At 67.9% G+C, this 44,952-nt stretch carries 48 protein-coding genes and 1 riboswitch (1 of these 49 only partly in view); of the genes, 19 read left to right on the top strand and 29 right to left on the bottom strand.

What is annotated here, in order from left to right; all coding sequences use genetic code 11:
• From BSZ40_RS01835 to BSZ40_RS01815, 5 genes are all read right to left on the bottom strand, one after another.
• Positions 1–494 (bottom strand): putative T7SS-secreted protein (locus BSZ40_RS01835; protein ID WP_342741900.1); only part of this gene is annotated, 494 nt, incomplete at its 3' end.
• A gap of 7 nt (positions 495–501) precedes the next feature.
• Positions 502–840, bottom strand: a complete 339-nt coding sequence (locus tag BSZ40_RS01830) for a hypothetical protein (RefSeq protein WP_073822687.1) — start codon at positions 838–840, stop codon at positions 502–504.
• Between the two features lie 28 nt (positions 841–868).
• A complete protein-coding gene (locus tag BSZ40_RS01825) occupies positions 869–1,156 on the bottom strand; it encodes a hypothetical protein (protein ID WP_073822685.1) in 288 nt (95 codons plus the stop codon).
• A gap of 7 nt (positions 1,157–1,163) precedes the next feature.
• Positions 1,164–1,481 carry a hypothetical protein gene (locus BSZ40_RS01820; RefSeq protein WP_073822683.1) on the bottom strand — a complete coding sequence of 106 codons (318 nt, stop codon included), beginning with the start codon at positions 1,479–1,481 and terminating at the stop codon, positions 1,164–1,166.
• Between the two features lie 106 nt (positions 1,482–1,587).
• Complete coding sequence (locus tag BSZ40_RS01815; RefSeq protein WP_143180847.1) at positions 1,588–2,424, bottom strand: YflT domain-containing protein; 837 nt, start codon at positions 2,422–2,424, stop codon at positions 1,588–1,590.
• Between the two features lie 188 nt (positions 2,425–2,612).
• Here BSZ40_RS01815 and BSZ40_RS01810 point away from each other — a divergent pair, with 188 nt between their 5' ends.
• From BSZ40_RS01810 to BSZ40_RS01795, 4 genes are all read left to right on the top strand, one after another.
• Complete coding sequence (locus BSZ40_RS01810) at positions 2,613–3,920, top strand: magnesium transporter MgtE N-terminal domain-containing protein (RefSeq protein ID WP_073822679.1); 1,308 nt, start codon at positions 2,613–2,615, stop codon at positions 3,918–3,920.
• On the top strand, positions 3,913–4,425 hold the full coding sequence (locus tag BSZ40_RS01805) for a DUF1003 domain-containing protein (protein ID WP_073822677.1): 513 nt from the start codon (positions 3,913–3,915) through the stop codon (positions 4,423–4,425). The genes BSZ40_RS01810 and BSZ40_RS01805 overlap by 8 nt, the downstream gene beginning before the upstream one ends.
• Before the next feature lie 98 nt (positions 4,426–4,523).
• Positions 4,524–5,645, top strand: a complete 1,122-nt coding sequence (locus BSZ40_RS01800) for an Mrp/NBP35 family ATP-binding protein (RefSeq protein ID WP_073822675.1) — start codon at positions 4,524–4,526, stop codon at positions 5,643–5,645.
• A gap of 146 nt (positions 5,646–5,791) precedes the next feature.
• Positions 5,792–6,421, top strand: a complete 630-nt coding sequence (locus BSZ40_RS01795) for an O-methyltransferase (protein ID WP_073822673.1) — start codon at positions 5,792–5,794, stop codon at positions 6,419–6,421.
• Positions 6,422–6,490: 69 nt separating this feature from the next.
• Here the strand turns inward: BSZ40_RS01795 and BSZ40_RS01790 are convergent, their stop codons facing one another.
• The 3 genes from BSZ40_RS01790 to BSZ40_RS01780 all read right to left on the bottom strand — a co-directional run bounded on the left by BSZ40_RS01790 (position 6,491) and on the right by BSZ40_RS01780 (position 9,122).
• Positions 6,491–8,014: a leucyl aminopeptidase family protein gene (locus BSZ40_RS01790; protein WP_073822671.1), complete on the bottom strand. Its 1,524-nt coding sequence runs from the start codon at positions 8,012–8,014 to the stop codon at positions 6,491–6,493.
• 71 nt (positions 8,015–8,085) lie between these two features.
• The gene (locus tag BSZ40_RS01785) at positions 8,086–8,250 is read right to left on the bottom strand and encodes a DUF3117 domain-containing protein (protein ID WP_073822669.1); all 165 of its coding nucleotides are present in this window, start codon (positions 8,248–8,250) and stop codon (positions 8,086–8,088) included.
• A gap of 125 nt (positions 8,251–8,375) precedes the next feature.
• Positions 8,376–9,122: an LOG family protein gene (locus BSZ40_RS01780; RefSeq protein ID WP_073822667.1), complete on the bottom strand. Its 747-nt coding sequence runs from the start codon at positions 9,120–9,122 to the stop codon at positions 8,376–8,378.
• 94 nt (positions 9,123–9,216) lie between these two features.
• Between BSZ40_RS01780 and BSZ40_RS01775 the strand changes: the two genes are divergently transcribed.
• On the top strand, positions 9,217–9,702 hold the full coding sequence (locus BSZ40_RS01775) for a GNAT family N-acetyltransferase (RefSeq protein WP_073822665.1): 486 nt from the start codon (positions 9,217–9,219) through the stop codon (positions 9,700–9,702).
• Here BSZ40_RS01775 and dapE read toward each other — a convergent pair.
• A complete protein-coding gene (gene dapE, locus BSZ40_RS01770; protein WP_073822663.1) occupies positions 9,683–10,825 on the bottom strand; it encodes a succinyl-diaminopimelate desuccinylase in 1,143 nt (380 codons plus the stop codon). The two genes, BSZ40_RS01775 and dapE, sit on opposite strands and share 20 nt — an antisense overlap.
• Positions 10,826–10,834: 9 nt before the next feature.
• Complete coding sequence (locus BSZ40_RS01765) at positions 10,835–11,167, bottom strand: winged helix-turn-helix transcriptional regulator (protein ID WP_073822661.1); 333 nt, start codon at positions 11,165–11,167, stop codon at positions 10,835–10,837.
• 56 nt (positions 11,168–11,223) lie between these two features.
• Here BSZ40_RS01765 and BSZ40_RS01760 point away from each other — a divergent pair, with 56 nt between their 5' ends.
• Both BSZ40_RS01760 and BSZ40_RS01755 read left to right on the top strand, forming a co-directional pair.
• Positions 11,224–12,033 (top strand): NAD(P)H-binding protein, encoded by an 810-nt coding sequence (locus BSZ40_RS01760; protein WP_073822659.1) that lies wholly within the window; start codon positions 11,224–11,226, stop codon positions 12,031–12,033.
• A 50-nt stretch (positions 12,034–12,083) separates the two neighbouring features.
• The gene (locus BSZ40_RS01755) at positions 12,084–13,790 is read left to right on the top strand and encodes a phospho-sugar mutase (RefSeq protein WP_073822657.1); all 1,707 of its coding nucleotides are present in this window, start codon (positions 12,084–12,086) and stop codon (positions 13,788–13,790) included.
• Between the two features lie 69 nt (positions 13,791–13,859).
• On the opposite strand, the gene deoC is transcribed toward BSZ40_RS01755, so the two are convergent.
• From deoC to galT, 11 genes are all read right to left on the bottom strand, one after another.
• Positions 13,860–14,516 carry a deoxyribose-phosphate aldolase gene (deoC, locus tag BSZ40_RS01750; RefSeq protein WP_073822655.1) on the bottom strand — a complete coding sequence of 219 codons (657 nt, stop codon included), beginning with the start codon at positions 14,514–14,516 and terminating at the stop codon, positions 13,860–13,862.
• Positions 14,517–15,140 (bottom strand): hypothetical protein, encoded by a 624-nt coding sequence (locus BSZ40_RS01745; RefSeq protein ID WP_073822653.1) that lies wholly within the window; start codon positions 15,138–15,140, stop codon positions 14,517–14,519.
• Entirely contained in the window at positions 15,137–16,438 is a 1,302-nt protein-coding gene (locus BSZ40_RS01740; protein ID WP_073822651.1) for a thymidine phosphorylase, read from the bottom strand. The genes BSZ40_RS01745 and BSZ40_RS01740 overlap by 4 nt, the downstream gene beginning before the upstream one ends.
• Positions 16,431–16,847: a cytidine deaminase gene (locus BSZ40_RS01735; protein WP_073822649.1), complete on the bottom strand. Its 417-nt coding sequence runs from the start codon at positions 16,845–16,847 to the stop codon at positions 16,431–16,433. The genes BSZ40_RS01740 and BSZ40_RS01735 overlap by 8 nt, the downstream gene beginning before the upstream one ends.
• Positions 16,844–18,124, bottom strand: coding sequence for an ABC transporter permease (locus BSZ40_RS01730; RefSeq protein WP_073822647.1), 1,281 nt, complete (start codon positions 18,122–18,124; stop codon positions 16,844–16,846). Before BSZ40_RS01730 ends, BSZ40_RS01735 begins: the two co-directional genes overlap by 4 nt.
• The gene (locus tag BSZ40_RS01725; protein ID WP_073822645.1) at positions 18,121–19,344 is read right to left on the bottom strand and encodes an ABC transporter permease; all 1,224 of its coding nucleotides are present in this window, start codon (positions 19,342–19,344) and stop codon (positions 18,121–18,123) included. The genes BSZ40_RS01730 and BSZ40_RS01725 overlap by 4 nt, the downstream gene beginning before the upstream one ends.
• Positions 19,341–20,915 carry an ABC transporter ATP-binding protein gene (locus BSZ40_RS01720; RefSeq protein ID WP_073822626.1) on the bottom strand — a complete coding sequence of 525 codons (1,575 nt, stop codon included), beginning with the start codon at positions 20,913–20,915 and terminating at the stop codon, positions 19,341–19,343. The genes BSZ40_RS01725 and BSZ40_RS01720 overlap by 4 nt, the downstream gene beginning before the upstream one ends.
• Positions 20,916–21,074: 159 nt before the next feature.
• The gene (locus tag BSZ40_RS01715) at positions 21,075–22,208 is read right to left on the bottom strand and encodes a BMP family lipoprotein (RefSeq protein WP_073822623.1); all 1,134 of its coding nucleotides are present in this window, start codon (positions 22,206–22,208) and stop codon (positions 21,075–21,077) included.
• Positions 22,209–22,368: 160 nt separating this feature from the next.
• Entirely contained in the window at positions 22,369–23,439 is a 1,071-nt protein-coding gene (locus BSZ40_RS01710) for a mannose-1-phosphate guanylyltransferase (RefSeq protein WP_073822617.1), read from the bottom strand.
• Positions 23,439–24,668 carry a galactokinase gene (galK, locus tag BSZ40_RS01705; RefSeq protein WP_073822616.1) on the bottom strand — a complete coding sequence of 410 codons (1,230 nt, stop codon included), beginning with the start codon at positions 24,666–24,668 and terminating at the stop codon, positions 23,439–23,441. Before galK ends, BSZ40_RS01710 begins: the two co-directional genes overlap by 1 nt.
• Before the next feature lie 4 nt (positions 24,669–24,672).
• Positions 24,673–25,866 carry a galactose-1-phosphate uridylyltransferase gene (gene galT, locus BSZ40_RS01700; protein WP_073822615.1) on the bottom strand — a complete coding sequence of 398 codons (1,194 nt, stop codon included), beginning with the start codon at positions 25,864–25,866 and terminating at the stop codon, positions 24,673–24,675.
• 153 nt (positions 25,867–26,019) lie between these two features.
• Between galT and BSZ40_RS01695 the strand changes: the two genes are divergently transcribed.
• The 4 genes from BSZ40_RS01695 (at position 26,020) to BSZ40_RS01680 (ending at position 30,517) form a co-directional block, all read left to right on the top strand.
• The gene (locus BSZ40_RS01695) at positions 26,020–27,279 is read left to right on the top strand and encodes a YihY/virulence factor BrkB family protein (RefSeq protein ID WP_073822614.1); all 1,260 of its coding nucleotides are present in this window, start codon (positions 26,020–26,022) and stop codon (positions 27,277–27,279) included.
• A 105-nt stretch (positions 27,280–27,384) separates the two neighbouring features.
• Positions 27,385–28,488, top strand: a complete 1,104-nt coding sequence (locus BSZ40_RS01690) for a permuted SH3 domain-containing protein (RefSeq protein WP_158020851.1) — start codon at positions 27,385–27,387, stop codon at positions 28,486–28,488.
• On the top strand, positions 28,488–29,270 hold the full coding sequence (locus tag BSZ40_RS01685) for an ABC transporter ATP-binding protein (RefSeq protein WP_073822607.1): 783 nt from the start codon (positions 28,488–28,490) through the stop codon (positions 29,268–29,270). Before BSZ40_RS01690 ends, BSZ40_RS01685 begins: the two co-directional genes overlap by 1 nt.
• Positions 29,267–30,517, top strand: coding sequence for an ABC transporter permease (locus tag BSZ40_RS01680; RefSeq protein ID WP_073822606.1), 1,251 nt, complete (start codon positions 29,267–29,269; stop codon positions 30,515–30,517). The genes BSZ40_RS01685 and BSZ40_RS01680 overlap by 4 nt, the downstream gene beginning before the upstream one ends.
• Positions 30,518–30,556: 39 nt before the next feature.
• Here BSZ40_RS01680 and BSZ40_RS01675 read toward each other — a convergent pair whose 3' ends face one another.
• Together BSZ40_RS01675 and BSZ40_RS01670 are read right to left on the bottom strand one after the other, a co-directional pair.
• Positions 30,557–31,363 carry an exodeoxyribonuclease III gene (locus tag BSZ40_RS01675; RefSeq protein WP_073822605.1) on the bottom strand — a complete coding sequence of 269 codons (807 nt, stop codon included), beginning with the start codon at positions 31,361–31,363 and terminating at the stop codon, positions 30,557–30,559.
• A 28-nt stretch (positions 31,364–31,391) separates the two neighbouring features.
• Positions 31,392–31,973 carry a TetR/AcrR family transcriptional regulator gene (locus tag BSZ40_RS01670; RefSeq protein ID WP_073822604.1) on the bottom strand — a complete coding sequence of 194 codons (582 nt, stop codon included), beginning with the start codon at positions 31,971–31,973 and terminating at the stop codon, positions 31,392–31,394.
• 71 nt (positions 31,974–32,044) lie between these two features.
• On the opposite strand from BSZ40_RS01670, the gene BSZ40_RS01665 reads away from it, so the two are divergent.
• Complete coding sequence (locus BSZ40_RS01665) at positions 32,045–32,791, top strand: ATP-binding cassette domain-containing protein (RefSeq protein WP_084542533.1); 747 nt, start codon at positions 32,045–32,047, stop codon at positions 32,789–32,791.
• Positions 32,788–34,356: a hypothetical protein gene (locus tag BSZ40_RS01660; protein WP_073822603.1), complete on the top strand. Its 1,569-nt coding sequence runs from the start codon at positions 32,788–32,790 to the stop codon at positions 34,354–34,356. Before BSZ40_RS01665 ends, BSZ40_RS01660 begins: the two co-directional genes overlap by 4 nt.
• On the opposite strand, the gene BSZ40_RS01655 is transcribed toward BSZ40_RS01660, so the two are convergent.
• Both BSZ40_RS01655 and glyA read right to left on the bottom strand, forming a co-directional pair.
• Positions 34,353–35,267 (bottom strand): bifunctional methylenetetrahydrofolate dehydrogenase/methenyltetrahydrofolate cyclohydrolase, encoded by a 915-nt coding sequence (locus tag BSZ40_RS01655; protein WP_073822602.1) that lies wholly within the window; start codon positions 35,265–35,267, stop codon positions 34,353–34,355. The genes BSZ40_RS01660 and BSZ40_RS01655 overlap by 4 nt on opposite strands.
• The gene (gene glyA, locus BSZ40_RS01650) at positions 35,267–36,553 is read right to left on the bottom strand and encodes a serine hydroxymethyltransferase (RefSeq protein ID WP_073822596.1); all 1,287 of its coding nucleotides are present in this window, start codon (positions 36,551–36,553) and stop codon (positions 35,267–35,269) included. The genes BSZ40_RS01655 and glyA overlap by 1 nt, the downstream gene beginning before the upstream one ends.
• 40 nt (positions 36,554–36,593) lie before the next feature.
• Positions 36,594–36,677: riboswitch (ZMP/ZTP riboswitch) on the bottom strand.
• A 225-nt stretch (positions 36,678–36,902) separates the two neighbouring features.
• On the opposite strand from glyA, the gene BSZ40_RS01645 reads away from it, so the two are divergent.
• The 3 genes from BSZ40_RS01645 (at position 36,903) to BSZ40_RS01635 (ending at position 40,173) form a co-directional block, all read left to right on the top strand.
• Positions 36,903–38,246, top strand: coding sequence for an ABC transporter substrate-binding protein (locus BSZ40_RS01645; RefSeq protein ID WP_073822594.1), 1,344 nt, complete (start codon positions 36,903–36,905; stop codon positions 38,244–38,246).
• A 101-nt stretch (positions 38,247–38,347) separates the two neighbouring features.
• The gene (locus BSZ40_RS01640) at positions 38,348–39,283 is read left to right on the top strand and encodes a carbohydrate ABC transporter permease (RefSeq protein WP_222842723.1); all 936 of its coding nucleotides are present in this window, start codon (positions 38,348–38,350) and stop codon (positions 39,281–39,283) included.
• Positions 39,280–40,173: a carbohydrate ABC transporter permease gene (locus BSZ40_RS01635; protein WP_084542532.1), complete on the top strand. Its 894-nt coding sequence runs from the start codon at positions 39,280–39,282 to the stop codon at positions 40,171–40,173. Before BSZ40_RS01640 ends, BSZ40_RS01635 begins: the two co-directional genes overlap by 4 nt.
• Before the next feature lie 115 nt (positions 40,174–40,288).
• On the opposite strand, the gene BSZ40_RS11455 is transcribed toward BSZ40_RS01635, so the two are convergent.
• Positions 40,289–41,449, bottom strand: coding sequence for a hypothetical protein (locus tag BSZ40_RS11455; protein WP_073822593.1), 1,161 nt, complete (start codon positions 41,447–41,449; stop codon positions 40,289–40,291).
• 12 nt (positions 41,450–41,461) lie between these two features.
• Entirely contained in the window at positions 41,462–41,932 is a 471-nt protein-coding gene (locus BSZ40_RS01625) for a GNAT family N-acetyltransferase (protein WP_073822591.1), read from the bottom strand.
• Between the two features lie 64 nt (positions 41,933–41,996).
• On the opposite strand from BSZ40_RS01625, the gene purU reads away from it, so the two are divergent.
• Both purU and BSZ40_RS01615 read left to right on the top strand, forming a co-directional pair.
• The gene (gene purU / locus BSZ40_RS01620) at positions 41,997–42,851 is read left to right on the top strand and encodes a formyltetrahydrofolate deformylase (protein WP_073822589.1); all 855 of its coding nucleotides are present in this window, start codon (positions 41,997–41,999) and stop codon (positions 42,849–42,851) included.
• 273 nt (positions 42,852–43,124) lie between these two features.
• Positions 43,125–43,727, top strand: coding sequence for a hypothetical protein (locus tag BSZ40_RS01615; protein WP_143180844.1), 603 nt, complete (start codon positions 43,125–43,127; stop codon positions 43,725–43,727).
• A gap of 26 nt (positions 43,728–43,753) precedes the next feature.
• Here BSZ40_RS01615 and BSZ40_RS01610 read toward each other — a convergent pair whose 3' ends face one another.
• Positions 43,754–44,320 carry a hypothetical protein gene (locus BSZ40_RS01610; protein ID WP_143180843.1) on the bottom strand — a complete coding sequence of 189 codons (567 nt, stop codon included), beginning with the start codon at positions 44,318–44,320 and terminating at the stop codon, positions 43,754–43,756.
• 292 nt (positions 44,321–44,612) lie between these two features.
• Here BSZ40_RS01610 and BSZ40_RS01605 point away from each other — a divergent pair, with 292 nt between their 5' ends.
• Positions 44,613–44,873 carry a GlsB/YeaQ/YmgE family stress response membrane protein gene (locus BSZ40_RS01605; RefSeq protein WP_073822584.1) on the top strand — a complete coding sequence of 87 codons (261 nt, stop codon included), beginning with the start codon at positions 44,613–44,615 and terminating at the stop codon, positions 44,871–44,873.
• Positions 44,874–44,938: 65 nt separating this feature from the next.
• Here the strand turns inward: BSZ40_RS01605 and BSZ40_RS01600 are convergent, their stop codons facing one another.
• Positions 44,939–44,952, bottom strand: partial view of a beta-galactosidase gene (locus BSZ40_RS01600; protein WP_143180842.1) — the end only. Its footprint extends 5,152 nt past the window's final position; the window shows 14 of its 5,166 coding nt (coding positions 5,153–5,166); its start codon lies off the right edge, out of view; it ends in the stop codon at positions 44,939–44,941.

The raw sequence follows: 44,952 nt of genomic DNA, 5'->3' as shown, positions 1-44,952 counted from the left end.
GCCCGCAACTTCGCCGCCGCCACCCGCCCCGCAGCCCCCAAACGCACCTGCCAACCAAAAAACTCCCCCACCACCGCATCACGCTCCGCCTGCCCCGGATCCACAAACGACCCCAACCCCACCCCACCAGCACCCTGCCACTGCGCAGCCGCCACCTGCCGCCTATACGCCGCTACCGCCTCCTCACTCTGCTTGACAGCCACCCGATACCGCTCCCGCAACCCCACCGCCGCCGCCTGCGCCAGCCGCAACACCCCCGCATACTCCTCCAACGCCCCAGCCGCCGCCTGCCACCGACCCGGCTCCACCGCAAACCGCTCCCGAAAACGATCCGCCGCCCGCCCCCGCCAACCATCAGCACGCACCCGCTCCAACGAAACCCCAATATCGGCAAACACCCGCGCTCGCCCCCGCAACACCCCACACCGCTCAAGAACCTGCTCCGGATCACCCTCAAAACACAAATCCGGCACCCCCCGACTCCACGCCCCCATCGTGGAATTACTCCTGCCGGAGCGGAGCAGTATCCATCTGCGCCGCCAGGGCCGTCACGGGCTGCATTTTTTCGCGACTGCGAACGTTGAAGTCGGCGTAGCTCATCAAGACCCCCATCAGGCGTCCGGCCACTTCTTCAATGTCATCCACCAGGTTGTTCACGCCCTGTTCCCAACGTTCTTGGAACTCGTCTATGGCTTGCCACACCTCGTCGTTGGCCACGCTGTCTTCGCTCGGCAGGTAGTCCTCGACGTCGTAGTCAACTTTGGCTTGTACCGCCTCCGCACATTGGGTGGCGGCCGTAAACAAGGCCTCCATGTCGACCTCGAAATCGTGCAACCCCATGTTCTTCCTGTCTCCTTGCTAATGCTCGTCAGTCCATGAGCGCCACGTTGCGCTCTTCGGTGTGCTGGGCTATCTCCCGCACCTCTGCCATCGCCTGCGCTCCGGCCCGCAACACGGCCGTCATCTCCTGCACTCGTGCCCGAAGCCGTTCATCAAAACCCAGCTGTGCTTGCCGGGAGACGGACTCTAAGACCCACATTCCCAAACGGCCAGCCACCTCCTCGCGGGTGGCATCCACCGCTTCCTCCAAGCCAATGGCCGCCTGCTGTAGTCCGTCCTGGATCCACATGGCTTCTGCGTCGCGAAATATCAGCATTGTCGATTCAACTTCCTTCCAGCTGCCGCTGTATCTCCGCGACCACCCGCTCCACGTCAGCATCGGCTGCCTGCGTGGTGCGGTCCGTGCGGGTCAGGGCGTCGGCATAGCCGTTCAGTTCGCCCGGCAGCTGGAACGCCACTGTTCCCCATGCCTCCATCGCCCGCGCCAGCTCCCCGATGCCTGCCGCCGTGACGCCCGCAGCGCCCGCCTCCAAGGCATCACCGAGTTCGCTCAGGATGTCTTCCACCTGCACGGCGCAGGATCGCACCGCCCCGGCGGCAGCCATCTGCGCGCCGAACCTCATCCCCATCTGCGCGGACATTGGCGGCTCCTTGCCCCTCCAGCGGCCTGAAGAGCTTGTACTTGGCGGCAGCCTACCACCACCAGTAAACCGGGTAACCACGGCCCGGCGCGGGGCACGTAGCGGACTAGCTGCGGGGCACGAACGGATCGTCTTCGTCGCGCTCACCGGTCTCCTGGGCCTTCGCAGCCTGCTCGCTGCTCCCTTGCTCAGCAACCAATGCGTCGGCCTTAACTCCCGCCGGGGATTGCTCCCCCTGTTTAGGGTCCGTGGCCGACGCCATACGCGCCTTTTGGGCCGCCAGGTGGGCGGCCAACTGCTCCGGGCTCAGCCGCACCCCAAACTTGGGTTCTTCGTCAGCGCGGGAACCGAACTGTGTGGGGCCGTCCGCTGCGTGCCCGCCAGCGGCAGCCACCCCGGCTGCACCGGCACTGCTTGCTACCGTGGGGCCTGGCTGCCCGATTGGCGCGTCCGTCATCGAGATGGCGCCCCGGGCTCCGGCCAGCAGCGACCGCACCCGCCCCACCTCGGTGGTTGCCAGCACGTCGTACCGCGAGGCCACCACCTGTTTCGCGGAGGAGAAGTCTCTCTCTCCCCCAGACAGCAGGTAGGGGATGACTCCCGCCGCCAACCCGAACGCCGCTCCCATAGCCACCCCGCCCAACAGGATGGGCACCGCAGATTCCGGCGCGGCAAACAGCACGTAGAACAAACCAATGAGCATGCCGAACCATGCGCCCTGCATGAGTGAGGACGCCACTACTTTGCTCAGGGTGAGCCGCCCCGTGATTCGTTCGACAATGTGCAAGTCGGAGCCAACAATCGTCGTCGTCTCCACCGGGAAGCCCGCGTCCGCCAACTTGTCGACCGCGGCCTGGGCATCCCGATAGTTACGGAAAGACGCCACCACGGTCCCGTGCGGCATGGTCGGGTAACGAAGCTCATTGACGCTAAAACGTGCCATGCCTAAATCATGCCAATGCTTTACCTGGCCGGGAAGCGGCGAGCCCACTAATTCGCTCAGGGCGGGGCAATGCCTCCCGCTGCCCCCAGCCGGGAGAACTGTCGGCGCCACCTCAGGCTGCCTCCAGACAGCGCGGGATACCGCGCACGCAGTATCCCCGGCGCCAATTGCCGCCTAGGCTTAGCTGCGTGCGCACCACTTCCCCTTCTCGTTCCACCACTGGCCGGGTTTTCATCGCTCGTCTGGCGGGCACCACTGTCTTCGACCCTATCGGCGACCCAGTGGGCCGGGTGCACGACGTCGTGCTGCTGCCGCGTCCCTCCGGCACCCCGCGGGCGATCGGTATCGTGATCGAGGTGACCGGCAAGCGCCGCGTCTTCCTCCCCTTCTCGCGGGTCACCGCCATTCAACCGGGCGCGGTGATCACCACTGGTCTGGTAAACATGCGGCGCTTCTCTCAACGGGCCATCGAGGTGCTTGGCATCGGCCAGTTGCTGGACAAGACAGTAACTTTGAAGGACGGCTCGGGCACCGCCACCGTCCAGGACGTAGCCATTGAACAGCAGAAAAACCGCGATTGGACCGCTACCACCCTGTTCGTGCAGCGCACCGGTTCCACCGGCGCCTTGGGGCTGCGCCGCGGGGAAACATTCATGGTGAGCGTCTCTGAGGTCAAGGGTCTGACGGCTTCCTCAGCCCACCCCCAGGACGCCTCCGTGCTGTTGAGCCAGTTTGAGACTCTCAAGCCTGCCGACCTCGCCGACGAGCTGCGCGAGCTGCCGGAGGCCCGCCGCTTGGAGGTTGCCACGCAGCTGTCTGACGAGCGCCTGGCCGACGTCTTGGAGGAGTTGGGGGAGGAAGACCGGGTCAAGATCGTCACGCATTTGGCGGCGGGGCGGGCCGCCGACGTGCTGGACCAGATGCAGCCCGACGACGCCGCCGACCTCGTGGGCGAGCTGCCGCTGCCGGTGGCGACCGAGCTGCTGGAGTTAATGGAGCCGGAGGAAGCTGCGGATGTGCGGCGGCTGATGGCCTACGGCGAGCACTCGGCCGGTGGTCTGATGACGACCGAACCGGTGATTCTGCCGCCAGAGGCCACGGTCGCCACGATGTTGGCGTCGGTGCGCCGCCAGGACATTCCCCCGGCCTTGGCAGCCATGGTGTATGTGGTGCGCCCACCGCTGGAGACTCCCACGGGTCGTTTCTTGGGCGTGGTACACCTGCAGCGCGCTTTGCGTGAGGCTCCCCACTTGGCGCTTGGTACGATCATCGACACTGACTTGGAGGCGGTCTCGCCGGAGGTGGAGATCGGTACCGTCACGCGGCTTATGGCCACTTACAACCTGACAGCACTACCAGTGACCGACGAAGATAACCGGCTTTTGGGGGCTATCTCTGTCGACGACGTGCTGGACCACTTGCTGCCGGAAGACTGGCGGGAAGCGGACGAAGAGATCACGGACGAGGCAATGACGAGGAAGGTGGACCATGGCTGAGCGACTCGACACGCCCCTGCCGCGTCGGCGCCTGCGGTTGCCGCGCATCGATTTGGAGTCCGATGCGGTTGGCCACGCCGCCGAGGGGATAGCCCGCTTCTCTGGCACCCCCAAGTTCCTCATCTACCTGTCGATATTTTGTGTGGCCTGGATCGGTTGGAACACGCTGGGCCCGGACCATTTGCGGTTTGACCGGGCCGAGCTGGGTTTCACGGCCCTGACACTGATGCTGTCGCTGCAGGCCTCTTACGCCGCACCCCTGATCTTGTTGGCCCAAAACCGGCAGGATGACCGCGACCGGGTCACGGCCGAATCCGACAGGCAGCGGGCCGAACGGGCGTTGGCCGATACCGAATACCTGACGCGGGAGATCGCCAGCCTGCGCATGGCGATGCAGGACGTGGCCACACGGGACTTTGTGCGCAGCGAGCTGCGGGCGCTGCTAGAGGAGATCGTGCAGGCCCAACAGACGGAGGCTGACCCCGAGAGCGAGGCTGAGGCCTAGTCCGTCGCCGGGGTGAGTGGGCCTCCGTCCCCCGCCTGACGACCGGTTGTTGCCTAAGCAACTAACCGTGAGGGGCCAGGGCAGCCTACGATGGAGCCATGACCATCGAACGTTCTGCAGTCGACGCCGCCCTGGCGACCGTCAACGATCCGGAGATCCGCCGCCCCATCACCGACCTCGGCATGGTCGACGACGTGGTGCTCGACGGCTCGACCGTGAAGGTCCACATTCTGTTGACCACTGCGGGCTGTCCACTGCGGGAACGCATCACCACCGACACCACGGCGGCGGTGGCGGCCGTGGCCGGGGTGGAAAACGTCGAGGTCACTATGGGGGTGATGAGCGAGGAGCAGAAGAAAGAACTGCGGGCCAAGCTGACCGGCGGTGCACCGGAACCAGAGATCCCCTTTAACCGCCCCGACAATCTCACCCGGGTCATCGCCGTTACCTCCGGCAAAGGGGGGGTCGGCAAATCCACTGTCACCGCCAACCTAGCGGTAGCTATGGCCCGTGCGGGACTAAAGGTGGGAGTGGTGGACGCCGACATTTACGGTTTTTCCATTCCCCGCATGCTCGGCGTCGAGCACCCCCCCACCAAGGTCGATACCGCCATCATTCCCCCGGTCGCCCACGACATTAAGGTCATCTCCATCGGTATGTTCGTCCCGGAGGGACAGGCGGTGGTGTGGCGGGGCCCCATGCTGCATCGGGCCATCGCCCAGTTCCTCGGGGATGTGCATTGGGGGGACATCGACGTGCTGCTGCTTGATCTGCCGCCGGGCACCGGCGATGTCGCTATCTCGATTGCCCAGCTGCTGCCCGGGGCCGAGATCTTGGTGGTCACGACCCCGCAGTTAGCGGCCGCCGAGGTCGCCGAGCGGGCGGGTTCCATCTCGCTGCAGACCCACCAACACGTGGTGGGCGTGGTGGAGAACATGAGCTACTTGCCGCAGCCGGACGGCAGCCGTCTGGAGCTCTTCGGGGCCGGGGGCGGGGCGGCTGTCGCCGAACACCTGACAGAACAGTTGGGTTACGACGTCCCGCTCCTGGCCCAGGTGCCCCTATCTATCGATTTGCGCCGCGGCGGCGACCTCGGCGAACCCATAGCGGGTGCCGACACCGAGGACGCCGCGGCTACCGCCCTGCGCGAGGTGGCCCAGGTGCTCGGCAAACGCCGCCGCAGCCTGCAGGGTTTGAAGCTGGGCGTCCAGCCGGTTTAGGACGCCCGGGACCGCAGTAGCCCGCCCCGGGAGCCACTCTCCCCCGCCAGCGCCGGGTCGCTCGGCATGCCCGCAAATGTGCACGGTCTTTCCCGGGCGGCGCGGTAGTCTCGGCAGGAGAAGAAGTGGTGGAAGGAAGTGCGGTTGTGACGGACAAATCTCAGTCCTGGACCTATACCGAGGAGTTCGTGGCGGAAGACGACGCCCTCCTAGCCGCGCGCGCCTACGCTCACGAGCTCGGCTGCCCCACCATTTCTGCCGGGACGGGGGCGGCGTTGCGGATGCTGGCGGCCTCCTCCGGGGCACGGGCGGTCCTGGAGGTGGGCACCGGCACGGGGGTGGGAGCCTTGTGGCTGCTGGCGGGCATGGCAGCCGACGGCGTTTTGACCTCCATGGACACGGAGGCCGAGTTTTTGAAGTCGGCGCGCCGAGTACTGTCGGCGGCTGGGGTATCGCCGGCCCGCACGCGGCTGATCTGCGGGCAGTCGCTCGACGTGCTGCCCCGCATGGCCTCGCGGGCATACGACATGGTCGTCATTGACGCCGACGCCCTGGACCACGGCGACCACCTGGAGCACGCGCGTCGACTGCTGCGGCCGGGTGGACTGGCAGTGTTTACCCATGCTTTGGCCGGGGATCAGGTAGCCGACCCCGCCCGCCGCGACCCGCAGACGGTGGCCGCGCGGGAGCTCGGGCGACACCTGCGCGATGACGACGACTTCGTCACCTGCCTGCTGCCGGTGGGCGACGGGGTGCTAGTGGCGGTGCGCCGCTAAGCCGTCCTCCCGCTGCGCTGTGGGGCCCGCGGACGTGTCCGTCTGCGGGCCCCAGCGCGTGTGGGCGCGTCAGTGGCGGGCAACCAATGCCTGGGTTAAGGCGGTCAGCAGCACCGCACCAAAACCGGTACCACGGTTCTTCGGTACCGCTGTCTCCTGCCCGCCGTTGCGGCCCGGCCCGGCGATGTCCAGATGCAGCCAGTGGGGCGCCTGCCCGCCAAAACGCTCCAGGAACAGGGCTGCCGTGATGGAGCCCGCTCCGAAGTGCCTTTCCCGTTCGGCGTGCGCGAGGTCAGCCACCGCCGAGTCCAGGGCGGGAGTGTAGGCGGCAGCCAACGGCAGGCGCCACGTCTGGTCTCCGCAGGCACTGCCTACCTGCTCGGTCAGGGCCGCGAGCGCGTCGTCGCGGGTATAGGCGGCAGCGTGGTAGCGCCCCAGGCCGAGGGTGGCGGCCCCGGTCAGGGTAGCGATGTCGATCAGGTAGTCGGGGCGGAAGGTGACCCGGGCGTAGCTGAGGGCGTCGGCCAGAACTAGGCGCCCCTCGGCGTCGGTGTTGACCACCTCGACGGTGGTGCCGTCGTGCAGCTGCAGCACGTCGCTGGGCCGGTAGGAACCGCCAGCGAATTGGTTCTCCGCCAACGCCAAGACGGCCACCACCTGCACGGGTGCCTGTAGTTCCGCCAAGGCTAGGGTGGCGGCCAGGCAGGCGGCAGCCCCCGACATGTCGGTGGTCTGCATGGCCATGGCCTCGCCCGGCTTCAGGGAGATGCCGCCGGTGTCGAAGGTGATGCCCTTGCCCACCAACGCCACCGTCGGCACCTTGCCGCGCGTCTGCGGGGTGTACTGCACGGTCACCAAGCGGGGTGGGGTCTGCGAGCCGCCGCCTACCGCCAGCAGGCCGCCGCAACCGAGCTCGGCCAGCTGGGTCTCATCGGCCACGCTCACGCGCACGGTGTCCCAGTCGCCCGCCAACTCCTGCACGCGTTCGGCGAACCAGACGGGGTTTTTCCGGTTGGACGGCGTGTTGGCCAGCGCCCGCGCCAGGCAGACGCTGCGGGCCCAGGTACGGGCCTGCGCTACCAGCTCGTCCGGGTAGTGCGCCCCGAAAAAGACCACGCGTTTCGGGGTGGTGCGCTGCGGGAAGACTTCCAGGCGGGCGGCCCCCTCCAGCACCCCCACCGCCCAGGCCTGCGCGGGCGTCCAGGGCGCGGCCGCCGCGGGAGCGGGGTCGGTTGGCGCGGGACCTGCCACCACGTAGAGAATTTCGCAGTCACTCGCCAGCGTCCCGGCGGCGGCCGCGCGGCGGCGCTCGGCGGTGCTCTGCCCACCTTCTCGTACGCGTCGCACCGCAGGTAGCACGGACCCCGGCGGCGGGACAATGGGGTGACTGGTGGCAGCCAGCGCGGTCTGCCAAGCAGCGGCGTCAACGCTGCCCCCCAACAGGGAGTCAAGTTCGGCCACCTGCTCCGCTAGGTCCGCATTGTCGCCCAACACCAACACCCCGGCGCGGGCGGCGGTGTGGGCGGAGCGCAACTGGGCACCGAGGGCGGCGTCGGCCGCTGATAGGGCCAAGGTGTCGGGCAGACTAAACACGAACAAACTCCTTCACTTGCAGGAACGGCACGAAAGAGGGCCGGTACGATGACCGGCCCCCTTGACAGTGTTCAGGCGACGTTGGCGAGTGCGCCCGCGAGCTCCTGGGCTTCCTCTCCGGAAAGCTCAACGACGAGCCGCCCGCCGCCTTCCAGCGGGACCCGCATGACGATGCTGCGACCTTCCTTGGTAACCTCCATCGGACCGTCGCCAGTGCGGGGCTTCATAGCAGCCATGTCTTCTCCCTCGTTACTTTCCCGTGTGCGCAGCACACGTTAACCCGTCTATTCTACGGCGTGGCACAAGTTGAAATTCTGACAAGCGGCACACGTCACACATATTTGGGGCGAGCTAGGGGCGGCTAGCCGTTGCCGTTCAGGATGTGCACCGCTTTGACCACGTGGGCCACGGCTTCGGCCGGGGTGTCGACCACCGTGAAGAGGTCGACATCGCCCGGGGAGATCATGCCGCGTGCCGCCAACGTGTCGCGGAGCCAATCCACCAGTCCGCCCCAGAACTGCGAGTCGACGAGCACTAGCGGGAAGGAACGCACCTTGTGGGTCTGCACCAGGGTGAGCGCCTCGAATAGCTCGTCGAGCGTGCCGAACCCACCGGGCAGGATGACGAAGCCTTGCGCGTACTTCACGAACATGGTCTTCCGGGCGAAGAAGTAGCGGAAGTTAACCCCGAGGTTGACGTAGCTGTTGAGCCCCTGCTCGAACGGCAGCTCGATGCCGAGGCCGACGGAGGTGCCGCCTGCCTCGGTGGCGCCCTTGTTGCCGCCCTCCATCACGCCTGGGCCGCCGCCGGTGATTACCGCGAATCCCTCCTGCACTAGCAGCCGAGCCGTCTCTTCGGCCAGCGCGTATTCGGGGGTGCCGGGGGCCGTGCGGGCCGAACCGAACAAGGAGATGGCGGGGCCTAGCTCCGCCAGCGCCCCGAAGCCTTCCACGAATTCGGCCTGGATGCGCAGCACCCGCCACGGGTCGGTGTGGACCCAGTCGGCCTTCGGTTCGGGGGCCAGCAGGCGCGCATCAGTGGTTTCCGCCGGGATCTGCTCGCCCCGCAACACGGTGGGGCCCTTGTAGTAGTCAAACTTGCGGGACATCAATGGTTCCTTGTCTTCGGCTTTTTTCTCACGCCCACCCTAGCGGCGTCCCGGTGGCGCCGCGGGCGGGCAACGCCGCTTGTTACCATGCCCCATGCGTTTTGCCTTACGCCCGGCCCGCCCCGACGATGCGCCGACCTTGGGGGCGCTCCATCACCTGGTGTGGCAGGCGGCCTACGGTCCCCTTGTCCCGCCGTCCGTGTGGCGGGAGCGGTTGGTGGAACACACCGTGGCGCGCTGGACGCGCACACTGACCCGGGGCACGGCTGCCTGGCCCTGGTTGGCCTACGCCGGTGGCACGCTGGTGGGCTTTGCCTCCGCCGGGCCCGCCCCGGCGGGGGCGGTGCGCGACTGGGAACTGCACGCGCTCTACGTGCACCCCACCGCGCAGGGTTCGGGGGTGGCCGCCGAGTTGCTGACGGCCGCGTTGGGACAAAGCCCGGCATTCTTGTGGGTGGCGGCGGGCAATGCCCGCGCCCAGGCGTTCTATCGGCGGCACGGTTTCCGGGCCGATGGCGCCCGCGGCCACTACCCGTTGACCGCCACCGTGCAGCTGCCCATCATGCGGATGATTCGGTGAGCCAGGCGGTCAGGCCAGCGACGCACGCCTCCAGATCCGCCACGGGACAGCCCTCGGTGTCGGTGTGGGCGTGCATGGGGTCCCCCGGCCCGTAGTTGACGGCGCTGATGCCGAGGGCCGAGAAACGGGCGACGTCCGTCCACCCGTATTTCGGCCCCACCTGCACCTGGCGGCCACTGGCGTTAGCGGCGGAGCGCACGGCGGCCACGAACTCGCGCGCCAGCGGCTGGTCTAGCCCGGGGCGTGCCCCGGCCGCCAGGTCGGTGACTGCCAGCTGGGCACCGGTGCCCGCCAACAGCGCCGCGACGGAGTCCACCGCCTCCGGCCCGCTCTTGGCGGGGGCGAATCGATAATTGATGGTCACGGTGCAGCTGTCCGGAATGACATTGGTGGCGATACCGCCGGTGATTCCCACTGCCGATAGGCTCTCCCGATAGGCCAAACCGTCCACCTCGACGGTGGCGGGCGCGTGGGCCGCCAAACGCTGCAGAATCTCCCCCGCCCGGTGGATGGCGTTGTCGCCCCGCCAGGCCCGCGCGGAGTGCGCCGCCCGCCCGGACACTGTGGCCTCCACCCGCAATGTACCGTTGCAGCCGCCCTCGATGTGCGCACCTGTCGGCTCAAGGAGCACCGCGAAGTCCCCGGCTAGCCACTCGGGGTGATGGCGCGCAACCCGCCCGAGACCAGACAGGGCAGAGTCGACTTCCTCGTGATCGTAAAAGACGTAGGTGACGTCGCAGCGCGGGGCCCGGAGCCTGGCGGCCAGGTAGAGCTGCACCGCCACCCCGCCCTTCATGTCGACGCTGCCGCGCCCAACCAACGTGTCCACACCGTCGCGTAGCTGACGGGTCGATGGCACCTGGGAACCGGCGATCGGCACCGTGTCCAGGTGCCCGGCCAGGATGACACGGGCGGGGCGGCCGAGTTGGGTGGCTGCCACGATGGCGTCACCGTCGCGGTGCACGCGCAGGTGATCGAGACGCCGCAGGGATGCCTCGATACTGTCCGCGAGCGCGGTCTCCTGGCCCGAGACGGAGGGGACATCGACCAGAAGGGTGGCGATCTCGACGACTGACAACTTAGTCAGGTCGGCGGCAGCTAGGCGGGCGGCGGGGGTGGTCATGCACGCAGCCTACTGGGCGGGACGTAACACTTCGTCCGGCACGCTGCGTCCCCATGTGTCCATGGCCGCGAGCACGGGGGCCAGGGCGTGGCCGAGGTCCGTCAGTTCGTACACCACGCGCGGGGGAATCTCGGGGTAGGCGGTGCGCACGACCAGCCCGTGTTGTTCGAAGCGTCGCAGGCGGTGGGTCAGGGTGTGCCCGCTGATACCGGGCAGGTTGGTGCGCAGCTGGCTGAAGCGTTGTGGGCCGGGCAGCAACTCGCGGACGATGAGCGTGGCCCAGGGGCCGTCGAGCAGCAAAAGGAAGCGGGCGACGCCGCAGGTGGGGAGTTTTCCTTCCATGACTCTCCATTAGTGCAGTTGACGTAACCGGTGCAGCAGCTGCACTAATGGAGGGTATGCGATACCTAGTGCACGGCGCCACGGGCGCCCAAGGTTCCCCTGTCTCCCAACTGTTGCTTGCTGCGGGCCACGAGGTCGTCGGCGGCGTGCGCCACCCCGCTGCTGGCCCCGGCCTCGACCTCGCCGATCCGGCGGCCCTGACGGCCGTCTACCAGGGGGTCGACGGGGTGTTCCTCCACCTGCCACTGGCCACCCCAGCGCGGCAGACCCAGTACGCCCAGAGCGTGGCTGTCGGGCTGTGCACCGCCCGGCCTGCCCGCGTGGTCATCTCCACTAGCGGCGCCGACCCCACCCGTGGGCCGCTCGCCACCCTCCTGACTGCCCTGACGACCGTCGCTCTCCCCCACGCCGTCGTCACCCCTTGCCTGTTCTTGGAAAATCTCCTGTTGCCGAACGTCACCGAGCCGCTGCGGGCCCACGGCGAGCTGCGCTACCCCCTGCCCGCCACCCTGCCGGTGTCGTGGGCGTCCCACGGTGACGTCGCCGCCGTCGTGGTGGAACTGCTGCAGCGACCCGCACCCACCGGCGTGGTGGGCGTCGGTCACCTGCCCGCGGTTACCGGCCCGGAGCTGGCCGCCGCCTGCCCGCCGGGGCCGACCGGTCCCGTGCGCTACGTCGCGCTGTCCCCGCAGGAGTTCGCCGCCCAGCTGCCGCCCGCCCTGCAGGGCTCCGCGGCCGGCATTCAGGCGCTCTACGCGCACCTGGGAACACTGCCCGCCCTGGCCATTGCCCCGGCCACCAGCGCCCAGGAGCAGCTCGGGCTTCACCCTCAGCCCTTGGCGCAGTGGGCCCGCCAACACTTTTAGTCCGCCGCGGGCAGAGGCCGTAGCATGGTCTGAACAGAAAGGACCAAGTCATGGTTGACTTCCAGGCCGTGCGCCAGTGGATCGCCACCGATCCCGACCCCGCCACCCGCGCGGAGCTTCAAACCCTGTTGACGGCCGCCGAAGACGGCTGCGAGGAGGCCCGCACCGAACTCGCCGACCGTTTTTCGGGCACGCTGCAGTTCGGCACTGCGGGACTGCGGGGCCGCTTGGGAGGCGGGCCGAACCGGATGAACCGGGCCGTCGTCATTCGGGCGGCGGCGGGGCTGACCCGCTACCTTCTCGACACGGTGCCCGCCGCGCCCGTGGTCGTCATCGGCTACGACGCTCGCCACGGCTCGGCCGACTTCGCCGCTGATACCGCCGCCGTGGTGACGGCGGCCGGCGGACGGGCACTGCTGCTGCCCCGGCCGCTGCCCACTCCCGTCCTGGCCTTCGCGGTGCGGCACCTGCAGGCCGACGCCGGGGTGATGGTCACCGCATCCCACAATCCACCACAGGACAACGGCTACAAGGTCTACCTGGGGGGACGTGCCGTCACCGACGGCGGGCAGGGCGCCCAGATCGTCAGCCCGCACGACGTCGAGATCGCCGCCCGGATCGCCGCGGCGCCCGCCGCCGACGCCGTGGCCCGCGCCGCGGACGGCTGGCAGGTGTTGGGCGAGGAGATCGTCGCGGCCTACCTGGAGCGCCTGGCACAGCTGCCGGGCACCGCTCTGCCCGCCGCGCAGGCGGCCCAAGTGCGGATCGTGCTGACCTCAATGCACGGGGTGGGCGGACAGACCTGCCGAGCAGCCCTGCAGGCGGCCGGTTTCACCGACGTGCACGAGGTCGCTGAACAGGCCCAGCCGGATCCCGACTTCCCGACCGTTGCTTTCCCCAACCCGGAGGAGCCCGGTGCCCTCGACCTGGCGTTCGCGTTGGCCCGCTCCGTACAGGCCGACCTCATTATTGCCAACGACCCCGACGCCGACCGTTGCTCGGCCGCCATCGCCGACCCGCAAGCCCCCGCGGGTTGGCGGCAGCTGACTGGCGACGAGGTGGGCGCGCTGCTCGGGCAACAGGCCGCGGCCCTGGCCGTCGGTGGACCACGCACGGTGCTGGCAAGCTCGGTGGTCTCCTCCCGGCTGCTTGGCCGGATCGCCGCCGCCCACGGACTGGAGCACGTCACCACCCTGACTGGATTTAAGTGGATCTCGCGGGTGGAGGGCCTAGCCTTCGGCTACGAGGAGGCCCTCGGTTACTGCGTCGACCCGGCAGGGGTGCGCGATAAGGACGGTATCTCCGCCACCGTCCGGCTGGCCGCCTTGGCCGCGCAGGTGAAGGCTGCAGGCCGCAGCCTGTCGGCACTGCTCGACGAGCTGGCGGTGGCGCACGGCCTGCACGCCACCGCCCCCCTGTCGATCCGGGTGGCCGACCTCTCGCTCATCGCCACGGGGATGGCCAACTTGCGCGCCCAGCCGCCGCAGGAGCTGGCGGGCTCGCCCGTGACCGAGGTGGTGGACCTGTCCGCTGGGTGGCAGCGTTTCGCCCTGCCCGCCACTGACGGCATGGTGCTGCTGACCGCGGCCCAGGATCGGGTGATCGTGCGCCCGTCGGGCACCGAACCGAAGCTGAAGTGCTACCTGGAGGTCATTACCCCGGTGGCCGGGGTGGAGGAGCTGCCCGCCGCCCGCGCGCGGGCGCAGGCCCGCCTCGCGCAACTGCAGACTGAGATTCGCGCGGTCCTCGGCATCTAGGGCGGCCGCAGCAAAACTGCGGGGGGAGCACTTCATCTGAAGCGCTCCCCCTGCGGCTCGTCGGCTAGTTCAGTCCAGCTCGGCCAGGATGGCCGCCGAGGCAGACAGCCCCAGGCGGGTGGCACCCGCCGCCACCATCTCCTGCGCCGCCGCCGCCGTGCGAATCCCCCCGGAGGCCTTCACCCCCAGGCGGCCGCCCACCGTCTTGGCCATCAGCTGCACGGCGTGCACCGAGGCGCCCCCGGCCGGATGGAAACCGGTGGAGGTCTTGACGAAGTCCGCCCCCGCCCGTTCGGCGGCCTGGCAGGTGCCCACGATCTGCTCGTCGCTCAAGGCCGCCGACTCAATAATGACCTTCAAAACCACCGGCGCCGGGCAGGCCGCCCGCACCAGCGCGATCTCCTTCTCCGTGTAGGCGAAGTCGTCGGCCTGGGCCCGCGCCACGTCGATGACCATGTCGACCTCGTCGACGCCCGCCGCCACCGCCAGCTCGGCCTCAACGGCCTTGACGCGCGGGTCGTGTGCCCCGGACGGGAAACCGCACACCGTGGCAACCTTCACCTCGCCCAGGGCCGGGCGGTCCAACGGCAGCTTGTTCGGGGAGACACACACCGAATAGGTGCCCAGCTGCCGGGCCTCAGCCACCAGGTCGGCCACCGCCTGCGCGGAAGCCTCCGGCTTGAGCAGGGTGTGGTCAATCAATTGCGCGAGCGCAGCGCGTTCCATTTAATCCTCCGGGTAGGGAACCAGGGCGGCCCACACGTGGGACCAGCCACCAAAGGCGGCACAGGGTTGTTTGCTGTGGAGCTCCGCCGTCGAAACTTCGTGAATGGTGCCGCTGGACGGCTCGTAGAGCCGCCACACGACGTCGGCGGTAACCTGCCCGGCCACCACCGCGGGCTGCCACCCGTCGCCCGGCCGCGCCGACAAGATCAGCACGACGTGGCGCGGCAAGCCTTGCGTCCCCCGCCCCGGGGCCCCGCCCACGTACAACGGCACCGGGATGGCCCGGCTCGCCGCCGAGAAGAGGGTGTGCCACACGGACGCGTCGCGGCGGGGACGTCGCCACGGGGCCAGCCACGCCACCGCGTAGCGCACCCCCGGGTACCGAGCCTCCCGGGCGGCCGTCCACGGCGGAGTGCCGAGGCTGCGCGGCCACGACAGCGGCCCGAGCGCCCGACGGCTGGTGGCCAGTTTCATGGCTACCTGCGCGGGCAGGCGGGTCAGTTCGTCCTGGTGTAGCACCTCGTGCAAACGTCCCTGCCCGGCCGCCTGCACCGCCACCAGCACCGCGGAGCCGCACGTGGTGGGGTCGATCTGCCGGGCCAGGCCTTGCGTAACTACCGTCACGCGGTGACCCTGTCCAGGATTACCGGCCCGCGTGCGGCGACCGGGGTGCCGCTGGCAGCCACCCGCACCCCGGTGGCCAGGGGCTCCTGGGCCCGGGCGAACCGCTCCGGGGTATCGGTGTGCAGGGTCAGCAGCGGCTGGCCCGCCTGCACCTGCTGGCCGAGTTCCACGTGGATTTCCACCCCGGCCCCGGCCTGCACTGGGTCTTCCTTGCGGGCCCGGCCCGCCCCCAGGCGCCAGGCCGCCACCCCGATCGCCAGGGCATCCAGCTCGGCCACCACCCCGTCATGCTCCGCCCGCACCTGCTCGGTGTGGGCGGCCTGCGGTAGCGCCGCGTCCGGGTCCCCGCCTTGCGCGGCGATCATGCGCCGCCACACGTCCATGGCGCGCCCGTCGCGCAGCGCCGCCGCCACGTCGACCTCGCCCTGCCCGGCGGCCGCGCACATCTCGCGCGCCAGTTCCACCGTCAGCTCCACGACGTCGGCCGGACCACCGCCCGCCAGCACCTCCAGGCTCTCACGCACCTCTAGGGTGTTGCCCACCGTGCGCCCGAGCGGCACCGACATGTCTGTCAGCAGCGCCCGCGTGTTGACTCCGGCGTCGCTGCCAAGCGCAACCATCGTCTCGGCCAGTTCCCGGGCCGTGGCCAGATCCTTCATGAAGGCCCCGGAGCCAACCTTGACGTCGAGCACCAGCGCCCCGGTGCCCTCCGCGATCTTCTTGCTCATGATCGAAGAGGCAATCAGCGGTATACAAGAGACCGTGCCCGTGATGTCCCGCAGCGCGTACAGTTTGCGATCGGCGGGTGCCAGGCCACTGCCGGCCGCGCAGATCACGGCACCCGGCCCGCCCGGCCGCAGCATCGCGTGAATCTCGTCGTTGCTGAGGGCTGCCCGCCAGCCGGGAATCGATTCCAACTTGTCCAGCGTGCCGCCGGTGTGGCCGAGGCCCCGCCCCGACAACTGCGGCACGGAGATCCCGAAGACCGCCACCAGGGGGGCCAGGGGCAGGGTGATCTTGTCCCCCACCCCACCGGTGGAGTGCTTGTCGGCGGTCGGCTTGCCGAGCGAGGAGAAATCCATGCGCTCGCCGCTGTCGATCATCGCCTGCGTCCACCGGGCGATCTCCGCGCGGTCCATGCCCCGCAGATAGATGGCCATCGCCAGGGCGCTCATCTGCTCGTCGGCCACCGCGCCACGGGTGTAGGCGTCGACCACCCAGTTGATCTGGGCGTCGCTCAGGCGTCCCCCATCCCGTTTGGTGGCGATAATGTCGACAGCATCGAAAGGTTCAGCCATCGGTCTTCCTCTCCTTGGCTTGGGCGGCGAGCAAATCGGCGGGGGTGAAGGCGCCGGGAAGCATCTCGGCGACCGACACCACGCCTACCGGCAGCCACAGCTCCATAGTGGGTGCGGCGTGTTCAGCTAGCAGCTGGCGGCAACGTCCACACGGAGTGATGACCTCCCCCTCCGGGCCCACGCACACGAAACGCACCAACTTGCCGCCCCCGCCGCGGATCAACTCCGAGATGAGGCCGCATTCGGCACACAGCGTGAGGCCGAGGGAGGCATTCTCGACATTGCAGCCGGTAATGATGCGCCCGTCGTCCACCTCGGCCGCGCACCCCACCTGGTAGTGGGAGTAGCGGGCGTAAGCCATAGTCATCGCTTGGCGCGCGTGCTCCAGCAGGGTGTCGAAATCGATCACGGGTAGGGCACCCCCTCGGCGGCCGGGGGCCGCACCTTGCCGACAAAACCGGCGACCGCCAGCACGGTGATGACGTAGGGCACCATGAGCAGGAGCTCGGAGGGCAAGCCGGCCCCGATGTTAGACAAGGTGTAACCCAGCTGCTTGGAGAAGGCGAACAGCAGGGCCGCCACCACCGCACCGCGCGGATTCCACTTGCCCAGGATCATGGCGGCGAGGGCGATGAAGCCGTAGCCGGAGGAAATGTCCTTGGTGAAGGCCAGGCCGGAGCCGATCGTGAAGTAGGCGCCGCCCAAACCAGCCAAAGCGCCAGCCAGCACCAGGTTGTTGAAGCGCGTCCGGTTGACCTTGATACCGACGGTATCCGCGGCCTTCGGGTGTTCCCCGCACGCCCGCATACGCAAACCCCACCGGGAGCGGAAAAGCATGAACTGGGCAACGATCACCACCACGTACATGCAGTAGATCAGGATGGTCTGGTTGAAGAACACCGGACCGATGATCGGGAGCCGATGCAATCCCGGGATGGGCAGGCGCGGCAGCGGGGTGGCGGTGTTCCAGGTCGCCCGGTCGGCCGTCAGCACGGTAGAGAACAGGAAGCCCGTCAGGCCCAAAGCCAGCACGTTCAGCACCACCCCGGTGACGATCTGGTCCACCCGATACTTGATGGTGAACAGCGCCAGGAGCAGCGCCAACAGGATGCCCCCCAGCGGGGCCGCAAGCAGCCCGATCCAGGGCGACGAGGTGTGGGAGGCCACCACGGCGGCCAGGAACGCCCCCGTCAGCAGCTGCCCTTCGATGGCGATATTGATGGTGCCGGAGCGCTCACAGATCAGCCCGGTGAGGGAGCCGAAGATCAAGGGGACCGAGAAGGCCAGGGTGCCAGCCAGCAGCGTGACGATGGTGATGATGCCGCTGGTGCCCGCCGCCACCCAGGTCAAAAAGCCCAGGGCAAAGGCCACCCCCACCACGATCGGCACATAGATGGGGGTGCGGACGCGCCGCCACTCGTTCCAGGTCACTAGTGCGGTGCCTGCCATCGCGAGCAGTGTCAGCACCGCCAGCGTCAAGCGAGCGGGCAGGGTGAAGGGGGGAATGTCGAAGAAATCGGTGCCGGTGTTCACGCTGAAGGTGGTCTTCCCGGAGGCGGTGAACACAAAGTAGGCCAGCAGCAGGCTGAAGACGCCGTACAGGATCGGGTTGCGCCATTGGGCTGGCCGCACCAACTTGTGTTCCGTGGGCTGCGCGGCCGGCAGCGTTGTCTCTGGCGTGCTCATGCGGCCACCTCCTGGCGCTTGGGCTCGGGCGCAGGCAGGCGGAAGATCATGCGCACCAACGGCGGGGCGGCGATCAGCAGCACGATGATGGACTGCACCACGAGCACGATATCGATCGGGGTCTTAGTGGCGGTCTGCATCAGGGTGCCGCCGGCCCGCAGCGCCCCGAACAAGATGCCCGCCATTACCGTTCCCCAGGGACGCGATCGGCCCAGCAGGGCCACGGTGATGGCGTCAAATCCGTAGGAGCCAGCCACGCCGTCGGTCAGGGCCTTCTCTGTGGCCAAGATGGGGGCCGTGCCTGCCAAACCGGCCAGCGCCCCGGCCACCGCCATTACCGCGACCGTCACCCGGTTGACCGAGATACCTGCCGTGCGGGCCGCGTGCGGGTTGAAACCGGTGGCGCGGAACTCAAATCCCCACGTGGAGCGCTCCAGCAGCCACCACACGGCCACGGCCGCAGCCAGCGCCACCAGGAAGCCCCAGTGCAGCCGGAACGAGTCACCGAGGAGCCGCGGGTACTGCGCGGCCTCCGGAATCGGCAGGGACTTGGGGTTGGAGTTGCCCTCCCCAATGAACGTGTCCTTGGTGAGGAGGTACTGCACCCCGAAGAAGGCGATCGAGTTGAGCATGATCGTCACGATCACCTCGTTGGCGCCAGTGCGGGCCTTCAACACCCCCGCGATCGACGCCCACAACGCCCCACCGGTGGCGGCGGCGAGCAGCGCCAGCGGCAAGGCCACTACCGCGGGCAGGGTCGTGTGCAGCGACACCCAGGTCGCGAGCGTGGCGCCCGCCAACAGCTGCCCCTGCGCCCCAATGTTGAACAACCCGGCCCGGAAGCCGACCGCCAACCCGAGGCCCGCCAGGATCAGCGGCACCGCGTTAGTGAGCGACTCCGTCAGCGGTCGCAGCATCTGCTGCGGGTTGTCCTTGGTCCAGTCGAAGATGGCCCCGCGCACCAGCGCCGTCAGGGCGTCGACGACGGCTCCCCACGCCGCCGACAGGAAGTCCCCGGGGCGGGCAAAGAAGTAGCCAGCGGCCTGCCGCGCATCCTCGTTAGCGAGCACGATCAGTACCGACGATAAGGCGAAGGCCAGCACACAGGACAGGAAGATCAGCAGCGGGTTGGACGACAACAACTGCCGCAACAGCTGGTTTTGCGCCGGAGCTGCGGGGACGGTCGATTCCGTTTTCTCAACCGACTGGGGGTCGCTCACGCTGGCACCTCGTTTTCGTGGGACGGGTGGGACGCCGCGGCGGCCTGAGCCTCAGCCAGGGATGCCCCAGCCATCATCAGGCCCAGCACGTCGCGGGGGGTGTCGGGATCAACGATGCCGACTATGCGGCCGCGATACATGACGGCGATGCGGTCAGACAGCGCATAGATCTCATCTAGCTCGGTGGAGACCAGGACGACGGCGGTGCCGGTATCCCGCTCGGCCACCAGGCGCTTGTGCACAAATTCGATGGACCCCACGTCGAGCCCGCGCGTGGGTTGGGAGACCACCAGCAACTCCAGGGGCCGGGACAGCTCGCGCGCCAGCACCACCTTCTGCTGGTTACCACCCGACAGTGTGGAGATGGGGTCGTAGATCGAGGTCAGGCGGACGTCGAATTCGTCCCGCCGTTTAAGCGCATTGTTCTTAACCTTGGTCGGGTTAATCGACGGCCCCTTGGCGAAGTCGGCGGTGTCGTAGATGTCGAGGATGAAGTTCTCGGCGATGCTGAACTGCTTGACCATGCCGTCGGTCGAACGGTCTTCGGGCACGTAACCCACTCCGTGCTGGAGCCGCTCCTTAATCGACAACTCCGGCAACGATTTGCCGTCCAGGGTGATCGTGCCCATCTCGGGCTCCTCCAACCCGAGAAGCACTTGGGCCAGCTCGGTCTGCCCGTTGCCCTGCACCCCGGCGATACCGAGGATTTCTCCCTCGCGCACGTCAAAGGAAACGTCGTCAACCACTGGGGTGGTGGCCCCGCCCCGCACCGTCAGGTTGCGCACCTCCAGGGACACCTGCCCGACCTGCGCCTGCGGCTTATCCACCATCATGTTGACGTCACGCCCCACCATGAGGGAGGCGAGTTCTTTTTCCGTGGAGGTGGCGCTCGCCGTCCCGACGACGGCTCCGCGCCGGATGACCGTGATCTTGTCGGCCACGGCCCGCACCTCACGCAACTTGTGGGTGATAAAGACGATGGCGGTGCCCGCCTCGCGCAGCTGCCGCATGATCTCGATGAGTTCGTCGGTCTCCTGCGGGGTGAGCACGGCGGTGGGCTCGTCCAGGATCAGCACCGAGGCATCCCGGGACAGGGCCTTGATGATCTCCACCCGCTGCTGGGCCCCGACGGGGAGGTCCTCGATGCGGGCATCGGGGTCAATGTCGAAGCCGAAGCGCCGGGAAATCTCGCGGACCTTGGCGCGCGCCTGCCGCAGGTTCAGCACCCCGATGGGTTTGAGGAAGTTCTGCGGGCCGGTCGGCTCGTACCCCAAGGCCACGGACTCCGCCACCGTGAACACCGGCACCAGCATGAAGTGCTGGTGCACCATGCCGATTCCGGCGCGAACCGCGTCGCCCGGGCCCGCAAACTGCACCGGCTCCCCGTCGATCAGGATCCGCCCCTCGTCGGGCTCGTAAAGCCCGTAGAGCACGTTCATCAACGTGGACTTTCCGGCCCCGTTCTCCCCCAGCAGCGCATGGATTTCCCCGCCCCGCAGATCCAGGCTGATGGCGTTATTGGCAACCAGGGGACCGAACCGTTTAGTAATGCCCTGTAACTCGAGCTGCACTTGGTCTCCTCACATTTCGCCGTTGCAGGGCCAACGCCCATGTTGGGTTCCTGATAATACCGTGCCTGCGGCCGCTGAGCGTGGGGCCGCCCCCATACGCGACCGGGCGGCCAGCTCCGGGAGTTCCCCGTGGCTGGCCGCCCGGCCTGCACCGTGCCGTTACTTCGGCTGGTTCTTGGTCTCGACGATCAGGTTACCCGAGGCGATGTCAGCGCGCAGCGCCTCCAGCTCGGCCTTCAGCTCGGCCGACACCTGGCTGTCGAACTTGTGGAAGGGGGCCAGCGCCACACCCTCGTTGGCCAGGGTGCCGATGTACGGCTCGGCCTTGAACTCACCCTTCGAGGCGGCCGCAACGGTGTCGTACACGGCCACGTCCATCGCCTTCAGCACCGAGGTGAAGATGAAGTCGGCGGACTCCGGCACCGAGACGGTGCCATCGGTGTCAACCCAGATCACCTTCGCGCCGCTGTTGGCCTCCTTCACGGCCTGCAGCGAGCCGTGGCCGACCGGACCGGCCACCGGCATGATGACGTCGGCGCCCTGCGACAAGAAGCCCTCGGTCATGGTCTTCCCGGCGGGAACGTCCGAGAAGTTACCGACGAAGGAGCCGTCCTGCTTGGCGACGTCCCACCCGAGCACCTGCACTGCGGTGCCCTTGTCGGCGTTGTACTTCTCCACCCCGGCCACGTAGCCGTCCATGAAGATCTTCACCGACGGAATCGGGGCGCCCCCAAAGGTGGCGACCTTACCGGTCTTGGTGGTGCCGGCCGCCGCGTACCCGGCCAGGAAGGCCGCCTCGGCGGTGTTGAAGATCAACGGCTTGCCGTTCTTCTCCGCGCCTTCCCCGAAGCCGGAGTCCACCAGCGCGAAGTGCACGTTCGGGTTGGCCTTAGCGGCCGCGGTCAGGGCGTCGGCCAGCTTGAAGCCGACCCCCACGATGAGAGTGCAGTCGTCCTGAATGAGGGACTCGACGTTGGTCACGAAGTCAGCCTCGGAGCTGGACTCCAGCTTGTTGATCTTGATGCCGAGTTCCTTTTCGGCCCGGTCAAGACCAGCGGCCGCGGTCTGGTTGAAGGACTGGTCGTCGAAGCCGCCCTCGTCCGAAACCATGCACGCCTTGAAGTCGGCAACCGGCTGGCCGTCGCCTTCCATCTTGTCCGTGCCCTCTTCCGACGCCATGGCGGTGCCGGGAGCGGCGGTTTCCTTGTCCTTGGCTTCCGGTGCGGCGCCACAAGCGGCGAGCACCATGCTGCCAGCCAGTGCCAACGCGCCGAGCTTTAGGGAGTTCTTCACGTTTTTCCTCTCGTCATTCCCGGGCTGGGGGTGCCGCCACGCGGGCTGCAAGAGCCGGGAGGTTCCCCGCGAGTCTAAGCCAGTCTCGCGGGCTTGTTGGCCCCGCAGCCCGCACTGTTGCCGCTTCGTAACCCGCTTTACAGCTTGAGCGCGGGATATGTCACAAAGCGGTCGGGTGGCTGGTTTTCAGCTGGCCGACGACGTCCTTGACGCGCTCAGCGTGTGCCCGAGTAGTCACCAGCAGCGCGTCGTCCGTGCGCACCACCACCGCCCCCGGCACCCCCAGGACCGCCACGAGGCCCGGCCCCCCGGTGACCAGCGAGCCGGGGGAATCCAGGGTCAGCACTTCGGCGTGGCCGAGCACGTGGGCGCCGTCGCGGGCGGGCAGCAGCTCGGCCAGGGCGTCGTAGCCCCCCACGTCGGTCCACCCGAACTCTGCCGCCACGCACGCCACCTGCCCGCGGGCGGCAGCAGGCTCGGCGATGGCGTGATCGATGGCGATCTTGGTCAGGCCCGGCCACAGGCGCGCCAGCACCTCCTCCCGCTCGGGGGTGTCCCACGCGGCGGCGATCTCCGTCAGGCCCGCCGCCAGGGCTGGCAGTTCGCGCTCCAGCGCCGCCAACAACACGCTGGTGCGAGCCACGAACATACCGGCGTTCCACACGTGGCTGCCCGCCGCGAAGAAGGCCTGGGCCACCTCCGGGGCGGGCTTTTCCGTGAAGACCTCCACCTGCCGCAGGTTGGGGGCCCCCGCCACCGCGAGCGCCTGACCCTGCTGGATGTAACCGAAACCCGTGGCGGGCGCGGTGGGGGTGATGCCGATGGTGACGATCCAGCCCGCCTGTGCCCCGGCTATCGCCTGCCGCACGGCCGCCTGGAAGGCCGCCTCGGCACGGATCACGTGGTCGGCCGCGAATGAACCGACCACGACATCGCCGTGCCGGGCCGCCAAGATGGCGGCGGCCAGGCCGATGGCGGCCATGGAGTCGCGGGGGGATGGCTCGGCCACCAGTTCGACAGCCTCCGCCAACTGCTCGCGCACGGCCGCCACGTGGGCCTGCCCGGTGACCACGGTGGTGCTGGCCGCCAGGGGATCCAGCCGGTCGCAGGTCTGCTGCAGCAGGCTGCGGCCGCTGCCCGTGAGGTCGAGCAGGAATTTCGGGTGCGCCTGGCGCGAGAGGGGCCATAGTCGCGTGCCGGCGCCGCCGGCGGGAATGATGGCGTGGAGCATCAGCCGACCCGTTCGGCCGCTGCGCTCGGCACCGACAGGATGAAGGCTGGCTCGGCCAGCCCCGCCGCTGCGGCGGCGTCCCGCACGGCCCGCGCCACCGCAGGCACCATGTCGGTGTCCACCAGGGCGATGGCGCTGCCCCCGAAGCCGCCGCCGGTCATGCGCGCCCCGTGCGCTCCGGCGGCCCGGGCGGCTGTCACGGCACAGTCCAATTCGGGGCACGACACCTCGTAGTCGTGTTGCAGGGAGTCGTGGGAGGCGTTAAGCAGCCGCCCGGCGTGCGCGAGCCGTTCCCCGGTGAGCGGGCCGCTGGCGAGCACGTCAATGAACTCCCGGGTCCGGCCGATCTCGGTGACGACGTGGCGCACCCGCTTGCGGGCCACGGCGTCGTCTAGGCGCAGCATGGCGTCCTGCACTTCCTTGACCCGCCGCAGCAGGTCCACCCCGAGGATCCGGGCCGCCTCCTCGCAGGTGGCGCGCCGCTCGGCGTACTGGCCATCCACCAGTTGGTGGGGGGCCCGCGTGTCGATGACCAGCAGCGTCAAGCCATCGGCCGCGAGGTCGAACGGAATCTGGGTTAGCGAATCGTCAAGCGTGTCCAGTTCCAGGGCGTGACCTGCGGTGCACAGCAGGGAGGCGGACTGGTCCAGGCCCCCCGTGTTGGCACCGGCGATCTGGTTCTCGGCGGCCCGGCAGGCCCGCACCAGCTCCAGGCGCCCCTCCTGGCTGCCCGCCAACCCTAGTTGCGCCAGTTCGTCCAGGGCCACTGCCATCGCGCATTCCAAAGCGGCCGACGACGACAATCCCGCCCCCAGCGGCACGCACGAGTACAGGGCGGCATCGAACCCGGGCAGCGGGCCGTGCCCCTGCTGTTCCAGGGCCCAGGCCACGCCCGCCAGATAGGCGGCCCAGCCGTCGACCTGCCCGGCGCTACCGCGCGGGCCGATGACGTCGAGGTCCAGCTCGTCCACAGCCAGCACAGTCTGGGGGGATACGAGGCGAATGCGTCGGTCCGCGCGCGGGCTAACCGCGATGTAGGCGCGGTGCGGCAGCGCGATGGGCAGGCACACGCCGCCGTTGTAGTCGACGTGTTCGCCAATGATGTTTACCCGTCCGGGCGCGGCCCACACTCCAGCGGGTTGCGCCCCAAACGTGGTGGCGAAGAGGGCGCTGGCGCCCGTCACGCCCTCGGCGGCGCTCAGGGCGGGCAGGAATGTCAAGTCTTCCACTGGGTTACTCCACTTCGTCCAGAAAAACTTCGCGCAGACGGTCGGCGATCTTCTCGGGGGAGGTATCGGAGATCCAGGCCCCCATCTGCGACTCCGAGCCTGCCAGATACTTCAGCTTTCCGGGGCTGCGCAGGAACGAGAAAAACTGCAGATGCAGCCGCAAGTCCTCCCGCCCCTGTCCCACGGGGGCCTGGTGCCACCCGGCCAGGTAGTTCAGCTCGATGCCGTTGCCGTCGGCGTCTAGGTGGAACCGGTTGGCGGCCTGCAACATCCGCAGGTAGAGGGGGGCCAGGTCGGCTTTCTCCGCGTCGGTCAGCTCCGCGAGGTCAGCCACGTCGCGCCGCGGCGCCAGGTGCATCTCCACGGGCCAGCGGGCCGCCACCGGCACGTAGAGCACCCAGTGGTCGGTCTGGGCAATGATGCGCCGCCCGGAGCGCAGCTCGGCGGCCAGTACCTCGGTGAGGAGATTGCGACCGGTGCGCTGCCGGTAGGGGGTGGCCTGGCGCAGCATGGCCTGCGTGCGGGGCGTGATGTAGGGGTAGGCGTAGATCTGGCCGTGCGGGTGGTGCAGGGTCACACCGATGTCAGCGCCGTGATTTTCAAAGCAGAAAACCTGCGCGATGCCCGGCAGTTGGGAGAGGTCACGGGTGCGGTCGGCCCACGCCTCGATCACGGTGCGCATGCGCTTTACCCCCACGCTGGCCAGGTTCTCCTCCAGGCGGGGCGAGAAGCAGATGACCTCGCAGCGCCCCGCCGCGGGGGCCGCCAGGAAGAGTTCCTCCCCTTCCAGGGGGGTCGGCTGCCCGCCCAGCGGGGTGGTGGGGGTGGCCAGCAGGGAGGGGAAACGATTCTCAAAGACGACGACGTCGTAATCGGTGTCCGGAATCTCCCCGTCGGAGTAGTCCGCCCCGGGCCGGGCCGGGGCCAACGGGTTGGCGTCGGCCGGAGGCAGGAACGTGCGGTTCATGCGGTGCGTTGCCATCGGCACCCACTCGCCGGTCAGGGGGTCGCGCCGCATCTGGGGGGCCTGCACCGGTTGCCCGTGGGCATCGACGAAACGGTCAGGCAGGGGGCGGGGATCATCCAAACGACGAGTTTTCTCGCCCGAGACGTACTCTGGGCTGTCATCAAAATAGAAGAACTCGCGGCCATCGGCGAGCTTGGTGGCGGTGCGGCGAACTGACGCCTGCTGCGACATTGCATTTCCCTTCATCGTTGGCGGGCAAGGGTAACGCTAGTCGATGCGGCGGCCGGGAAAAACCGCCACCGGTCCCGTCGGCCCGTGAGGCGTTCTTCACCTCGAGCAGGCTTTGAGGCGACAGAGCGGGGGGCGAGGCCCTAGCCTGGCTGGGTGGAAAACGCCAATCCTTCTTTGCGTGCCGTGTTGCAGACCCCCGGGGTGTCCGCGCGCGGCAAGCTTGCAATCGCCTGGTGGATGAACACCCGCCTGTCGCGGGCGCTCATGCGCTACAGCTCCGCCAACGGGGCCCTGCTGGCGGGCGGCATCTCCTATGCCGCCTTGTTCTCCATCGGGGCGGGGCTCACGATCGCGTGGACCGTGTTCATGCGGGTACTGGGCGGCAACGAGACCCTGCGACTGGCAGCCATCGATGCGATCAACGCCTCGCTGCCCGGTCTGGTTAGCACCCCCAGCAAGGACGGCATCATCAATCCCGATAGTTTGGTGGTGAACACCGGCTTATCGGTGGCGTCCATCATCGCCATCGTGGTGTTGGTGCTGGCAGCGATGCGGGTAATGGCGGCACTCAAGGCGTCCACGCGTGCCATGTTCGGCATCGTGCTGGTGCCCACCAACGCGGTGGTAGACAAGCTACGGGACTTCACCGGGTTCCTGGCGCTCGCCCTCGGCACCATCCTGACTGCGGCATTGTCCACCGCTACCACCATCTTTGGGCGCGACTTCGCCCAGTTCTTGGGCTTGTCCGGGGAGACGACGGTGTGGCTGACACGCGTAGCGTCTTTGCTGATCGCGGCCGTCGTGGATGCCGGGGTCTTCTGGTTCCTGATTCGGGTCACGGCCTCGGTGCGCCCCCCGGGCCGCGACATGTTCTACGGGCTGGTGCTGGCCAGCATCGCCTCCGGAGCGTTGCGGGTAGCGGGTACCTCGCTCATTGGTTCGACCGCGAAGAACCCGCTGCTGGCCTCATTTGCCGCCCTGGCCGCCTTGCTTTTGTGGGTGAACTTGCTGGCCCGCCTCTACCTCAACGCCTGCGCCTGGATCGCCAATCCCCCGCGACCGGCGGAAGTGAACGACCGCCTGCGTGAACACGCCAAGGACCGCCCGAACTACGTCACGCTGTCCAGCCCGCACACCCTCTTGTGGCCGCACCAGAGCGTCACCGGCCAGTTGGACGTCTCTCCCCGCGCGGATGCCACGGCGGTACACGTGCCCAACCCGAAGTGGGGCGGCCTGATAGGGGCTTGGCAGCGGTGGCGGCTACGCCAGCATGAGGCGCGGGCCAAGAAACTGCGCCAAAGCCTGGGGCTGGTGCCTGCCGCCAAAGTGGCAGAAAAAACCTCGGTGCAGCGCGCTAACTCGGCGATTGCAGCGCAGACGGCCGCCCGCCGTTCCCGTCCCCCTCAGGGATGATCTAGTGCCCCCTATCTCCCCCAGCAAGGGGAGAGGCTCTGCGCTACCAAACAACTAAGCTACCACCGACCACTATCCCGGGAGGCCTGGATGCAGCGACTTATCATGCCAATTCTTCGGTTGCTAATGGCGGCAGTTATAGCCGTCGCCTTAGTGAAGTTAGCCTTCTTCAACTCACCAGATGGAGAAAAGGCGAAGGAACCGTGGGCAGACTTTTCGCCAACCACGGTAGTGGCCAATGTGGGTGACATCTCCCAAGACCTCACCCTGGACGGGTCCGTGGTAGTGGATCCTGCCACCGAAATTAAGGCAACAGCGGCGGGCAAGGTGGCCCGTTTCGAGGTATCGGAAGGCGACTACGTGGAGGTGGGCGCCCCCTTAATTACCGTCACCCGCGAGGAGACAACTGAGCCCTCCGAGCAGCGCGACGAAGAAGGTAATGCCACCTCTGTGCCCGGCCAAACCCGCACCGTTTACGGCACGATCTACGCCAACGCCAACGGGAAGGTAAAATTCTCGGTATTGGAGGGGCAGGAATTGAGCATCGGCGCCAGCGCGGGCTCCATTTCGCCGGGCACCCTCTCGATTCAGGCCAGCCTCACCCCCGCACAGCGCTACCGCATGACGGCGGTTCCGGAATCTGCCACCATCACCGTCACTCCCGGCCCCGCGCCGTTTGACTGCCACGACCTGAAGATCGCCAGCCCCTCTGAGGAGAGGCAGGCACCTGCCCCCGCGCCCGCCCCGGCCCCCGGCGGTGCTGGGGCTCCTCCCGCGCCGGGGGACAATGCGTCGGGCCAAGCGGCCTCTGCCACCATTTCTTGCGGGGTACCCGGGGAAATCACCGTCTACCCGGGCATGGCGGCCAAGATGGCGATGCACATGGGCGACGCCAGCGGGGTACTCCTGGTGCCGACGACGGCGGTAAAGGGCGACTACGAATCTGGGGCGGTGTGGAAGATAGTGCCCGGGCAGGAACCGCAGCGCACCCAGGTTTCGCTAGGGCTTTCCGACGGTTTCATGGTGGAAGTCAAGTCGGGTTTGCAGGCTGGGGACGAGATTCTCGAATTCATTCCCGGCCAGGAAAAGGAGCTGGATCCGTTTGCCAACCTGGACGGGCTGGGAACCGAGGAAGGGGAAGGCTCCAAGGAGGAGGCCCCGGCTGACCCCGCCGACAGCGACGCCCCCCTTGACTCCGAGGGGCAGTAATGCCGCTGCTAGATCTAGCGGGCATTAACCGCACTTTCACGCTGCCCACCGGGGAACGGCTGGAAATCCTGCGCGACATAAACCTGCGGGTGGAAGCAGGCGAACATGTTGCCATCGTCGGCCGCTCCGGGACCGGCAAGTCGACCCTGCTCAACATCCTGGGGCTGCTGGATGCCCCCACCGCGGGCAACTACACCTTCGCGGGGCAGGACACGACCCGGTGGAGCGACCAGCGCCGGGCCCGCACCCGCGGCAGGAACTTCGGGTTCGTCTTCCAATCCTTCAACTTGCTGCCGGGGCTGGGGGTCATTGATAACGTGGCGGCCCCCCTGCTGTACGCCACCGACGCAGCATTTTTCACCCGCCGACGGCGCGCGATTGAGCTCTTGCAAAAGATGGGGTTGGGAGAGCGCCTGGAGTCCCGGCTCGATCAGCTCTCCGGCGGGGAGCAGCAGCGCGTGGCCTTGGCCCGGGCGTTGGTGCGGCACCCGCGCGTGATCTTGGCGGACGAGCCGACGGGCGCGCTGGATGTGGAGACCGGCACCCACGTGATGAACATGATGGAAGAGGCGGCGGCGGCCAGCAACGCCGCGCTGCTGGTCATCACCCACGACCCGGCGATCGCGGCGCGCGCCCACACGCACTATTCCTTGGGAGACGGCGTCTTGACCCCCATCTCTTTGACCGCGGGCGCTCCCGCCCGGCAACAGGTTTCTTCCGCCCTGGCCGCCAGTGCTCCCGCAGGCCCCGGCCTGCTGCCCAGCCCCGAGGTGACAATATGATCGGGCTGCTCGGCTCGTTAACGGAGGCTTGGATCCAGGTGCGCATTTCCCGCGTGCGCGTGCTGTTGTCGCTAATCGGGGTGGCCGTGGCGGTGGCGGTGATGGCGGGCGTCATAGCGTTCGGGCGGGTCGTGGCCCAGGCCCAAACCGAGACGATCGAGCGGTATGCGGGGCGGCCCGGGACCGTGCAGATGTTCGTCACACCCGGCCTGTCGACCCAAATCACCCCCGATGGGGGCATGGCAGCCGAGGAGACCGGCGGCCAGCGGCCCCCCGCCACCCGCGAGCAGACGCTCAAGGCCATTGACGACGCCATGCAACGGTTCGCAGTGCGCTACTACTCGGTGGTGCTGGACGTGTCCGACATTAAGGCCCGGGTGCCGCGCGGCCTGATGCCGCTGCAAGCAAAAGTCGTCGACCTTAATTACGGTCCGATCCACCGCGTAAAGCTGCACGAGGGACGCTGGTTCACCCAACAGGACGCAGAACGCCTGGCGCCTGCGGTGATCATCTCTCATTCTTTGGCCGCAGAAATCGACGCGCTGGATAAAAGCGGTCCTATCACGCTGCGACTGTCGGGCGGCGCCGAAACTAAGGCCGTCGTGGTGGGCATCACCCCGCCGCAGGAGTACGAACCCCCGTCGATCTATATGCTGCGCTCCTCGTTTGACAAGGTGAAGATAAAACAGGAGAACGAAAACTCTCAGACAATGCTGGAGGTCTGGCTACCGCCGGAAAAGGAAGCGGCGGGGCGCCAGGCGATCCCCGAGGTTATTGAGGCCGTCACCGGCAAAAATTCCGTAATGCCTATTCCTTCCGAGGGAATGCTCGTGGAGGACAACCACAGCCAGATGATCAAGATCGTCTCCGGTCTTGGGGTGGTGGTCCTGGCACTGGGGGCACTGTCACTGATCAATATCGCGGTGGTGACGGTGCGGGCCCGCATTCACGAGATCGGCATTCGCCGCGCCCTGGGAGCCACCTCCGGGCGAGTATTCTTCTCCATTCTTTTGGAGTCGGTGCTGGCCACCTTTGTGGCCGGAGTGGTGGGAGTGGCGGTAATCATCGGCACGTTCCGCTATATTCCCTTCGCCCGCTTGCAAGTCGTCGTGGAGGACTTTCCACCTTTCCCGGTCTCCGCGGCGGTGGCGGGACTGGCGGCCGCGACCTTGGTCGGGGCGTTGGCCGGGATTATCCCGGCGTGGATCGCCGTGCGCGTCAAACCCATCGACGCGATTCGCTACTGACACCGCGGGGCGCCCCCGGCCGGGGGGTGCCCCGCAGCCTCACAACTGGTAGGTCACCACGAGGGGGGCATGGTCAGAGAAGCGCTCGGCGTAGCTGGCGGCCCGCTCCACCTCCGCGGCGGTGGCGGCGGCGGCCAGGCGCGGGGTAACAAACTGGTGGTCAATGCGCCAACCGGCATTGTTGTCGAACGCCTGCCCGCGCCAGGACCACCACGTGTAGGGGCCCGGCCCGCTCGGGACCAGAAGGCGCACGACGTCGGCGTAGCCCAACTTGTCGCGCCACCGCAGCAGATGGGCGATCTCATCATCCAGCGCCCCCGCGGTTTTGTTGTGGTTGCCCTTCCAGTTCTTGATGTCGTCGGCGCCCAACACCACGTTGTAGTCGCCCCCCACGACGACGTCGCGCTCCCCGGCGGCTGCCTGCGCCGCCAGTTCGGCGAGCCGTTGGCCAACCTTGGCGAGGTGCGCGTACTTCTGGTCCATTTTTTCGGTGCCGACCGTCCCGGAGTGCAGGTAGGTGGATACCACCGTGAGGGGCCGCTCTGGGCCGGGTAAGTCAACTTCCACCCACCGCCCGGTGTCGACGTCTACCTCATCGGGGTAGGCCCCGCTGCGGGTGGCGAGGGGCGCAACCCGGCTGGCCACTGCCACCCCGGCCCGTCCCTTGATGCGGCAGACGTCCTCGGCGACGTGCCAGCCGTCCCCGAGGTGGGCGGCAACGGTGCCCAGCGGGGCGCGCACTTCCTGCAAAAGCAGCACGTCGGGGGCCGAGGTGGTCAGCCAGGTTTCCATGCCGCGCTTGTAGGCCGCGCGGATGCCGTTGACGTTGACGGTGGCGATACGCATTGGCCCATCCTCACACACGACCAGTTAGCTAGTCCGCTTGTAGCACCTCGGCGAGTCCCGCTAGCCCCTGCAGGACGTAGTCCTCGACGGGGCGCTGGCCTCCATCCGCGTGCCAGGTGACGATGGCCGCCACCATGCCGTGCAGGAGCGCAGCGGTGATGAAGGCGGCGGCCGGGCGGGCGTGCCGTCCACCGACGACGATGGCATCAGTCAGCTGGACGGCCAGGTCGCTCAAATAGAGGCTGGCCGCAGCTTGAATGGCGGGGTGCGCGGCCCACAGTTCGATGCGGGCCAGCGACTGGGCTTGATCGTCCTGGAAGTGGGCCTGCCCAATGGCCGCCAATCCTCGCTTCAGGGCGGACAGGATGCTTTGCCCGGCCCGCAGGTCCGCCAGCAGGATGCCGAGGAAGATGTCGTCGTACTCGTCGTGCAGGACGAGCCCTTCCTTGGAGCCGAAGTAGCGGTAGATGGAAGAGGGCGAGACGGCGGCAGCGGCAGCGACCTGCTCGACGGTGACCTTGGTGAAGCCTTCACGGGCGAAGAGGGACATGGCTACCTGCTGGATGTGCCGCATGGCCGCCTGTTTCTTCTGTTGCCGCAGCCCAGCCATCGCGCCTCCTCGTAACGTTTTCTCAGGCGATATTGCCACATGAACATGCGGGTAGGTGCTACCCTGCCAAAATGAGACAGTCACTTTCAATTGACATTGACTTTCCAATTTTGCTGGCGGGGGCCCGCAAGACCTTCGGGGCCATCACCGCCCTAGACGGCCTCGACCTGCGAGTCAAACGCGGCACCGTCCACGGCTTCCTCGGCCCCAACGGGGCGGGGAAGACCACCACCATGCGCGCCCTCCTCGGGCAACTCCGCCTCACCGGCGGACGCGCGCAGCTCTTTGGCCTCGACCCCTGGCGCCACACCACCACTACCCATCGTCACCTGGCCTACGTGCCCGGCGACACCGTACTGTGGCCCCAACTCACCGGCGGGCAATGCATCGACCTCCTCACCCACCTGCAAGGCAGCCCCGACCCGGCCCGACGCGCCGAGCTCCTCGCGCGCTTCGAGCTCGACCCGCGGCGACGCACCGCCACCTACTCCAAAGGCAACCGGCAGAAAGTAGCACTCATCTCTGCCCTCGCCACCCGCGCTCCCCTCCTACTCCTTGACGAACCCACCTCCGGCCTGGACCCCATCATGACCCGCCGTTTCGTGGAAACCATCCGCGAGGTGGCGGCGCAGGGGCGCACAGTGCTGCTCTCCAGCCACATCATGAGCGAGGTCGAGGCCCTCTGCGACGAGGTCACGATCATTCGGGCCGGGCGTACCCTGACCAGTGGCCCCCTACAGGAGCTGCGGGCCGCCGCGCCGCCGGGCACCAGCCTGGAGGAGCTCTTCTGGCAACACTACGACGGGCGCGCAGCATGACCCCGCTCGGCATCCGGGCGCTGGCCCGCCTGCAGTGGCGCACCAACTGGCGCACACTGCTCACTCCCCTGCTGCTGACCGGTCTGGTCACCGCCATCGGTGCCGGGGTCAGCGGCCTGTACCCCACCGCCGCCCACCGCGCCACCTATGCCGCCACCCTTGGCTCGTCCCTCGCCACCCAAGCCATAAACGGGCGGGCCTACGACCTCACCAGCATTGGCGGGATCACCGCCTACGAGGTCGGGTTCATGGGGCAACTGCTGCTCCCTCTCGTCGGCGTGCTGCTGGCCATACACCTGACCCGCCGCTGGGAAGACACCGGGACCACCGAGCTGCTGACCGCCGCCCCCCTCCACCGCCTGGCGCTCCCGCTAGCCGCCGCCCTCAACCTCACGGGCGCCTGGCTGCTGTTCGCCGCCACCGCCGCCGTCGGCTTGCACTTGCTGGGCCTGCCGCTGGCCCCCGCCACCCATTACACCCTCTCCCTGGGCGCCTTCGCTTTAGCCTGGAGCGGGGTGGGCCTAGTCGCAGCGCAGCTGGCAGCCCCCGCCCGCGCCGCGCGCGGACTGGGACTGGCTGCGGCCGCCACCTGTTACCTACTGCGCCTGGTAGTGGACGGCTCCGCCTGGTCCGCCACCTGGCTCAGCCCGATGGGGTGGGTCGTTGAGGCGCGCTCGTGGGGACCTGCTCGCTGGACTCCCATTCTTGCCCTGCTGGCCCTGGCCGCCGCCGGACTGGGTACCGCCCTCGCCCTCGCCCAACACCGAGACCTGGGGGTGGGCGCTCTGCCTACCCGGCTCGGCCCAGCCACCGGGCGGCAATTGGCCCACCCCCTGCGCCTGCACTGGCGGCTCACCCGCCACCTCACCTGGGGGTGGCTCGGGGGCGCCACTGCCTGGGCCGCCACGCTTGGCCTGCTAAGCCAGGAGTTCCTTGCCGCCTTCGAGGGCAACCCCACCCTGGCCGCGCTCGTCGGCGGCGCCGGCCCGCGCCTCGTAAGCCAATTCGGCCTGTTGGTGACGAGCCTGTGCGCCGCCGCCGCTGGCCTGGCCGCCTTCCTGCCGCTCGGCGGGCACGAAACTGCCGGCCGCCTGGGCCTGCTGCTGGCCGGGTCCCGCTCCCGACGGGCGTGGTGGACCAGCACCTGCCTGAGCTCACTGACCACCGTCTGCCTGGTGCACCTAACGGCCGCCACAGTCCTGGGACTGAGCCAATGGCAAGCGCTCGGCCAAGCCACCGCGTTCTCCGACACTCTGCGAGCGGCAGTCACCTACCTGCCCGCTGTGAGCGTCCCGGTCGGCGGCGGGGCCCTGCTCGTCGGCTGCTGGCCGCGAGCGCGCGCACTGGCCTGGCTGCCGGTCGCCTGGATCCTAGTGGTAGGGCTCCTGGCCCAACCGCTCCGGCTGCCACAGTGGGCCATCCACCTTTCGCCCTTGGCCGCCAGCGGCAACCTGCCCACGCAGCCCGCACACTGGCCCACCGTGGCGGGCCTGGCTGTCCTGACGGTGGGGCTGCTAGTGCTCGGCGGCGTCGGCCTGGCCCGTCGCGACCTGCGGCACGGCTAGCCCGTTCGCTCAGCGGCCTCCACGACGTTGGCCAGCAGCATCGCCCGGGTCATCGGCCCTACCCCACCGGGGTTAGGCGACAGGGCTCCCGCCACGGCGTCCACCCCGGCGGCCACGTCCCCGCGCAGGCGGGCCTTGCCCCCGGCAGGGTCCGCCACCCGCGAGACCCCGACGTCGAGGACAATCGCTCCGGGCTTGACCATGTCCGGGGTGATTATGCCCGCCACCCCGGCGGCAGCAATGACCACATCGGCTCGCCGCACGTGCGCCGCCAGGTCCACGGTGCCCGTATGGGTCAGCACCGGGGTGGCATTGCAGGCGCGGCGCGTCAGCAGCAGCCCGATGGAGCGTCCGACGGTGGTGCCGCGCCCCACCACGGTCACGTCCTTGCCCGCCAGGTCCAGCCCGTACCGGTCCAGGATCTCCAGCACCGCCCGCGGGGTGCACGGCAGCGGGGAGGTGACCGGCTCGTTGACCCGCAATACCAGCCGCCCCAGGTTGGTGGGGTGCAGGCCGTCGGCGTCCTTGGCCGGGTCGATACGTTCGAGTACCGCATTGGTGTCGATGCCGCGTGGCAGCGGCAGCTGCACGATGTAGCCGGTGCAGGCCGGATCGGCATTCAATCGGTCGATGGCTGCCTCCACCTCGGCCTGCGTGGCGTCGGCGGGCAAATCCTCTCGCAGGGAGGCGATGCCGATCTCGGCGCAGTCCCGGTGCTTGCCCGCCACGTAGGCGCGACTGCCGGGGTCGTCCCCCACCAGTACCGTCCCCAGGCCGGGCACGACGCCGCGCGCCGCCAGGGCCGCCACCCGCGCGGCCAGTTCCGCTTTAATGATGCCTGCCAGGGCCTTGCCGTCTAGCCGCAGCGCCCCGCCCGGGAAGTGCTCCCGAGGCACGCCGGTGCCCGGCATTAGTCCAGCCCCGGGTAGAGCGGGAAGGCCTCAGTCAGGGCCCACACCCGGCCCGCCAGCGTCGCCTGGTCAACCGAACCGGTGGCTGCCGTCACCAGGGCAGTGGCGATGATGTCGGCCACTTCCGCGAATTCCGCCTCCCCGAATCCCCGGGTGGCCAGCGCCGGGGTGCCGATACGCAGGCCCGAGGTGACGCGCGGTGGGCGCGGATCGAAGGGGACGGCGTTGCGGTTGACGGTGATGCCGACCTCGTGCAGGAGGTCCTCGCCCTGCTGACCATCCAGCGGCGAGTTACGCAGATCCACCAACACCAGGTGCACGTCGGTGCCCCCCGTGAGTACCTCGATACCGGCGGCGCGCACGTCGTCAGCCCCCAGCCGCTCGGCGATGAGCCGGGCGCCCGTCAGGGTGCGCTCCTGCCGCTCCTTGAACTCGGCCCCCTGCGCCACCTTCATCGCCACGGCTTTGGCGGCAATCACGTGCATGAGTGGCCCACCCTGTTGGCCGGGGAAGACCGCCGAGTCCAGCTTCTTGCCAAAAGCCTCGGCGTCGCGCGCCAGGATCATGCCGGAGCGCGGCCCGCCCAAGGTCTTGTGGACGGTGGTGGACACGACGTCGGAGAAGGGCACCGGGTTCGGGTGCAGCCCGGCGGCCACCAGGCCCGCGAAGTGGGCCATGTCGGTCCACAGGTAGGCCCCCACCTCGTCGGCAATTGCCCGGAAGGCAGCGAAGTCCAGGTGACGCGGATAGGCCGACCACCCCGCGATGATGACCTTCGGGCGGGCGGCCAGCGCGGCCTGGCGCACCGCGTCCATGTCCACCCGGTGCGTCTGCTCGTCGACGCCGTACGCGTGCACGTCGTACAACCGGCCTGAGAAATTAATCTTCATGCCGTGGGTCAGGTGTCCGCCGTGCGCCAGGGACAGTCCGAGGATCGGGTCGCCGGGTTGAATGAGGGCGTGCAGGACCGCCGCGTTGGCGGTGGCCCCGGAGTGCGGCTGCACGTTGACGTATTGCGCCCCGAAAACCTCCCGGGCGCGGGCAATGGCCAGCGATTCCGCCTTGTCTACTTCCTCGCAACCACCGTAGTAGCGGCGGCCTGGGTAGCCCTCGGCGTACTTGTTGGTCAACACCGAGCCCTGCGCCTCCAAAACGGCGCGGGGCACGAAGTTCTCCGAGGCGATCATCTCCAGGGTGTCGCGCTGGCGGGCGAGTTCTCCCGCCAGGACCGCAGCGATGTCGGGGTCGAACTCTGCAAGGGACGCGGTGGTGTCAAAGGTGGTCACGTATACCTCCTGATCGCGGCGCCAGCGGCGCTCTTGGGTGCTTCCCGGCCCAGGCGGACGACCGGTCAGGCGTCAGGTTGCCGCTCCCCGGTGGTGTCCACCCTCGCCAGTTGCGACGGGATAGAGCCTACCTGCTTCCCGCGAAGTTACCGTGGTCCGGCTCGGCGCCCAGCCAGGGAACAGAAATCTGCGGTAAGGTCACGATTTGAAAACTGTTGCCCACTAAACCGAGTGAGTGCCGTCCACTAATGCAGGTAAAGCGGCACACTGGGAAGACCCAAGGTCCTCCGGGACCATAGCTCGCGGGCACGGCGCCCAAGAACAACGACGTTTGAGTAAGGAGTTGGGTATGCGCAAGCTTTCCGTTGTGGCGACCTTTGCTGCCGCCAGCCTCGCCCTGGCCGCCTGCAGTGGCGGTGGGGGCGGCACCGACACCAAGACCCAAAATGGTGGCGGCTCGGCTGCCGCCACCGAAGTGGACCTGAAGGCCGTTGACGCCGCGAAGGCCACCCAGGTGGACGTCATGACCTGGTGGGAGGCAGGCTCCGAGAAGCTCGGCCTGGAGGCCCTGGTCAAGGTCTTCCTGGAGCAGTTCCCGGAGGTCGAGTTCAACAACGCTGCTATCGCCGGTGGTGGCGGCTCGCAGGCCAAGCAGAAGCTCGCCGCCGACCTAGCTGCCAAGAACCCGCCGGACACCTTCCAGGCGCACGCCGGTGCTGAGCTCACCGACTACATTGAGGCCGGCCAGATCATGGACGTCTCCGCCCTCTACGACGAGTTCGAGCTGCGCAAGGCCTTCCCGGCGACACTGCTCGACCGACTGACCGTGGACGGCAAGATCTACTCCGTGCCCTCCAACGTGCACCGCGCCAACGTCGTGTGGGCCAACCCGGCCGTGCTGAAGGAGGTCGGCATCGACCCGACCAAGGTGCCCGCCACCATCGACGAGTGGATCGCCGACATGGAGAAGATCAAGGCCGCCGGCAAGACCCCCATCACGGTGGGTATGGCCTGGACCCAGGTGCACCTGCTGGAGACCATCCTGCTGGCCGACCTCGGGGTCGAGAAGTACAACGGCCTGTGGGACGGCACCACCAAGTGGGACTCCGCCGACGTCACCCGCGCCCTGAACCACTTCGACGCCATCATGAAGCTCTCCGACCCGGCGCTGCACAACGAAGACTGGCAGCCCGCCCTGCAGCCCGTCGTCGACGGCAAGGCCGCCTACAACGTCATGGGTGACTGGGCCCTGGCCGCCTACGACGAGTCCGGCAAGAAGGCCGGCACCGACTACATCTACTTCCCCGTGCCGGGCACCGAAGGCGTCTTCGACTTCCTCGCCGACTCCTTCACCGTCCCGGTGGGCGCCAAGAACATCGAAGGCACCAAGGCTTGGCTGAAGGCCATCTCCTCGCCCGAGGGCCAGGTGGCTTTCAACACGGTGAAGGGCTCCATCCCGGCCCGCTCCGACCTGAGTGCCGAGGACATCGCCAAGTTCTCCGAGTACCAGCAAAACGCCATGAAGTCGTTCGGCGAGGACACCATCGTCTCCTCGCTGGCCCACGGCGCGGCCGTCCCGGCCCCCGTGTCCTCGCAAATCTCCGACGTGACCAAGAAGTTCACCGAGGGCGCTTCGACCCTGGAAGAGTTCCAGGCCGAGCTGGTGTCTGCCACCTCCTCGCTGCAGAAGTGATTCGTTGACGGGCGAAGGTGGGAAGGGTGCGTCGCACCCTTCCCACCTTTACCAATTTGGAGGTAACTGTCGTGTCTAAAACCAAAGACGGTGCGCAGAGCTTGCAGGCCGCGCCCCGTCATCGTTCGTTTTCTTCCCGGCTGCGCAACTGGCTGCCCGGGGTCCTGCTAATTTCCCCCTCCGTCATTTTGGTCGGCATCTTCGTCTACGGCCTGATCGGAGTCAACGTCCACACCTCGCTCACGGACAAGTACGACAACGCCCGCTCCACGGGCGCTGCCGCCTGGAAAGTCGTCGGGCTCGATAACTTCATCAATCTGTTCGGCAACAAAGACTTCCAGCACTCCTTGATCAACCTGGTGCTGTTCACCGCCGTGTTCCTCGTCGGCACGCTGGTGCTCGGCTTCCTGTGGGCGTGGCTGCTGGAGAAGCCGCTGCGCGGAGAAGGGATCTTCCGCTCTGTCTTCCTCTTCCCGATGGCGGTGTCCTTCGTCGCCTCCGGTGTGGTTTGGAAGTGGCTGCTCAACAGCGCCACCGGGGAATCGGCCTCCGGTCTCAACCGGCTCTTCCAGATGCTCGGCCTGGGCTTCTTGGAAAACTCCTGGACCAAGAACCTGACCTGGGGCATTCTCGCCATCGCCCTGCCCGCCATCTGGCAGCTGGCGGGCTACGTGATGGCCCTGTTCCTGGCGGGCTTCCGCGGTATCCCCAACGAGCTGCGGGAAGCCGCACGCGTGGACGGGGCCAGCGAGTGGCAGCTGTACCGGAAGATCATCTTCCCCCAGCTGGCCCCAGTGGCACTGTCGGCCATCATCATCATCGGCCACATGTCGCTGAAGTCCTTCGACCTCATCATGTCAATCACGGACCAGCGGAACTTCTCCACCAAGGTGCCCGCCATTGACATGTACAACTTCATGACCAACAGCGACTACGCGAACGCGGCCGCCGTCGGGGTCATCCTGCTGACGCTGGTGGCTATCGCGGTGATCCCGTACCTGGTGTACGACGCCAAGCAGGGTAAGGAGAACCGATGACCACCACCGTGCTGTCTTCCCGCCGGGCCAAGGCCGGGGCCGCCGTCGACCACGAAAAAACCTGGTCCAAGGCGCTGCGCTACGCGCTGCTGATCTTCTCCCTGGCAGTCATCCTGGTGCCGGTCTACGTCCTGTTCATCACCTCGTTCAAGGGCGTGGGCGAAGCCGACCCGTCCCGCACCTGGTTCCTGCCGGAAACCTGGGAGTTCGCCAACTGGTCGAAGGCGTGGGACACCCTCGCCCCGGCCCTGGCCCGGACGTTCGCCCTCGTGATCCCCTCCTCGATCATCTCGGCGATGCTCGGCTCGATGAACGGTTTCGTGCTGTCGAAGTGGCGCTTCCCGGGCGCCAACATCGTCTTCACGCTCCTGCTGTTCGGCATGTTCATCCCCTACCAGGCCGTGATGATCCCGCTGCTGCAGATGCTGCTGAAGCTGGATTCGGTGCTGCCGTTCGACGCCGCGCAGGGCATCCCGCCGCTGATCCTGCTGCACGTCGTGTACGGCATCCCGATCACGACCCTGATCTTCCGCAACTACTACGAGACCATCCCCTCGGAACTGATCGAAGCCGCCCGCGTGGACGGGGCCGGCATGCTGCGCACCTACTTCTCGGTGGTGTTGCCGATCTCGATCCCCAGCTTCGTGGTGGTGCTCATCTGGCAGTTCACCTCCGCCTGGAACGACTTCCTGTTCGCGTTGTTCTTCTCTAACACGCGCAACGGACCGGTGACCCTGGCCCTGAACAATCTGGCCAACGGCTCCATCCTGTCCGATTACGGTGCCTCCATGGCGGGGGCGGTAATCACCTCGCTACCCACGCTGATCGTCTACATCTTGCTCGGCAAGTACTTCGTGGGCGGGCTGATGTCCGGGTCCGTTAAGGGCTGAGCGAAGTCACCCGGTGGGGGGCCAGGCGGTGCGCCTGGCCCCCCATTTTTGGGGCGCGGGCGGGCCAGGGTGCTCTACCCCACCTATGTTTCGGTCCCGGCTGTAACCCCGCGCCTCAGCGCACCTCGACGCTCGCCCAGCCGTTGATCAGCCCCAACGCCAACCGGCCGCCGGGCACGGCACAGGCCCCGTGCACTTTGTTCTCTGTTTTCCCCCGCACCGGGTAGCTGATCGCCACCGGCGCCGACCACTGCCCGGCGGCAGGATCCAGGAAGCGAATCTCCACGTCCCAGAAGCAGGCCCAGCGCGGCTGCCCGGCCTGGTTAGTGCACGGCACCACGAGCCACACCCCGGCCGCGTCCGGCGCCGCCGCGGAAACCACCACCGCCCCGTCGGCCAACCGCCGCACCTCGAACACCCCGTCGTGCACCGTGCAGGCCACCGGTCCGTAGGTTGCGTCCGCGAGCAGCGTGAACTGCGTCGACGAGCGCCAGGATGCTTGGGGCTGCCCGGTGTCGAGGTTCCAGCGCGCCAGCGTCCCCGCCGTGAACTCGTGGCATACCGCCAGGCCGGCCGCCCCCGCGGCGTCCACGTAGGCCAGGACCTCGTCGGCCGGGGCGCCGGGAACGACCCGTTCGCTGGTCTGGCCCGCCTGCAGCTCCCAGATCGCCAGTTCTCCGCGCCAGCTCATTCCCGCCAACCTCGCCCCGGCCGTGCCCGGCACGGCCGCCACCCACTCCAGCCCCTTGACCTGCGACTGCCACGCCGGGCGGACGGCACGGCCGGTCACCGGATCGATGACGTGCAGCTCGTCTTGCTCAGTCACGAAGGCCACCCGCCACTCCCCGTCCGGCGTCTGCCACACGTCGAAGTCCTGCATCCACACGCCCGTCGGCACCTGCACGTACCCCGGCTCGCGGCCGCGCTGCTCGCCGGTGTCCAGGTTCCAGCACTCCACGTCCCCAAAGATCGCGCTGGCCAGCGCGTGGGGCACACCGTCGATGTCCACCACGTGCAGATGCCAGTCGTAGTCCTGCGCCCAGTAGGTGGAATCGTGCAGGCCCCCGCCCAGGGGCGGGCGAACGTCGACGCCGGTGGCCGCGTCCCGTACCCGCAGCTGCCCGGCCAGGTTCAACGTCACGACGCACGGGTGCCCATCCAGCTCGCAGGGCGCGAGCGCCACCACCTCGGTAACGTAACCGTGCGGGAGCTTGGAGGCGGTGGCCACCAGCGGATCCTGGTCGAAATAGGTAACCGGCGGGGCTGCCCCGTCCACGGGCGCTGCCCGCTAGCGCTGGCCGCGGGCGTCCAGGGCGGGCTGGATGCGCGCGAGGTAGGCCCGGGCCAGGGAACCAATGGAGCCCGACTGGCCGACGAGGTCCGCGGCCGCCAGCGCGTCCCGCCCGGTCTGGATGGCCACCTCCCCCACCGTCGGCGGCAGGTAGTCCAGGATGGCCAACAGCAGCTGCTGGCCGATGCCCTCGCTGCGCCGGTCCGGCACGACGGCCAGGTGCGAGATGGTGGCCCGCGTGGCGTCGATGGCCACCCGAATGGAGCCGACCAGGCGACCGGTGGCCCGGGCCCCGATGGTGACCACCCCGTCAGTCTCAAGATCGGCGACTATCTCTTCCAAGCTCTGGGTGAGCTCGGGGATGTAGGGGTCTTTGAGGCGCTGGGCTTCCGAGACGTAGGCGGCGCGACGAATGGTCAACAGTTCACCGGCGTCGGCGGCGGTGAGGGCACTGAGCGTGAGATCCATGGGGCATATTGTCCCAGAGACGGACCGTTTTCCGCCCACTCGGTGGCGTCGTTACACTGCGGGCATGACGAGTGCTGCTGCCCCCGAGCTAATCCTGACCCTCTCTTGCCCGGACCGACCGGGCATCGTGCACGCCGTGACCGGACTGATCGCTGGGTACGGCGGCAATGTGGTGCAATCGCAGCAATTCGGCGACCACGAGACGGGGCAGTTCTTCATGCGCGTGCACCTGGCGGGCGCCTCCCGGGAAGCGATGGAGGGCGGCATGATGGGGCTGGCCGAGCGCTTCGGCATGCAGTACCAGGTCAACGAGCTGGGGCGGCCGTTGCGCACCATCATCATGGTGTCCAAGGACGGCCACTGCCTGACCGATCTGCTCTTCCGGCACCGCTCGCAGGGCCTGGCTATCGAACCGGTGGCCGTGGTGGGTAATCACACCGATCTGCAGCCGATCGCGGAGTTCTACGGGGTGCCGTTCCACCACGTGCCGGTCACCCGCGAGACGAAGCCGCAGGCCGAGCAGCAGCTGCTGGACCTGGTGGCGGCCACCGAGGCCGAGCTGGTGGTGCTGGCGCGCTACATGCAGATCCTGTCCGACCGGGTGTGCGAGGAGTTGGCGGGCAATGTCATCAACATTCACCACTCGTTTCTGCCGAGCTTCAAGGGGGCCCGACCCTACGCACAGGCGCACGAGCGCGGCGTGAAGATCATCGGTGCCACCGCGCACTACGTCACCGCCGACCTTGATGAAGGCCCGATCATCGAGCAAGACGTGGCCCGCGTGACGCACGCCGACGACGTCGCCTCCCTGGTGGCCATCGGGCAGGACGTGGAGCGGCGGGTGCTGGCCCAGGCCGTGAAGTGGCACTGTGACCACCGGGTGCTGCTCAACGGGTCGCGCACCGTCGTCTTCGCCTAGGCCCGGCGGGGCGACGGGAACACCGGCATGCCTTTGATGCGCCGCACCGCCATGTCCTTAGCGCACCATCATGCCCTTAACGCACCATCATGCCCCTAACGCACCATCATGCCCCTAACGCACCATCATGCCCCTAATGCACCGCACCACCATGCCCTAAGGTCACCATCATGTCCTTAGCGCACCACCATGCCCCTAATTCGGCGTTTTAAGGACATGATGGTGCGCTTAGGACATGATGGTGCCACAAAGACATGATGGTGACGCGCACCCATGGCGACTACGCTAAGTCAGGGCGGACAGCGCATACTGATCTCCGTGCCGCATCGAAGGGAACGCAGCGTGGCAGACGAGGATTACCCGGGCATCGACCGGGAGCGGGCTCACCCCCACGCGCAGGCCCTCATCCCGGACGACTTTTTCTGGGACGGCGGCGACGATCTATCTCCTTTCGGCTCGGACGAAGGTTTTACGGCGCTAGCCGAATGGCGCGCCTGGCGCGCCAAGCACCCGCGAGCCGCGGTGCGTTCTTGCCTCCAATGGGTGGTGCGGTCGGTCGGCGAGATGCCGCTGGCCGCGTACACCGACGCACTGGCCTCCCCTGCGCGCGTGCAGCAGCTGGTCGCCGATCCGCAGGTGGACGACTGGTACGAGATCTTCACGCTCGACATCTCGATCATCGCTACCGTGCTGGGCCAGTTTGTTGACGAGGGTGTTGTAGATGCCTCGGCCCTGCCGTTCTTGCAGCGGGCCCTGAACCGCCAATCCCTTTACGCTGCGGCCCTGCCCGCGTGGGACTATGCGCCGCAGTGGGCCGCACGGGTGACCCGCTTGAGCGAGATATCCGCCCAAATCGCCGCCCACCACCTGCGCTGACCGGCCCCGGCGCGCCGCCGCGGTCGCTACTCGTATAGCCGCCCGAACTCCAGCCACAGGGCCAGTAGGTCCCACCCGGCGGTGTCCTCCCGGTCCGTGTCGGCCAGCCCGGCCGCCCCGCATTCGATGAATGCCTCGGGGGTGAAGTTGTACCAATAGTTGCCGGTGGGTGAGACCACGCCGAAGAAGCGGTGGGGGTCGTGCAAGGTGCCCGCAGCCGCCAATTTCCGCAGGTCCGCCAGCTGGAAGGCGATAACCCCCAGCGCGCGTTGGCGGGCCTGCTCGGCAGGCAGCACGACGCCCTCATCGTCTCCCGGCAGCTGCGGCGGCGCGCTGGCTTCCTCCAGTGGGAGGTCCGCCGCATCGACGGTGAGCGCGGCCTGCAACAGCTGCAGGATGTCGTAGCGGGTGGGCTCGGTGTGCGCGGATTTGGTCACTAGGCCCGCCAGGGCCCGCAGCCAATCTGCCAGTTCGCGCTGCGGGGCGTCCCGCAACATGTGGCGCACCTCCGCGTAGAAAGGGCTGACATCTCCCGGCTCCACCACCGCGCCGGACTGGGTGTTTAGCCGCGTGAATGCAAAATCTTCGTTCATCTCGCGCGCCAGCCTAACGCCCATGCCTGGTTCCCCGGGAGCGTACGAGAGTGGGCAGCGCCCGGCATCACGGACAGAGACCATCCCCTTATTTCCGTGGGGCGCGCCACACTTCATTACTTCAAACTTGTGACTTCAGGCATGCAAACTTTGACAAAACGCTGCAATTCCACCACTCTTTGCAAACCCATGCATTTTCTTTACCAATGCATGTGCAATACTTGACCCATCGGACACCCCGAGGTGCGGGCCGCACGCCCCACCCACAAACAACACAGAAAGAGAGTGACCGATGGGATTTCTTGCATTTCTTCTCTTGGGCCTGATCGCCGGCGCCATCGCCAAGATGCTGACCGACCGCGACGGCAAGGGCAACTGGCTGACCACCCTCCTGCTCGGCGTCGTCGGCGCTAACGTCGGGGGCTGGCTGGGCGGCATCCTGTTCGACAGCGACCTCGGCACCTTCTGGAACCTGCGCACCTGGGTGCTGGCCATCGGCGGCTCGGTGATCGTGCTGCTGGTGTGGGGCTGGCTGACCGGCAAGAAGCGCTGAGTCCACCACCAACTAGCCAGTGGGGGGCGAGCCGATGGCTCGCCCCCCACTGGTCTACCTGCTAGCTAGCGCAACAGCG

It is taken from the genome of Buchananella hordeovulneris (assembly GCF_001907235.1).
In the GTDB taxonomy this organism is placed as follows: Bacteria; Actinomycetota; Actinomycetes; order Actinomycetales; family Actinomycetaceae; genus Buchananella; species Buchananella hordeovulneris.
This window is presented reverse-complemented; position numbering and strand designations above follow the sequence as displayed.

What these genes read in the sequence shown, in the direction of transcription:
- BSZ40_RS01830 (WP_073822687.1), bottom strand. Translation starts at nt 840, where the DNA reads ATGGGGTTGCACGATTTCGAGGTCGACATGGAGGCCTTGTTTACGGCC.
- BSZ40_RS01825 (WP_073822685.1), bottom strand. Translation starts at nt 1,156, where the DNA reads ATGCTGATATTTCGCGACGCAGAAGCCATGTGGATCCAGGACGGACTA.
- BSZ40_RS01820 (WP_073822683.1), bottom strand. Translation starts at nt 1,481, where the DNA reads ATGTCCGCGCAGATGGGGATGAGGTTCGGCGCGCAGATGGCTGCCGCC.
- BSZ40_RS01815 (WP_143180847.1), bottom strand. Translation starts at nt 2,424, where the DNA reads ATGGCACGTTTTAGCGTCAATGAGCTTCGTTACCCGACCATGCCGCAC.
- BSZ40_RS01805 (WP_073822677.1), top strand. Translation starts at nt 3,913, where the DNA reads ATGGCTGAGCGACTCGACACGCCCCTGCCGCGTCGGCGCCTGCGGTTG.
- BSZ40_RS01800 (WP_073822675.1), top strand. Translation starts at nt 4,524, where the DNA reads ATGACCATCGAACGTTCTGCAGTCGACGCCGCCCTGGCGACCGTCAAC.
- BSZ40_RS01785 (WP_073822669.1), bottom strand. Translation starts at nt 8,250, where the DNA reads ATGGCTGCTATGAAGCCCCGCACTGGCGACGGTCCGATGGAGGTTACC.
- BSZ40_RS01780 (WP_073822667.1), bottom strand. Translation starts at nt 9,122, where the DNA reads ATGTCCCGCAAGTTTGACTACTACAAGGGCCCCACCGTGTTGCGGGGC.
- BSZ40_RS01775 (WP_073822665.1), top strand. Translation starts at nt 9,217, where the DNA reads ATGCGTTTTGCCTTACGCCCGGCCCGCCCCGACGATGCGCCGACCTTG.
- dapE (WP_073822663.1), bottom strand. Translation starts at nt 10,825, where the DNA reads ATGACCACCCCCGCCGCCCGCCTAGCTGCCGCCGACCTGACTAAGTTG.
- BSZ40_RS01765 (WP_073822661.1), bottom strand. Translation starts at nt 11,167, where the DNA reads ATGGAAGGAAAACTCCCCACCTGCGGCGTCGCCCGCTTCCTTTTGCTG.
- BSZ40_RS01760 (WP_073822659.1), top strand. Translation starts at nt 11,224, where the DNA reads ATGCGATACCTAGTGCACGGCGCCACGGGCGCCCAAGGTTCCCCTGTC.
- BSZ40_RS01755 (WP_073822657.1), top strand. Translation starts at nt 12,084, where the DNA reads ATGGTTGACTTCCAGGCCGTGCGCCAGTGGATCGCCACCGATCCCGAC.
- deoC (WP_073822655.1), bottom strand. Translation starts at nt 14,516, where the DNA reads ATGGAACGCGCTGCGCTCGCGCAATTGATTGACCACACCCTGCTCAAG.
- BSZ40_RS01740 (WP_073822651.1), bottom strand. Translation starts at nt 16,438, where the DNA reads ATGGCTGAACCTTTCGATGCTGTCGACATTATCGCCACCAAACGGGAT.
- BSZ40_RS01730 (WP_073822647.1), bottom strand. Translation starts at nt 18,124, where the DNA reads ATGAGCACGCCAGAGACAACGCTGCCGGCCGCGCAGCCCACGGAACAC.
- BSZ40_RS01710 (WP_073822617.1), bottom strand. Translation starts at nt 23,439, where the DNA reads ATGCTCCACGCCATCATTCCCGCCGGCGGCGCCGGCACGCGACTATGG.
- galT (WP_073822615.1), bottom strand. Translation starts at nt 25,866, where the DNA reads ATGTCGCAGCAGGCGTCAGTTCGCCGCACCGCCACCAAGCTCGCCGAT.
- BSZ40_RS01690 (WP_158020851.1), top strand. Translation starts at nt 27,385, where the DNA reads ATGCCAATTCTTCGGTTGCTAATGGCGGCAGTTATAGCCGTCGCCTTA.
- BSZ40_RS01685 (WP_073822607.1), top strand. Translation starts at nt 28,488, where the DNA reads ATGCCGCTGCTAGATCTAGCGGGCATTAACCGCACTTTCACGCTGCCC.
- BSZ40_RS01680 (WP_073822606.1), top strand. Translation starts at nt 29,267, where the DNA reads ATGATCGGGCTGCTCGGCTCGTTAACGGAGGCTTGGATCCAGGTGCGC.
- BSZ40_RS01675 (WP_073822605.1), bottom strand. Translation starts at nt 31,363, where the DNA reads ATGCGTATCGCCACCGTCAACGTCAACGGCATCCGCGCGGCCTACAAG.
- BSZ40_RS01670 (WP_073822604.1), bottom strand. Translation starts at nt 31,973, where the DNA reads ATGGCTGGGCTGCGGCAACAGAAGAAACAGGCGGCCATGCGGCACATC.
- BSZ40_RS01665 (WP_084542533.1), top strand. Translation starts at nt 32,045, where the DNA reads ATGAGACAGTCACTTTCAATTGACATTGACTTTCCAATTTTGCTGGCG.
- BSZ40_RS01660 (WP_073822603.1), top strand. Translation starts at nt 32,788, where the DNA reads ATGACCCCGCTCGGCATCCGGGCGCTGGCCCGCCTGCAGTGGCGCACC.
- BSZ40_RS01655 (WP_073822602.1), bottom strand. Translation starts at nt 35,267, where the DNA reads ATGCCGGGCACCGGCGTGCCTCGGGAGCACTTCCCGGGCGGGGCGCTG.
- BSZ40_RS01645 (WP_073822594.1), top strand. Translation starts at nt 36,903, where the DNA reads ATGCGCAAGCTTTCCGTTGTGGCGACCTTTGCTGCCGCCAGCCTCGCC.
- BSZ40_RS01635 (WP_084542532.1), top strand. Translation starts at nt 39,280, where the DNA reads ATGACCACCACCGTGCTGTCTTCCCGCCGGGCCAAGGCCGGGGCCGCC.
- BSZ40_RS01625 (WP_073822591.1), bottom strand. Translation starts at nt 41,932, where the DNA reads ATGGATCTCACGCTCAGTGCCCTCACCGCCGCCGACGCCGGTGAACTG.
- purU (WP_073822589.1), top strand. Translation starts at nt 41,997, where the DNA reads ATGACGAGTGCTGCTGCCCCCGAGCTAATCCTGACCCTCTCTTGCCCG.
- BSZ40_RS01615 (WP_143180844.1), top strand. Translation starts at nt 43,125, where the DNA reads ATGGCGACTACGCTAAGTCAGGGCGGACAGCGCATACTGATCTCCGTG.
- BSZ40_RS01610 (WP_143180843.1), bottom strand. Translation starts at nt 44,320, where the DNA reads ATGAACGAAGATTTTGCATTCACGCGGCTAAACACCCAGTCCGGCGCG.
- BSZ40_RS01605 (WP_073822584.1), top strand. Translation starts at nt 44,613, where the DNA reads ATGGGATTTCTTGCATTTCTTCTCTTGGGCCTGATCGCCGGCGCCATC.